The organism is Paraherbaspirillum soli, assembly GCF_042654985.1.
GTDB classification, from domain to species: Bacteria; Pseudomonadota; Gammaproteobacteria; order Burkholderiales; family Burkholderiaceae_D; genus Paraherbaspirillum; species Paraherbaspirillum soli.
The window spans coordinates 519,135-569,557 of the sequence record NZ_JBHSMT010000008.1 but is presented as its reverse complement, the minus strand read 5'-3'; the positions used below and the strand labels follow the sequence as shown (position 1 = coordinate 569,557).

Annotated in this window: 46 protein-coding genes; 19 read left to right on the top strand and 27 right to left on the bottom strand. The window is 59.4% G+C overall.

Annotated features, from left to right (window positions below; all coding sequences use genetic code 11):
* Window positions 1-589: 589 nt before the first annotated feature.
* The 3 genes from ACFPM8_RS05335 to hisC all read right to left on the bottom strand — a co-directional run bounded on the left by ACFPM8_RS05335 (window position 590) and on the right by hisC (window position 3,307).
* On the bottom strand, window positions 590-1,294 hold the full coding sequence (locus ACFPM8_RS05335; RefSeq protein WP_378995707.1) for an alpha/beta fold hydrolase: 705 nt from the start codon (window positions 1,292-1,294) through the stop codon (window positions 590-592).
* 18 nt (window positions 1,295-1,312) lie between these two features.
* Window positions 1,313-2,068 (bottom strand): DUF4377 domain-containing protein, encoded by a 756-nt coding sequence (locus ACFPM8_RS05330; protein WP_378995705.1) that lies wholly within the window; start codon window positions 2,066-2,068, stop codon window positions 1,313-1,315.
* A 165-nt stretch (window positions 2,069-2,233) separates the two neighbouring features.
* The gene (gene hisC, locus ACFPM8_RS05325) at window positions 2,234-3,307 is read right to left on the bottom strand and encodes a histidinol-phosphate transaminase (RefSeq protein WP_378995703.1); all 1,074 of its coding nucleotides are present in this window, start codon (window positions 3,305-3,307) and stop codon (window positions 2,234-2,236) included.
* Between the two features lie 380 nt (window positions 3,308-3,687).
* Here hisC and ACFPM8_RS05320 point away from each other — a divergent pair, with 380 nt between their 5' ends.
* Window positions 3,688-4,302, top strand: a complete 615-nt coding sequence (locus ACFPM8_RS05320) for a response regulator (RefSeq protein WP_378995699.1) — start codon at window positions 3,688-3,690, stop codon at window positions 4,300-4,302.
* Between the two features lie 29 nt (window positions 4,303-4,331).
* Here the strand turns inward: ACFPM8_RS05320 and ACFPM8_RS05315 are convergent, their stop codons facing one another.
* Window positions 4,332-5,315 (bottom strand): response regulator, encoded by a 984-nt coding sequence (locus tag ACFPM8_RS05315; RefSeq protein ID WP_378995696.1) that lies wholly within the window; start codon window positions 5,313-5,315, stop codon window positions 4,332-4,334.
* A gap of 106 nt (window positions 5,316-5,421) precedes the next feature.
* Between ACFPM8_RS05315 and ACFPM8_RS05310 the strand changes: the two genes are divergently transcribed.
* The 3 genes from ACFPM8_RS05310 to ACFPM8_RS05300 all read left to right on the top strand — a co-directional run bounded on the left by ACFPM8_RS05310 (window position 5,422) and on the right by ACFPM8_RS05300 (window position 8,537).
* A complete protein-coding gene (locus ACFPM8_RS05310; RefSeq protein ID WP_378995694.1) occupies window positions 5,422-6,270 on the top strand; it encodes a mechanosensitive ion channel family protein in 849 nt (282 codons plus the stop codon).
* A gap of 319 nt (window positions 6,271-6,589) precedes the next feature.
* Window positions 6,590-7,642 carry a type II asparaginase gene (locus tag ACFPM8_RS05305; protein ID WP_378995755.1) on the top strand — a complete coding sequence of 351 codons (1,053 nt, stop codon included), beginning with the start codon at window positions 6,590-6,592 and terminating at the stop codon, window positions 7,640-7,642.
* Between the two features lie 316 nt (window positions 7,643-7,958).
* Entirely contained in the window at window positions 7,959-8,537 is a 579-nt protein-coding gene (locus ACFPM8_RS05300; protein WP_378995692.1) for a DUF4337 domain-containing protein, read from the top strand.
* A gap of 86 nt (window positions 8,538-8,623) precedes the next feature.
* On the opposite strand, the gene ACFPM8_RS05295 is transcribed toward ACFPM8_RS05300, so the two are convergent.
* Window positions 8,624-9,523: a LysR substrate-binding domain-containing protein gene (locus ACFPM8_RS05295; RefSeq protein ID WP_378995690.1), complete on the bottom strand. Its 900-nt coding sequence runs from the start codon at window positions 9,521-9,523 to the stop codon at window positions 8,624-8,626.
* Between the two features lie 228 nt (window positions 9,524-9,751).
* Between ACFPM8_RS05295 and ACFPM8_RS05290 the strand changes: the two genes are divergently transcribed.
* From ACFPM8_RS05290 to ACFPM8_RS05280, 3 genes are all read left to right on the top strand, one after another.
* Window positions 9,752-10,444, top strand: coding sequence for an FMN-dependent NADH-azoreductase (locus ACFPM8_RS05290; protein ID WP_378995688.1), 693 nt, complete (start codon window positions 9,752-9,754; stop codon window positions 10,442-10,444).
* Between the two features lie 68 nt (window positions 10,445-10,512).
* Entirely contained in the window at window positions 10,513-12,009 is a 1,497-nt protein-coding gene (locus ACFPM8_RS05285) for an AlkA N-terminal domain-containing protein (RefSeq protein WP_378995686.1), read from the top strand.
* Window positions 12,010-12,025: 16 nt separating this feature from the next.
* On the top strand, window positions 12,026-12,508 hold the full coding sequence (locus ACFPM8_RS05280; RefSeq protein WP_378995684.1) for a methylated-DNA--[protein]-cysteine S-methyltransferase: 483 nt from the start codon (window positions 12,026-12,028) through the stop codon (window positions 12,506-12,508).
* Between the two features lie 65 nt (window positions 12,509-12,573).
* On the opposite strand, the gene ACFPM8_RS05275 is transcribed toward ACFPM8_RS05280, so the two are convergent.
* The 4 genes from ACFPM8_RS05275 to ACFPM8_RS05260 form a co-directional block, all read right to left on the bottom strand.
* Window positions 12,574-15,219: a DNA topoisomerase III gene (locus ACFPM8_RS05275; protein ID WP_378995682.1), complete on the bottom strand. Its 2,646-nt coding sequence runs from the start codon at window positions 15,217-15,219 to the stop codon at window positions 12,574-12,576.
* A gap of 238 nt (window positions 15,220-15,457) precedes the next feature.
* Entirely contained in the window at window positions 15,458-15,937 is a 480-nt protein-coding gene (locus ACFPM8_RS05270) for a Smg family protein (RefSeq protein WP_378995680.1), read from the bottom strand.
* Window positions 15,938-16,087: 150 nt separating this feature from the next.
* Window positions 16,088-17,242 carry a DNA-processing protein DprA gene (gene dprA / locus ACFPM8_RS05265; protein ID WP_378995753.1) on the bottom strand — a complete coding sequence of 385 codons (1,155 nt, stop codon included), beginning with the start codon at window positions 17,240-17,242 and terminating at the stop codon, window positions 16,088-16,090.
* A 28-nt stretch (window positions 17,243-17,270) separates the two neighbouring features.
* Window positions 17,271-18,344, bottom strand: a complete 1,074-nt coding sequence (locus ACFPM8_RS05260; protein ID WP_378995678.1) for a LysM peptidoglycan-binding domain-containing protein — start codon at window positions 18,342-18,344, stop codon at window positions 17,271-17,273.
* Window positions 18,345-18,487: 143 nt separating this feature from the next.
* Between ACFPM8_RS05260 and def the strand changes: the two genes are divergently transcribed.
* Both def and ACFPM8_RS05250 read left to right on the top strand, forming a co-directional pair.
* Window positions 18,488-19,015 (top strand): peptide deformylase, encoded by a 528-nt coding sequence (def, locus tag ACFPM8_RS05255; RefSeq protein ID WP_378995676.1) that lies wholly within the window; start codon window positions 18,488-18,490, stop codon window positions 19,013-19,015.
* Window positions 19,016-19,114: 99 nt separating this feature from the next.
* Window positions 19,115-20,155 (top strand): helix-turn-helix domain-containing protein, encoded by a 1,041-nt coding sequence (locus ACFPM8_RS05250; protein ID WP_378995674.1) that lies wholly within the window; start codon window positions 19,115-19,117, stop codon window positions 20,153-20,155.
* A 1-nt stretch (window position 20,156) separates the two neighbouring features.
* Here the strand turns inward: ACFPM8_RS05250 and ACFPM8_RS05245 are convergent, their stop codons facing one another.
* Window positions 20,157-22,388: a beta-glucosidase family protein gene (locus ACFPM8_RS05245; RefSeq protein WP_378995672.1), complete on the bottom strand. Its 2,232-nt coding sequence runs from the start codon at window positions 22,386-22,388 to the stop codon at window positions 20,157-20,159.
* A 177-nt stretch (window positions 22,389-22,565) separates the two neighbouring features.
* Between ACFPM8_RS05245 and fmt the strand changes: the two genes are divergently transcribed.
* Window positions 22,566-23,519, top strand: coding sequence for a methionyl-tRNA formyltransferase (fmt, locus tag ACFPM8_RS05240; protein WP_378995670.1), 954 nt, complete (start codon window positions 22,566-22,568; stop codon window positions 23,517-23,519).
* Between the two features lie 50 nt (window positions 23,520-23,569).
* Here fmt and ACFPM8_RS05235 read toward each other — a convergent pair whose 3' ends face one another.
* The 8 genes from ACFPM8_RS05235 to ACFPM8_RS05200 form a co-directional block, all read right to left on the bottom strand.
* Window positions 23,570-24,262 carry an aspartate/glutamate racemase family protein gene (locus ACFPM8_RS05235; protein ID WP_378995751.1) on the bottom strand — a complete coding sequence of 231 codons (693 nt, stop codon included), beginning with the start codon at window positions 24,260-24,262 and terminating at the stop codon, window positions 23,570-23,572.
* 95 nt (window positions 24,263-24,357) lie between these two features.
* Window positions 24,358-25,236 (bottom strand): D-hexose-6-phosphate mutarotase, encoded by an 879-nt coding sequence (locus ACFPM8_RS05230; RefSeq protein WP_378995667.1) that lies wholly within the window; start codon window positions 25,234-25,236, stop codon window positions 24,358-24,360.
* 39 nt (window positions 25,237-25,275) lie between these two features.
* Window positions 25,276-26,343 (bottom strand): septal ring lytic transglycosylase RlpA family protein, encoded by a 1,068-nt coding sequence (locus tag ACFPM8_RS05225; RefSeq protein WP_378995664.1) that lies wholly within the window; start codon window positions 26,341-26,343, stop codon window positions 25,276-25,278.
* 247 nt (window positions 26,344-26,590) lie between these two features.
* Window positions 26,591-27,703 (bottom strand): rod shape-determining protein RodA, encoded by a 1,113-nt coding sequence (gene rodA, locus ACFPM8_RS05220; protein WP_378995662.1) that lies wholly within the window; start codon window positions 27,701-27,703, stop codon window positions 26,591-26,593.
* 37 nt (window positions 27,704-27,740) lie between these two features.
* The gene (mrdA, locus tag ACFPM8_RS05215) at window positions 27,741-29,732 is read right to left on the bottom strand and encodes a penicillin-binding protein 2 (protein WP_378995660.1); all 1,992 of its coding nucleotides are present in this window, start codon (window positions 29,730-29,732) and stop codon (window positions 27,741-27,743) included.
* Window positions 29,733-29,819: 87 nt separating this feature from the next.
* The gene (mreD, locus tag ACFPM8_RS05210; RefSeq protein WP_378995657.1) at window positions 29,820-30,332 is read right to left on the bottom strand and encodes a rod shape-determining protein MreD; all 513 of its coding nucleotides are present in this window, start codon (window positions 30,330-30,332) and stop codon (window positions 29,820-29,822) included.
* Window positions 30,329-31,324 carry a rod shape-determining protein MreC gene (gene mreC, locus ACFPM8_RS05205; RefSeq protein WP_378995654.1) on the bottom strand — a complete coding sequence of 332 codons (996 nt, stop codon included), beginning with the start codon at window positions 31,322-31,324 and terminating at the stop codon, window positions 30,329-30,331. The genes mreD and mreC overlap by 4 nt, the downstream gene beginning before the upstream one ends.
* 185 nt (window positions 31,325-31,509) lie before the next feature.
* Complete coding sequence (locus ACFPM8_RS05200; RefSeq protein ID WP_378995652.1) at window positions 31,510-32,553, bottom strand: rod shape-determining protein; 1,044 nt, start codon at window positions 32,551-32,553, stop codon at window positions 31,510-31,512.
* A gap of 368 nt (window positions 32,554-32,921) precedes the next feature.
* Here ACFPM8_RS05200 and gatC point away from each other — a divergent pair, with 368 nt between their 5' ends.
* From gatC to gatB, 3 genes are all read left to right on the top strand, one after another.
* Window positions 32,922-33,224, top strand: a complete 303-nt coding sequence (gatC, locus tag ACFPM8_RS05195; protein ID WP_378995650.1) for an Asp-tRNA(Asn)/Glu-tRNA(Gln) amidotransferase subunit GatC — start codon at window positions 32,922-32,924, stop codon at window positions 33,222-33,224.
* A 193-nt stretch (window positions 33,225-33,417) separates the two neighbouring features.
* Window positions 33,418-34,884 (top strand): Asp-tRNA(Asn)/Glu-tRNA(Gln) amidotransferase subunit GatA, encoded by a 1,467-nt coding sequence (gene gatA / locus ACFPM8_RS05190; RefSeq protein ID WP_378995648.1) that lies wholly within the window; start codon window positions 33,418-33,420, stop codon window positions 34,882-34,884.
* Between the two features lie 20 nt (window positions 34,885-34,904).
* Entirely contained in the window at window positions 34,905-36,401 is a 1,497-nt protein-coding gene (gatB, locus tag ACFPM8_RS05185) for an Asp-tRNA(Asn)/Glu-tRNA(Gln) amidotransferase subunit GatB (protein WP_378995749.1), read from the top strand.
* A gap of 83 nt (window positions 36,402-36,484) precedes the next feature.
* Here gatB and ACFPM8_RS05180 read toward each other — a convergent pair whose 3' ends face one another.
* Window positions 36,485-37,132: a DUF4124 domain-containing protein gene (locus tag ACFPM8_RS05180; protein ID WP_378995647.1), complete on the bottom strand. Its 648-nt coding sequence runs from the start codon at window positions 37,130-37,132 to the stop codon at window positions 36,485-36,487.
* 74 nt (window positions 37,133-37,206) lie between these two features.
* Window positions 37,207-37,872: an orotate phosphoribosyltransferase gene (pyrE, locus tag ACFPM8_RS05175; protein ID WP_378995645.1), complete on the bottom strand. Its 666-nt coding sequence runs from the start codon at window positions 37,870-37,872 to the stop codon at window positions 37,207-37,209.
* 265 nt (window positions 37,873-38,137) lie between these two features.
* On the opposite strand from pyrE, the gene ACFPM8_RS05170 reads away from it, so the two are divergent.
* The gene (locus tag ACFPM8_RS05170) at window positions 38,138-38,905 is read left to right on the top strand and encodes an exodeoxyribonuclease III (RefSeq protein ID WP_378995643.1); all 768 of its coding nucleotides are present in this window, start codon (window positions 38,138-38,140) and stop codon (window positions 38,903-38,905) included.
* Between the two features lie 39 nt (window positions 38,906-38,944).
* On the opposite strand, the gene ACFPM8_RS05165 is transcribed toward ACFPM8_RS05170, so the two are convergent.
* Both ACFPM8_RS05165 and ACFPM8_RS05160 read right to left on the bottom strand, forming a co-directional pair.
* Complete coding sequence (locus tag ACFPM8_RS05165; RefSeq protein ID WP_378995641.1) at window positions 38,945-39,709, bottom strand: class II glutamine amidotransferase; 765 nt, start codon at window positions 39,707-39,709, stop codon at window positions 38,945-38,947.
* A 48-nt stretch (window positions 39,710-39,757) separates the two neighbouring features.
* Window positions 39,758-40,231: an RDD family protein gene (locus ACFPM8_RS05160; protein WP_378995639.1), complete on the bottom strand. Its 474-nt coding sequence runs from the start codon at window positions 40,229-40,231 to the stop codon at window positions 39,758-39,760.
* Between the two features lie 219 nt (window positions 40,232-40,450).
* Between ACFPM8_RS05160 and ACFPM8_RS05155 the strand changes: the two genes are divergently transcribed.
* Window positions 40,451-41,353 carry a LysR family transcriptional regulator gene (locus tag ACFPM8_RS05155; RefSeq protein ID WP_378995637.1) on the top strand — a complete coding sequence of 301 codons (903 nt, stop codon included), beginning with the start codon at window positions 40,451-40,453 and terminating at the stop codon, window positions 41,351-41,353.
* A gap of 6 nt (window positions 41,354-41,359) precedes the next feature.
* Here ACFPM8_RS05155 and ACFPM8_RS05150 read toward each other — a convergent pair whose 3' ends face one another.
* Both ACFPM8_RS05150 and ACFPM8_RS05145 read right to left on the bottom strand, forming a co-directional pair.
* Window positions 41,360-41,515: a DUF3096 domain-containing protein gene (locus tag ACFPM8_RS05150; RefSeq protein WP_378995635.1), complete on the bottom strand. Its 156-nt coding sequence runs from the start codon at window positions 41,513-41,515 to the stop codon at window positions 41,360-41,362.
* A 46-nt stretch (window positions 41,516-41,561) separates the two neighbouring features.
* Window positions 41,562-41,936 carry a hypothetical protein gene (locus ACFPM8_RS05145; RefSeq protein WP_378995634.1) on the bottom strand — a complete coding sequence of 125 codons (375 nt, stop codon included), beginning with the start codon at window positions 41,934-41,936 and terminating at the stop codon, window positions 41,562-41,564.
* A 262-nt stretch (window positions 41,937-42,198) separates the two neighbouring features.
* On the opposite strand from ACFPM8_RS05145, the gene ACFPM8_RS05140 reads away from it, so the two are divergent.
* Window positions 42,199-42,525 (top strand): 2Fe-2S iron-sulfur cluster-binding protein, encoded by a 327-nt coding sequence (locus ACFPM8_RS05140; protein ID WP_378995632.1) that lies wholly within the window; start codon window positions 42,199-42,201, stop codon window positions 42,523-42,525.
* 51 nt (window positions 42,526-42,576) lie between these two features.
* On the opposite strand, the gene ACFPM8_RS05135 is transcribed toward ACFPM8_RS05140, so the two are convergent.
* From ACFPM8_RS05135 to ACFPM8_RS05125, 3 genes are all read right to left on the bottom strand, one after another.
* On the bottom strand, window positions 42,577-42,993 hold the full coding sequence (locus ACFPM8_RS05135) for a tautomerase family protein (RefSeq protein ID WP_378995630.1): 417 nt from the start codon (window positions 42,991-42,993) through the stop codon (window positions 42,577-42,579).
* A 2-nt stretch (window positions 42,994-42,995) separates the two neighbouring features.
* Window positions 42,996-43,634, bottom strand: a complete 639-nt coding sequence (locus ACFPM8_RS05130; protein ID WP_378995627.1) for a cysteine hydrolase family protein — start codon at window positions 43,632-43,634, stop codon at window positions 42,996-42,998.
* A 118-nt stretch (window positions 43,635-43,752) separates the two neighbouring features.
* Window positions 43,753-44,220 carry an Lrp/AsnC family transcriptional regulator gene (locus ACFPM8_RS05125; RefSeq protein ID WP_378995625.1) on the bottom strand — a complete coding sequence of 156 codons (468 nt, stop codon included), beginning with the start codon at window positions 44,218-44,220 and terminating at the stop codon, window positions 43,753-43,755.
* A 150-nt stretch (window positions 44,221-44,370) separates the two neighbouring features.
* On the opposite strand from ACFPM8_RS05125, the gene rocD reads away from it, so the two are divergent.
* The 3 genes from rocD to metH all read left to right on the top strand — a co-directional run bounded on the left by rocD (window position 44,371) and on the right by metH (window position 50,361).
* The gene (gene rocD, locus ACFPM8_RS05120) at window positions 44,371-45,606 is read left to right on the top strand and encodes an ornithine--oxo-acid transaminase (RefSeq protein WP_378995623.1); all 1,236 of its coding nucleotides are present in this window, start codon (window positions 44,371-44,373) and stop codon (window positions 45,604-45,606) included.
* On the top strand, window positions 45,603-46,508 hold the full coding sequence (locus ACFPM8_RS05115) for a dimethylarginine dimethylaminohydrolase family protein (RefSeq protein ID WP_378995621.1): 906 nt from the start codon (window positions 45,603-45,605) through the stop codon (window positions 46,506-46,508). Before rocD ends, ACFPM8_RS05115 begins: the two co-directional genes overlap by 4 nt.
* Window positions 46,509-46,599: 91 nt before the next feature.
* Window positions 46,600-50,361, top strand: a complete 3,762-nt coding sequence (metH, locus tag ACFPM8_RS05110) for a methionine synthase (RefSeq protein ID WP_378995619.1) — start codon at window positions 46,600-46,602, stop codon at window positions 50,359-50,361.
* The last annotated feature ends 62 nt before the right edge of the window (window positions 50,362-50,423 follow it).

Genomic DNA, 50,423 nt, shown 5'->3' with positions numbered 1-50,423 from the left:
TTTGTGACCTGCGCCTGCACGCCGATCACGAGGGGCCGACCCTCATCTTCAATAAAGCATCGCAGCGGCCGATACTTCGGCTTTTGCGTTCTTGACACACAGCGGCAGACGGTAGGGTTAGCAGACCGGTGCAAGAAGGAAAACCGGCAGCCCGAAGGCTCCCCACCGCCGCCACCCATGGAGGGCGTACGAAGGTGGCACAAACCGCCCTGGGGCGGTCTGTGACTTCTTGCAAACTCAGGCTGCTAAACCTCATCCCTGCCTGTTTAACAGGGACGGAAGCGACTATAGACGCTATCTAACGCCATGGCAATTATTGGCGTCCCGCTATTTTTGGATAGGTCGCCGGTAGGGCGGATGAGCGCAGCGTTATCCGCCGTTGGACGTGCAACATGTAATGGAGTTTGGACCGCATGCGGCGGAAGGCGCTGCGCTTTTCCGCCCTACTTGCTAAGGCAATTATTGGCGTCCTGCTATTTCTGGATATGTCGTTGGTAGGGCGGATGAGCGCAGCGTTATCCGCCGTTGGACGTGCAACATGAAATGGAGTTTGGGCCGCATGCGGCGGAAGGCGCTACGCTTTTCCGCCCTACTTTTGCGAGATCAGCCAATCGGAGAGGATTTGCAGCAGTTGCACCGGCTGCTCCAGCGGCGTCATATGGCCGCAATTTTCGACCACGACCAGGCTGGCATCGGCAATCCGCTCGGCCATTTGCTCAGCCTCTTCGACGCTGCGCAGCTGGTCGTTGCGGCTGGCGACGATCAGCGTCGGGCACTGGATTTTATGCAGGGCGGCGTAACCGTCGCTGCGTACCGCCGACAATTGCCGGATGAAGACTTGCTTACCATTGCGCAGCGCCATCGCCTGGATGCGGTCGAGCAAGGCCTGATCGTCGGCGCGCCCGGGATGCACCGACGAGGCCAGCGTGCGGCGGGTCAAGCCCTTGAACGGCATGCGCCCGGCAAGCTCGATCTGCGCCTGGTTGCGCGCAATTTCCTCAGCGCTTTGGCCGCGGGCCGAGGTATTCAGCAGGGCCAGCGCTATGACCCGCTGCGGTGCTTGGCGCATGATTTCCTGGGCCACATAACCGCCCATCGAAAAGCCGATCAGTACGAAACGCGGCGGCGCGTGTTGCTGCACCCGGGTAGCCATGGCGGCGATAGAGTCGTCCTGGCCCAGATCGCCGAAATGCAGCCGCCCCAGTTGCGACAGGCCGTCACGCATGTCGTCCCACAGGGTTTGATCCAGCATGAAACCCGGCAGCAGCAACAGCTCATGTGACGCGGCGTGCATTTTCAATCCGACGTGGTGTTACTTGGATGGCGCGGCGATACCTTGCTCGACCACCAGGTCCAGGGTCCATTTGACTGAACTGGCATCAGCCGGCGGATTGGCGATCTGCTCTTCCAGGATCCGCAGCCGATAGTCGTGGCCCGGCGTGAATGCGAAGCCATTGATGTCGCCATACCAGAGCTGCCAAGGATCTTCCTTGCGTTCGCGAATCTGGAAACAGGTGGTTTGCATGACGCCGGCGCTACAGGGGGCCTTTTGCGGGGCGACATAGATGAACTTGATTTTGGCGTCGGCACTCGGCTTGTCGCGTGCCTGGAAAACCAGGGTCTGGCCGTCGATCGCTTGCATTTCCAGCTGCGAGCCGGCGATGCGGTAGTGGTTGACCGCCATCAGCTGTTCGAGGAAATCGGCTTCGAATTGCTGCGCTTGTTGCGGGCACGCCATGCGCGTGGTGACCGCTTCGGTAATCGTCAATTGTCCAGGCGCGCGCACCGAGTAAGGCGCGGCAAACTGATTGCAGCCGGCACGGCCGCTGACCCGGCCACGTTCCTTCTCGCGCACGAAGTTGAGGATCACCGGCTTGCCGTTGGTGGCTTGCGGCAGTTGATGGCCGGTCCAGCTGGTCAGCTCCCAGCGCGATGCCAGCAATAGCGGATCGTCGCCGCTTGGTTTCTGGCCGGCGCCGGCACAGGCGGCCAGCGTGATGCAGGCGGCGCCGGCGATGGCCAGGCTACGGCGAGCGCCAGCAGGGATTAGCGATGAAATAAACGTCATGTGGGTTCCGTGTGGTTAATTGACGAACTAGTGGGCACCTCTAAAAACCTACTGCGCGACCCAATCTCGGGGCTGCGATGCTCGCCGTACCTCCGTACGGCTGTGCTTCTCGCCCCGACCTTGGGCCGCTCGCTACGGTTTTTCGTGGTGCCCTAGTGTTGCAGTTTATTGCAAGTGAATCCGCAAGGCATCCAGCAATGTATGGCATGCCGCATCGGTGCCGACCGTGATGCGCAGGAATTGCGCAATGCGCTCGCTGCTGAAGTGACGCACGATGATGCCGTCGCTGCGCAGGGTGGCGGCCAGCTGCGCGGCATCGTGCCGCGGATGGCGCGCAAACACGAAGTTGGCGGCCGACGGCAGCACCTCGAAACCCAATGCCTGCAGACCGGCAACCAAGGTGTTGCGGCTGGCAATCACCGCCTGCCGGGTTTGCTCGAAATGCGCCTGGTCCTGGATAGACGCGGTGGCGCCGACGATCGCCATGCGATCCAGCGGATACGAATTGAAACTGTTTTTGACCCGCTCCAGCGCCGTGATCAAGTCCGGCTGGCCGATCGCAAAGCCGACCCGCAAGCCGGCCAGCGAACGCGATTTGGACAGCGTCTGCACCACCAGCAGGTTCGGGTAGCGCGCCACCAGCGGGATCGCACTGTCGCCGCCGAAATCGACATAAGCCTCATCCACGATCACCACGCTGTCGGGCTGTGCCGCCGCCAGCCGTTCGACTTCCGCCAGCGGCAGCAGGCAACCGGTGGGCGCGTTCGGATTGGGGAAAATGATGCCGCCATTTGCTCCGGCAGTCAGGTAATCGTCGACCCGCAGCGTAAAGTCGGCGGCCAGCGGAATGGTCCGATAGGCAACTTGATACAGACTGCAATAGGTCGGATAGAAGCTGTAGGTAATGTCCGGGAACAGAATCGGCGCATCGTGTTGCAGCAGCGCCTGGAACGCATGCGCCAGCACTTCGTCGGAGCCATTGCCGACAAACACGTGGGCCGGCGTGATGCCGTGCTGCGCGTGGTACTCGGCGATCGCCAACTTCAGCGGCTCGGCGTCCGGATTCGGATACAGCCGCAAGCTGTCGCCGACTTCACGGGCGATCGCGGCCAGCGCCAGCGGCGACGGGCCATACGGGTTTTCGTTGGTATTGAGCTTGACCAGCTTGCTGAGCTTGGGCTGCTCGCCGGGGGTGTAGGGCGTCAGGCGGCTGACGATCGGGCTCCAGTATTTGCTCATGGGAAGTCGCTAAAGAGGGTGGGAGACAGGGATCATGTGCATCTTTGCATCGGCGCATGCACGAACAGGCCATATGTTAGCAAACCGGAGACCGCTAAAGTTTTGGTTTGGCTTGATGCTTGCAATTTACGCATCAGAATACTCTCAAAATAATTCCAGATAGCGCTGATATTTCTATCAAGCATCTTCTCGCATAATACTTAGAGATTAACGAATGAAAATGGCTCTCATTTTCGCTGTCTGAACGTTCGCGCCAAGAACACCTCTAAAGCCGTAGCAAACGGCCCCAAGCCGAGGCAAGCATCGCGGGTCCGAAAGCGGTGCTACCGATGAATCCCGCCGTGCTTGATGTGCTGCATATCGTCAACCTGGAGATAATCATGAAACGTGTCGTTGTTATTGATGATCATCCAGCAATATTGCTGGCTATCAAATACTTGATGGAAAAAGATGGCGAATATGTGATTGTCGCGCAAGCAAAAGATGGCGAAGACGGCCTGCAGAAGATTCGTCAACACTCACCTGATCTGTTGATTATCGATTTGGGCTTGCCGAAACTGGACGGCATCGCCTTGATCGAGGCGGTGCGCAAGCTTGATCCCGACGTCCGCATACTGGTGTTATCCGGACAGCAGGAGTCCCTGTTCGTGTCCAGGACGCTGCAAGCCGGAGCCAATAGTTATGTCAGCAAACAGCAGGACTTGAGCGAGATGTTGAATGCCGCCAAAGCCATCATGGCGGGATTCAATTGCTTTCCATCCACGCCGGAGATCAGCGACGGCGAGCGGATCCGCGACAGCCTGTCGAAACGGGAATTATCGGTACTCAAGCTGTTGGCGCTGGGCTATTCCAACAAAAAGATCGGCGCCGAATTATGCATCAGCAGCAAGACGGTCAGCAGCCATAAAGTGCATCTGTACGAAAAGCTCAACGTCAAGACCCGAAGCGTCGTCTCTTTGGCCGATTTTGCCAAAGCTCATCAATTGATTCCTTGAAATCCGCAGCCCTGACGTCGCTCTTTGCACTACGCCGCCGTCAGCAGGGCTGGGTTTTCCAGCGTGCGATTGACCGTGTCCAGCGCCGCACGCAACTGCTCGTAATGACCTTGGGATTGGAGCGGATCGCTTGCCAGCGCTTGTTCCAGCGCAATACAGGCTGCAATCAGCGAGCTCGCATCGATCAGTTGCGCACCCCCTTTGATTTTGTGGGCCAGTTGCGCTGCTTTGACAGCGTCTTCTGCGCGCATCGCGGCTGCCAGTTCTTCGGCATCGGACAGGTTGGCGGCGAGCAGGGTTTTTAGAAATATACTGCCCATTTCCTGATCTCCGTCCGAAAATCGATGGATCGCCGAGCGGATGCCGCTGCGAAGTGCGATGTCGTGGTCGACCTCGATCTCCGGCTTCGATCGCGCATCGTTGAATCGCAGGCCGGCTTCCCCATGCCTGGTTAATGCGCGCTGCAATTGCTCAAGGGCGACCGGTTTTATCAGGCACTCATCCATGCCGGCCTCGGACGCCAACGCCAACACCTCCTGCCGTGCATCTGCGGTATAGCCGATGATCAAACAGCGGCCCTGCGGTCCCGATTCGCGCCTGCGAATCTCCTTGACCAGCGTGAAGCCGTCCATCTCCGGCATCGAGCAGTCGGTGATCATCAGATCGAAGACATGTTTTGCATGGACTTCAAGCGCTTGCGCGCCACTTTCCGCGGACATTGATCGGATGCCGAGGAACGACAGCTGACGGCTCAGCAGTAAGCGATTGGCGGGATGATCGTCAACCACCAGCGCTATCTTCAGTTTTTTCTGATAGACATGCAGGTTCAGATAATTCAAGGTCGCAACATTCTGCAAGATGGCGTCCACCTTGCCATCTCTGAGCCAATCGAGCAGTGTGAGTGTGCCAGCTGCAGTCACGACCTGCATCCGTGCGCGTATATCCGGGTCTTTGATGGTGTCGAGAGCGGGGGAGCCGGCGACAATGCCGTAGCGCACTGTGGAATCGAACAAACCGCCCAGGGCCTGCTGGTAAGATAGAGCCCCCCCCCCGATTCACACACCAGATTCACACACTGACCAGGTTCGTGTAATTCCATTTCCGCAACAGGAGCTGTCCTTGAATATCTTTGCAATTGATCACCTCACTTCCATCTGGAATTTTTTACTGCAATCGTCGGTGAAATACAGCATCAATGCCGTGCTGGCGATCGTGATCCTGATATTCGGCTGGTGGCTGTCGTCGCTGCTCGCCAACGGCTTGAAGCGCATCATGGTGCGCGCCGATATCGATGCCACCTTGCGCCCGGTAGTGCGCAGCATCGTGCTGTGGATGGTGCGGCTGGTGACGCTGATTGCAGTGCTTGGGCAATTCGGCGTGCAGACCGCCAGCATCGTCGCCATCCTGGGCGCGGCAGGTCTGGCGATTGGCCTGGCGTTGCAGGGCACTTTGCAAAACATTGCAGCCGGCATGATGCTGCTGTTCCTGCGGCCGTTCCAGGTCGGCGAATATATCTCCAACGGCAGCGTTGAAGGGACCGTCAACGAAATCGGCCTGTTCGCGACCAAACTGACCAAGGCCGACGGCATCTGCCTGTTTGTGCCGAACAACCAGCTGTGGAACAGCGCGCTGACCAACTTTAGCCGCCACACCACGCGCCGCATGGATATTCCGGCCGGCATCAGCTACCACGACGATCCGGCGGTAGCGATCCGCGCCTTGCAGGCCATGCTGGCGACCGACGCCAGGATTTTGCCAACTCCGGAGCCGCTGGTGGTGGTCACAGATCATGCCGATAGCGCAATCATGCTGAACATCCGGGTATGGGCCACGACCGCCGATTTCTGGGCGGTGCGCTGGGATATCTGTCAAAAGCTGAGAGCCACGCTAGAGAGCGCCGGCTGCTCGATGCCGTTCCCGACGCGTCATTTGCATATCATGCGGGACCCGGAGTCCGAGGCGGCGTGATCCATGTGATATGGCACGGCATCTGAAAAGACCCTCGCGCGCAATAAATTTCCTAACGGCAATGGTGTCCTGCGCAACAAGCAATCAGTGAGTACACTCCTACGTAGCGTAAGAGCACTCTGTTGCCCTTATGCATAAATTACAATTGATTTTTTTACCAACTTTCCAGTAAAGTGCATGTGCTCGGCCGCGCATCCGCAATCAGGGAGGTGATTTGGTGTGTGACCGACGTAGATTGAATCACAACAACCACTAATCAATCAGGAGATCTATGTTTACTCATAAACTGCAAATACGAAGCGTCAGTTCTTACGCATTGATGATGTTCAGCGCGCTGCTGCTGGCGACTTCATCGGCGCATGCACAAGACGCTCAGGCCAAACTCCCCAATGTGATGATCCTGGCGACCGGCGGCACGATTGCCGGCACCGGCGCCGACACCACCACCACCGTCGGTTATACCTCGGCTACCGTGGGCGTCGACAAACTGATCGCCGCCGTGCCGGAACTGAAAAAAGTGGCCAACGTCAAGGGCGAACAAGTGTTCCAGATCGCCAGCGAAAGCATGACCAACGACCACTGGCTGAAACTGGCCAAGCGCGTCAATACCTTGCTGGCGCAGCCTGACGTGGATGGCATCGTGATCACCCACGGCACCGACACCATCGAAGAAACCGCCTACTTCCTCGACCTCACCGTCAAGAGCCGCAAGCCGGTGGTGATCGTCGGCGCGATGCGTCCTTCGACCGCGCTGTCGGCAGACGGTCCGATCAACCTCTACAACGCCGTGCTGCTGGCCGGTAGCGAGGATGCAAAAGGCAAGGGCGTGCTGGTAGCGTTGAACGACCAGATCAATGCCGCGCGCGAAGTCACCAAGACCAACACCTCCACCACCGACACTTTCAAATCGCCGGAACTCGGCATGCTCGGCTACATGCAAGACAACCGGCCGCACTTCTATCGCCAGTCGACCCGCAAGAATACGGCCGATACCGAATTCGACATCAGCAAGCTGGATGTGCTGCCGCAAGTCGACATCATCTACGGTTATGCCAACATGAACCGGGCCGCGCTGGACGCGCAAGTCAAGGCCGGCGCCAAGGGCATTGTTCAGGCCGGTGTCGGCGACGGCAGCATTGCCGCGCAAATGAAAGAGCCATTGATGCAAGCGCGTAAAAAAGGCGTGATCATCGTCCGCTCCAGCCGCGTCGGCCAAGGCATTGTGGCGCGCAACGGTGAAGCCAACGACGATGCGCTGGACTTCGTGGCGTCCGATACGCTGAACGCGCAGAAAGCACGCATCCTGTTGATGCTGGCGCTGACCAAAACCAACGACACCAAAGAAATCCAACGGATGTTTTATACCTATTGATCGTGTCGTCGCGATGCAAGGCGATTGATACGCTTTGCATGGTGTAAATAACAAGAAGCCAGCTAAATCAAAGTCTGTGATTTAGCTGGCTTTTGTGTTTTTGCTTGTTGGGCGCAGATGCATGCCAGCAAGTCAACTAGCGCCAAGAGTCGGACATTAATCCCGTTGTCTATGGCATGATTTGCGCTATCGCATCAGGGCACCTCGAAAAACCTACTGCGCGTCCCAATCTCAGGGCTGCGATGCTCGCCACGGTTTTTTTGAGGCGCCCGTCAGATATTTTTTTCAACTCATCACCATTCAAAGATCATTCCCCATGGCAGAAGAATTCGAAGTCCCCAGCCCGCACGAACACCATCTGGAAGAAGTCGCCGAGCGCGCGCATGAGAGCCGCGACAATTTCGCCGGCAAAATCGCCGTGATGACCGCGATCATGGCGACCATCGGCGCTTTGTTCAGCTATCAGGCCGGCTCCACCGAAAGCGAAGCCGCGATGAACAAGAACAACGCGGCCATCAAGAAGACCGAAGCAGCCAATCAATGGAATTATTACCAGGCCAAATCGAGCCGGCAAAACCTGTCGGAACTGGCGACCCACATCCCCGGCGTCGACGCCGCGCATTACGGCGCCGAAGCGCAACGCTACAAGGCGGAAAAAGAGGTAGTGCAGAAGAAGGCCGAAGCGCTCGAAGAAGAAGCCAAGGCATGGGATGAAAAATCAGAGTTAGTGTTGCATCAACATCACCGCTGGGCACAGGCCATGACCGCGATCCAGATCGCCATTTCACTGGCGGCGATCACGCTGTTGACGCGCAAGGAATGGCTGAAGAAGGTGGCTTACGGTGCAGCCGGGGCAAGCGTGGTGCTGGGAACACTGGCCTGGTTGCATATCTGATGACAAATCAAATCATTTGGTAGGGTGGAAAAGCGCAGCGTCTTCCACCGAAATGCCCCCAAATCCACCGCAGGCGCCGCGGCATCCTATGCCGCGACCGCCCTCAGCCCGTGCAGCCACTGCCTGACCAGCTGCAGCTGCGGCTCATGCTGGCGCGCCTCGTCGCACACCACGTAGTAACTGCCGGCATCCAGCACCGGGCCGAACGGCTGCACCAACGCACCGCTGCGCAGTTCGGCGTCAATCAGCGCCAAACCCATCATGGCCACGCCCTGACCGGCCAAGGTGGCCTGGATGGCGTGGCTGCCGTCCGAAAAGAACAGGCCGGCCGCGGCATCCAGTTTTTCCAGTGCAGGCAGCTGCGCCTGCTTGGCCCAACGCTGCCAAGTGGCGGGATTGCGGAAGCTCTTCTGCCATGCGAAATGAATCAAAGGGTGGCGCGGCAAATCGGCGGCATCCTTGAGCTTGAGCGCCGGACTACAGACCGGGGCGAAATTTTCTTGCATCAAATGCTCCGCCGCCAAGCCCGGCCATTTGCCGGCGCCGTAACGGATCGCCAGGTCGGCCTCCCTGGCCGCCAAATCCACCGCCTCATCCGACGCATGAATGCGCAAATCCAATCCCGGGCATGCGGCGCGGAAGCTCGCCACATGCGGCACCAGCCAACGCGCCGCCAGCACCAGCGTCACCGACAAGGTCACGACTTGCCGGAGCTGTCCGGCGCGGATCCGCGCCACGCCTTGTTCAAATGCGTCGAACCCCTCCCGCAACGCCGGGTACAGGATATGGCCCTGCGCGGTCAATACCAGCCGCCGCGGCAGGCGTTCGAATAATTTGGCCTGCAACGCCTCCTCCAGCTGCCGCAATTGATGGCTGACGGCAGTCGCGGTGACCGACAGTTCGGCGGCGGCATGCTTGACGCTCATATGGCGGGCAGTGGCTTCGAAAGCCCTCAAGGCGAGTAGGGGAGGCAGGCGCTGGCTCATGGCGGTGTCGGTGTCCGGTGATGGCGGTGGCTAATCGTATGACTTCAAATCTGCTTAAGAAAGCGCTAGCGAGCCGAATGGACTGGCCCGCGGCGAGGAAATTATGCATGAGTTTTGCTCAGCTATATGCGGCGATATTTGTCGTTTGTCGCCATTCCTCGGCACGGCTACAGTGAACATAGCTTCTCGGCAGCAAAAAATTTTCCGACTCTTTTTGAAAGGCATAGTATGGCTCATCTATTGCATATCGATTCCAGCGCCCGCCCCGGACGCTCCGGCAGCGACGCCCACGGCTCGCACACGCGTCGCCTGAGCCACCATTTTGTCCAGCGCTGGCTGGCGCAACACCCGGCCGACACGGTTGCCTACCGCGACGTCGGCCTAACCCCGCCGGCACCGGTCACGGGCGCCTGGATCCACAGCGCCTTCACCCCCGTCGACGCGCGCGAAGACTGGATGCGCGACACGCTGGCGGAAAGCGATGCGCTGGTAGCCGAATTGATCGCGGCGGACGTGATCGTGATCGGCGCCCCGATGTACAACTTCGGCATGCCGGCGCAGCTGAAAGCCTATATAGACAATATCGTGCGGGTCGGGCTGACCTTCGGCTTCGACCGCAACCGCAGCGCTGAACCGTATTGGCCGATGCTGACCGACAAGCCCAGACAGGTGGTGGTGCTGACGGCGCGCGGCGGTTACAGCTACGACGGCGAGCTGGCGCACCTGAACCATGTCGAACCGGCACTGCGCGCGCCGTTGAATTACCTGGGGCTTAGCGACTTTCACTCGGCGGCGATCGAGTACGACGAGTTCGGCGATGCCAGGCTGGCGGCATCGATCAGCCGCGCCGAACAGCAAGTGGATGCGCTGGTGGAAAAATTAGGCGGCACCGTCGAGGCGCGGATCGAGGTCGCCGCGTAGTCAAGACGCCAAGGATGCATGTCCGAAAGCGGCTAGACGGTGCTGGCGGCGAGGCGTATAAATGCGCCATGAACACTCCACACTCCACTCCCGCACCGCTCAGCGACGTCAGCTGCTATCGGGCACTGGCGGCCAGGGATAGCCGCTTCGATGGCGTCTTTTTTGTCGGCATCAAGACCACCGGCATCTACTGCCGGCCGATCTGTACCGCCAAGACCGCACGCGCATCTTCATGTACTTTTTATGCCAGCGCGGCCGCCGCCGAGGCGGCCGGATTTCGTCCTTGCCTGCGCTGCCGACCGGAGTTGGCGCCCTATGCCTTGCAGCAGAATCTGGCCTACGCGGTATGGCAGCGGATTGCCGCCGGCGCACTGAATCACCGCGACGAGCAAGACAGCGGCGACCTGGAGCAGCTGGCGCAGGAAGTCGGATTGTCGTCGCGCCAGTTGCGGCGGGTGTTGGTGCAGCACTTTGGCGTGACGCCGATCGAGCTGGCGCAAACCCAGCGCCTGCTGTTCGCCAAAAAACTTCTGCAAGAAACGGCATTGCCGATGGCGGTGCTGGCCGACGCCGCAGGCTTTGGCAGCGTGCGCCGCTTCAACGCGCTGTTTAGTGAGCGCTACGGGATGGCGCCGACGGCGGTGCGGCGGCAATTGAAAGCCAGTGCCGCGCAGGAGGCGGATAACGTGACGGTCCGGCTGGCTTATCGACCGCCGTTTGCCTGGGAAACCATGCTGCGCTATTTGCAGCGGCGTCTGATCGGCGGCGTCGAAGCGGTGCAACTTGAGCAAGAACAATCGGCTTATATGCGCAGCGTGCGCATCGATGGCGTCAGCGGCTGGTTGCGCGTGACGCACCTGCCGCCGCAGCAGCAACTCGAAGTGCATGTGGCGCCGAGTCTGACGCCCAGCCTGATGCCGCTGCTGTCGCGGCTGCGCATGCAGTTTGACCTGGACGCCAACCCGGCCTTGATCGCACAACACTTGCAGCAAGACCCGTTGCTGGCGCAATTGCTGGACGCGCATGCAGGGATACGGATACCCGGGGCGTTTGACGCCTTTGAATTGGCGGTGCGCGCCGTGCTGGGACAGCAGGTCAGCGTAGCGGGGGCCACCACGGTGGCCGGGCGGCTGGCGCAGCGTTTCGGTACGCCGTGCGCGACGCCGTTCGCAGCGGTGAGTCATCACTTCCCCGCCGCCGAGCAGTTGGCCGAAGTGTCTGCGCTTGAGCTGGCCACCATCGGGTTGCCGAAAACGCGGGCGCAAACGATTCTGAATCTGGCGCGTTTTGCGGCCCAAGGACATTTGCAAATGAAACCCGGCGTCACGCTGCAAGAGGCGGTCGCGCAGTTGAAAACCGTGGCCGGCATCGGCGACTGGACCGCGCAATACATCGCTTTGCGGGCGCTGCGTTTTCCGGATGCGTTCCCGGCCGGCGATCTTGGCTTGCAGAAGGCGGTGGTGCCCGGCACTCGCCTGAGCGAGCGCCAACTAGCGGCCCATGCTGCGCCGTGGGCACCGTGGCGCGGATATGCGGCGCTGCTTTTGTGGCATTCACTAGGATGAAAACCAGGATGAAATCATGATCTATTTCAGCGAACACGACAGCCCGCTCGGCAAGCTGTTGCTGGCAGCAACCGAGGCCGGCATCAGCGGCGTTTATTTTGAAGAGCATCGCCATTTCAAAGGCAAGGACGACGGCTGGCAATATGCGCCGGAGCATCCGCATTTGATGCGGGCGGCACAGCAGCTTGACGAATATTTCGCCGGCCGCAGGCGGCAATTCGACTTGCCGCTGGACTTGCATGGCACCGAATTTCAACAGGCGGTGTGGCGCGGCTTGCTGGACATCGGGTTCGGACAGACCAGCACTTATACCCAGCATGCCGGACACTGTGGCAAGACCAACGCGGTGCGTGCGGTCGGCACCGCGATAGGCCGCAATCCGCTCTCTATCATCGTTCCCTGCCATCGCGTGCTGGGCATGTCGGGAGCGTTAACCGGCTTTGCCGGCGGCCTGGAACGCAAGGCGTATTTGCTGAGGCATGAACAAGCCATCAAATGACAAAAGCCGCCTCGAAGGCGGCTTTTGTCATTTTCAATAATGCGCTTGCTTACTTACTTGCTTGGTTACGCAGCCTTACGCTTTGCAACCACTTTTTTGACCGCCGGTTTTTTGACCGCTGGCTTCTTGGCCGCCGGTTTCGCTTTCACGCTGGTCTCGCTGGCTTCGGTCTCAGCGTCTTCAACAGCGGCGGCTTTGGCCTTGCCTTTGGCCGGGGCCTTGGCTTTGCGCTCTTCGAACTCGAAACTGACCTTGCCATCCTTGCCCTTGACCAGGAAGGCCTTGAACGGGCGTCGGGTGCGCTGTGAAATAAAGCCCGGCAGCAAATCGGTTTTACCGTCGTTGAGCAGCTTGACCATCTGCTCCGGCAAGATCTCTTGTTGCAGGATCACGCGGCCGCTGCGGAAATCGCAGCCCTTCGGTTTGGCGACCGCCTTTTCGCAGACGTAGGCCAGTCCCATCTCGTATACCGGGCTGGCGCATTTCGGGCACGGGCCGAGTGCGGTCTGGCCGGTGAAATCGACGCCTTCGCCGTCTTCGCCTTCGCCTTCGTTCTGGCCGAAGTCGAACTCAAGCTTGAAGTTCTTGATCTCTTCGTCGCGGCTGATTTTGAGGATGGCGGCAAACGGCCGTCCCATCTTGGAGCGGAAACCTTGCAGCGGACCGATGGTGCGGTTGGTCAGCAATTCTTCCACTTCCGGGATTTCAAACTGACGGCTGCCCGGCGTTTTGCTCATCGAGAATTCGCACTTGGTGCAAGCGAAGCGGCGGTAGTTTTCCTTGACCACGCCGCCGCAATTCGGGCACGGCGCGAGCAAGGTCGCGTAGTCGCCGGGGATGGTGTCGTTGTCGTATTCCTTGGCGCGCTTGACGATGATCTGGGTCATCTGGGCGATTTCGCGCATGAATTCTTCGCGGCTGATTTTGCCGCGTTCCATCTGCGCCAGCTTGTGTTCCCACTCGCCGGTCAGTTCGGGTTCGGTCAGTTCATCGACGCCCAGGCCGTGCAGCAAGGTCATCAGCTGGAATGCCTTGGCGGTCGGCATCATTTCGCGGCCTTCGCGCAGCAGGTATTTTTCGTTCAGCAAGCCTTCGATGATCGCCGCCCGCGTTGCCGGCGTGCCGAGGCCCTTGCCGGCCATCGCTTCGCGCAACTCACCGTCGTCGACCAGCTTGCCGGCGCCTTCCATCGCCGACAGCAGCGTTGCTTCGCTGTAGCGCGCGGGCGGTTTGGTGACCAGGCCATTGGCGCTGATCTTGTCGGTCTTGACCTTCTCGTCCTTGGCCACGGCGACCAGCGTGCCGCTGTTTTCCGGGTCCTTGTCGTCGGCGGCTTCCTTGCCCGCAGTCTTCCCGTATATGGCCAGCCAACCGGCATTGGTCATCACTTTGCCTTCGGTCTTGAACTGATGGCCGGAGACTTCGGTAAAGCGGGTGGTGACCTGGAATTCCGCGGCCGGGAAAAACACCGCCATGAAGCGGCGCGTCACCAGGTCGTACAGTTTCTGTTCCGGCTCCGACAGGTTCTTCGGCGCTTGCGTGGTCGGGATGATCGCAAAGTGATCGCTGATCTTGGTGTTGTCGAAAATCCGCTTGTTCGGCTTGACCCAGCCCTTGTTCAGGATCTGCGCGGCGAACTGTTGGTAGTTGTGGTTCTCCGATACCGTCTCCAGCGCCTGCTTGACGGTGCCCAGATAATCTTCCGGCAGATGGCGCGAGTCGGTCCGCGGATAGGTCAGCACCTTGTGCTTTTCGTACAAGGCTTGCGCCAGGCCGAGCGTGTTCTTGGCGGAGAAGCCGAAGCGCGAGTTGGCTTCGCGCTGCAGGCTGGTCAAATCGAACAGGGCCGGCGCCATTTGCGTGGCCGGCTTCGATTCTTCAGTGACGTTGCCGAGCTTGCCGCGGCAGGCGGCCACGATCGATTCGGCGGCGGCCTTGCTCCACAGGCGTTCGGCGCGCTTTTCGGGATCGGTTTCATCTTTCTTGAAGGCGTTGTCCAGCCAGCGGCCTTCGTAAACACCGGCGGCGCAGACGAACTCGGCGCGCACTTCCCAGTAATCGCGCGGCACGAATTTTTTGATCTTTTCTTCGCGCTCGACCACGATCGAGAGGGTCGGCGTTTGCACCCGGCCGACGGTAGTCAAATAGAAACCGCCTTCTTTCGAATTGAAGGCGGTCATCGCGCGCGTGCCGTTGATGCCGATCAGCCAATCCGCCTCGCTGCGGCAGCGGGCGGCATCGGCCAGCGGCAGCATATCCTGGTCGTCGCGCAAATGGGCGAAGCCATCGCGGATCGCACCCGGCGTCATCGACTGCAGCCACAGTCGTTTGATCGGCTGCTTGGCTTTCGCATATTGCGCGATCAGGCGGAAAATCAGCTCCCCTTCGCGCCCGGCGTCACAGGCGTTGATCAGGGCGGTGACGTCTTTGCGCTTGATCAGCTTGTTGAGCACCTTGAGGCGCGATTCGGTCTTGGCGATCGGATTCAGCGCGAAGTGAGGCGGAATCATCGGCAAATGGGTGAAGGTCCATTTGCCGCGCTTGACGTCGTATTCTTCGGGGACCGCGATTTCCAGCAGGTGACCGACGGCCGAAGACAGCACGTATTCGTCGGACTCAAAGTACTCATCGTGCTTGGTGAAGCCGCCGAGGGTCTTCGCGATGTCGTTCGCGACGGAGGGTTTCTCGGCGATGATGAGGGTCTTGCTCATAGTTTTGTCTCGAAAGTAGCGCGCGTTTTCAGCGCATTTTTTGCTTTTGCACGCGATTTCAGGCGGCATCAAAGGGGTGGCTTGCGACTGCCAAATAACAACTATTTTACAAATATAGCGGTCGGCAATTCACATCGCGGCTAATGATAAGCGGGTTGTTGGAAAATTCGCAAGCACAGCAAGCGTTGGCGTTGCGCAATGCTGGCGTTGACGGTGCGCAATAATAGCGTGGAGGCGGTTAATGCAAAAGACGCGGCTCCGAATCATCGTCTTCGTCCAGAAACAACTCGTCGAACATCAATCCATCCGGTTCCTTGCCTTGGCTCCATAACACCATCAGCACGATGACCTTGAGCTTATCCAGCGGCACCGGCGTCTCGCTGACCGTCAATGCGCGTCCGATGACGATCTCGCGCTGGACCGGGTTGAGCATCTTGGCCAATTCCAGGAACTGGATAAAGCCGATCGCCGCCGTCCCCAGCACGTCGATTTCTTGCTGGGCGTAAATGCGGATGCCGGCGGAAAACGTTGTTTGCTGCGGATATTGGTCGGCAAATTCGCAATTGGTTTCCGCCAGGTCGGTCAGCCAGCCGAGCGCTTTGGAAATTTCATCCTCTTCAAAACCAATCGCCGACAGCTTCTTGACCAAAGCCTCCGGTTCAGGGCAGGCATCGGGCCGGTAATAAGTTTCATACAGATAAACAAGGACTTCGAACATGGTTCTACTGTGTCGCTTTGGTAAAAATAAGGCTAATAAGTGTGGGGTAGGCACCAGCATAGTACGTTTCGGCGCCAATAAATATCGCCAAGTATCGCAGGATTTGACAAATGCTGCCCATGATGCAAAAACAACAACAGTTAATTCCCGCTAGCCCAGCCGCCGATAGACCCCGCCCGGCAGTACCTCGACCAGCCCTTCCAGCTCCAATACCAGCAGTTGCGCGTTCAGAGTTGCCACATCGACCCCGCTGCGCGCCGCCAGCAGGTCCAGACTGACAGGATCGTAGCCTAGCGCTTTCAACAGCTTTTCTTTATCGTCATCCGCGGCATTTTCAGCAGGACTTTCAACACTCTTCGCCAGCTTGGATGGTCCGCGCGGGGCCGGCGCTGCGCCAAAAGACCCGAGCTCTTCCAACACGTCCTGCGCCGATTCCACCAGCTTTGCGCCTTGCTTGATGAGCTGATGGCAGCCTTTGGACAGCGGCGAATGGATGGAGCCGGGGATCGCGAACACGTCGCGCCCCTGTTCGGCCGCCATCCGGGCGGTAATCAAGGATCCGGATTGGGCCGCCGCTTCGACCACCAGCACGCCACGAGCAAGGCCGGAAATAATCCGGTTGCGGCGCGGGAAATTGGCTGCGATACCCGGCGTACCAAGTGAGTATTCGCTAACGATACAGCCCGCTTCCGCTATCTGATGTGCCAGACTGCGATTGCGGGCCGGGTAGACGATGTCGGCCCCGGTGCCGATCACCGCCACCGTGCTGCCGGCCTCGACGGCGCCGGCCGCGCCACGCAAAGCACCGTGGTGGGCGGCGGCGTCTATCCCCAGCGCCATCCCGGAGATGATGGTCAAGCCGCGCTGGCTCAGGATCTCGGCAAAGCGGTCGGCATTGGCAATGCCCTGGGCGGTAGCGTTGCGGCTGCCGACCACGGCAAGCGACGGCCGCGTCAACAACTCGGCGCGTCCTTTCACATACAGCATCAGGGGGGGATCGGCGATATCCAGCAGCGCTTGCGGATAGCCGCTGTCGGCTAGCGTAAATAACTGGTTGCCGGGTTGCTGGAGCCATTCCAGGGTGCGTTCTATCAGCGCCTGGGTGGTCTCGGAAAGCGGTGCCAGCAGTGCGTAGGCGATGCGTTCCGGCACCACCTTGTGCAAAGCTGAAAAAGACGTTTCAAAGATATTTGCCGGCAGACCGAACGCCGCCAGCAGGCGGCGCGCGGTTTCCAAGCCGACGCCAGCGGTCTCCGCCAGCCGCAGCCAAGCGGCCAGTTCGTCTGGCGCATGGTGCTGCGTCAACCGCGGCCCGCCATTGGCATCGACGCCCTTATTCCGGCGATTTGGCGAGGTCGCCAATATCGACAGTATTTTTCACTTCCATGATCAAGCCATACGAAATATGGTTGAACACGCGGAAGATAAACAGGGTGCCGTATTCTTCGTCAGGCAGCTTGATCATCTTTTTACGGTCGGAAGGATCGGCAATGGTTTTACCGAAACGCGACAGTTGCAGCACCGTGCCGACATCGATATTGTCGGCTTTGCCCTGATTGATGGACACAATCTGGTTCTGCGCCGCTGCGGCCACGCCGCCATAAATCGACACGACACGGGCGTTGACTTCGCCGGTAGGTGCGTGCGGCACGTAGTTCAGGATCGGTGCAACCGGTGTCGGCAGGATGCGGTCGCCCGATTGCATTTCCTGTTTCGTTTCGACCACGGTAAAGGTATGCGCCTCGCCTTCGGTTTTACCGCGGCGATCCAGTTTCAGCGTGCCGAGATACAGGGCTTCGTTAGCGATGACCTTGCCGGTGACCGGATCCTTCAGTTGCGTGCCGGGGCGGAATACCTGGAACGAGGTGGCCTCTTTCAGATCGCCGACCACATACGCCTTGTCGCCTTGGCCCAGGCTGATGCGGCCATCCTGCGGCGCCACGATATGCGGCGCATCTTTCAATTCTTCATCTTCGATGATCAACGGTTGCGACAGGAAAGGACCGATCGCATCGGCCGGAATCGCGGTGATCGCATCGTTGCCCATGCCCTGCACCCGCATATGCGGCGACAGCTTGACTACGCCGCCGGTACCGCCGGTTGAGTTGCCCAGGCGCAAACGGCCGGAAGCGCGGTCGAAATAAACGATCTGGCCTGGATAAATCCAGTGCGGATTGCGAATCTCTTCTTTATTCAGGCCCCACACCTGTGGCCAGCACCATGCATGTTGCAGAAATTTCCCGGAAATTCCCCACAAAGTATCGCCGCGGACGACAACATGCTGGTCCGGAGCGTTAGGCAAAAATTCACAGCGTGTCGGCGTGGCCGCCTGTGCGGTAGCCATTGGCAAAGTGCCAAATCCGGCCGTTAAAGCAAGAAGGAGTGCAGCTGTGCTAAACTTTTTCATATTGTTTCCGGTGATAGTGCGTTGAATTGGTGCTGGTATCGAAAGCAAAAAACTTGCCAAAGTGAATCAAATTCTGCCTACAAACGATTGAACTAGCAAGAGAAAACCACTTCCACCCCGCCTAACTGTCTCGCAAAAGTCGTATGTCCTTACTCAATATCCTGCGTTATCCCGATGCTCGCCTGCATAAAATTGCCAAGCCGGTGACAAATTTTGACACCCGCCTGAAGAAATTGATCGCCGATATGGCGGAAACCATGTACGACGCGCCCGGGGTCGGCTTGGCCGCGACCCAGGTCGACGTGCACGAACAATTGGTGGTCATCGACACCTCCGACGCCGGCACCGACCTGCGCGTGTTCATCAATCCGGAAGTCATCTGGGCCAGCGAAGAAAAGCAGGTCTACGACGAAGGCTGCCTGTCCGTGCCCGGCGTCTACGACGGCGTCGAACGCCCGGCGCGAGTCAAGGTGCGGGCGCTGGATGCCGACGGCAAGCCGTTCGAAGTCGAGGCCGACGGCTTGCTGGCGGTGTGCATCCAGCATGAGATGGACCATTTGAAAGGCAAGGTATTCGTCGAATACCTGTCGCCGCTGAAGCGCAACCGGATCAAATCCAAAATGCTCAAGGAAGAACGCGAGCAGAAACGCGACAAGCAATACGCAAGATAAAATCAATCGCGGCGCATCGCAATTTGCTGCGCGCCGCTGTCCCGAGCCTCCCCTCCGGCGTTGTATTATTTGCAAATAAAAAGCAAATGGGGGGCGGTGATGCGGACAGACATTCGTTCCAAAACGGTATCCAACGCGATTGCCCGGGAAATAAAAACGGTCGCGGAACGCTGCGGCATAGGGCCGGCGGAATTTAGCCGGCTGACCGGGATACAAGCCCATGAGCTGGCTGAAACCGGCGCCCGCATTGCCGGCGGCAAGCATTTGAAAATGTTGCGCCTGATGGACCGGCTGGCTTACGTTCCGCAGCTTGACAGCGATAGCCTGCAAGACCTTTTCCCTTTCTTCCCCGATTTCGCCGCGCTCGCCGCCTGCAGCAGGAATGGGCGCGATGCGCTGAATAACTACATTAGTTACCGCTATGCGATCGGCGAGCTGGACTTTGTATCGCTGCGTCATGCGCCGGACCGGATAGAAATTGACTACATCAACGAAGGCGAAGGCGAGCCGCCACGCTCGGCAGCCAGCGCTTTGGGGAATTTCCTGATTGTCGCGAAAATCATCCGCCACTATCTGCCTCGGGCTGGACATCGCATCCAGATTGATTTGCAAGGCCGTCTTGCAACGCCGCCGCACGTGATCGAAAGCCGGATCGACGCACAGGTCCGGTTTCAGCAAATGCACAATCGCCTGCTTTGCATCAGCGCCGACCTGGACGCGCCGTATGCCTCGTTCAACCAGATGCTGAACCGCTATGTGCACGGCAAACTCGAGGCCGAGCGCCGGCGCAGCATGCTGCGCGAGACGTTCTCGGCCCAGGCCGAAAGCGCCATACTCGGCCTGCTGCGCTGCTCCGCGCCGGAAGCCGGGACCGACGATATGCTGGCCATGCTATGCCAGCAATTCCACATTTCGCGCTGGACCGTATTGCGCCGCCTGAAACACGAAAACAGCTCGTTCGAATCGCTGCTGAGCCGGGTAAGAAGCATCGAAACCCGACGCCTGCTCGAAGAAACCCAGCTGTCAATCGGTGAAATCAGCGACCGTATCGGCTTTGCTTCTCCAAGCTCCTTGTCGCGCTTCTTCAAAGCGCAGTGGGGCGTGTCCCCGACTCAGCACCGCGCCAAGCTGCGTGGTTAATTTACAGCTTGAGCCCGCCCTTCAATGCATTGCCGTCGCGTGAAGAGGTGCCGACATAGAGCGTGTAGTCGCCGCTCCGCACTTGCCATTTTTTCCCGACCACATCCCAGATCGCCAGGCGCTCGTTGTCGATGACCAGCGTCAGCTGTTTGCTTTCCCCTGGCGCCAGTTGCACCTTTTGCCAGCCGACCAGACGCTGCGGCGGTTCGCCTGCGCTGAGCGGCAGCTGCGCATAGATTTGCGCGACCTCGGCGCCGGCACGGGCACCGGTGTTCTTCAGCGTGAAGCTGACTGTCGGATTGCCGCCGGCATCGTTCGCAATCTGCAGATTGGAATAGGCAAACGTGGTGTACGACAAACCATGGCCGAAGGCAAACAGCGGCGCAATCTGCATCGCGTCATACCAGCGATAGCCCATCTTCAAGCCTTCACTATAAGTGACGTTCAGATCGGTGGCCGAGATTTGCTTTTGCGGCAGGTCGCTATCGCTGACCGGAAAACTCAACGGCAGTTTGCCGGACGGATTGACGTCGCCGAATAAGACATCGGCAATCGCGGCGCCGCCCTGGATCCCCGGATACCAGGCCGCCAGTACCGCCGATACGCCGGCCAGCCAGGGCATGGTCACCGCAGTGCCGTTCTCCAGCACCACCACGGTACGCTTGTTGCGCGCCGCCACGGCGCTGATCAAGGCATTCTGGTCATAGGTTTGATTCGCCGGATCGCTGGCAACGCCCGGCAAACTCAGCGACGGCAGGTCCATGTGCTCGCTGGTGAACTGGGTCGCAAAGATCAACGCCACGTCGGCATTTTGTGCGGCATTGGCGGCAGCTGCGGCATCATTGCCATCGAAATACGTCACGCTCGCATTCGGCATTTTTGCCCTGATCGCGGCGAGCGGAGCGGATTTGAAATACGCGGCGCAAGCGCTCATCAAATTTTCCGGCGGCAGTTTGGCGGACGGCTGCGCACAGGGGACCGGATTGCCCACTTGCGTCAACGAACCGCCGGAGCCGCCGCCCGTCAACACCCCGGCGTCGGCATGCCCGCCAATCACCACCACGGATTTCACTGCGGCCGCATCCAGCGGCAAAGCGCCGACGCTGGCACCGGCCGGCGCATCGTTTTTCAGCAACACCATGCCCTGCGCCGCCACCTGCCGGGCCAATGCGTTGCCGCTCGCGCCATCAATCGTGCCGCCGCTGCGGGGCGGCGCATCCATGATCCCGATCCGGTACAAGGTGCGCAATCTGCGAAACACCATATCGTCCAGCCGCGCCATCGGCACCGATCCGTTTTGTATCGCCGCTTTCAAACGCTGATTGAAGTAAGTCGGGAGCCCCAAGGCGCCCACCGCATCGTCGCTCGAACCGGGCTGTTCTTCATCCAGGCCGGCGTTGGCGGCACGCACCGTATCGGTGACGGCAAAGATCCAATCCGACTGCACCACGCCTTTGAAGCCCCATTCGTTTTTCAATACCGTTGTCATCAGGTAGGGATTTTCGCAAGCCTTGATGCCGTTGACCAGGTTGTAGGCGCACATCACGTTTCCCGGCTGACCGTCTTTCACGCCCACTTCAAAAGCGCGCAGATACAGCTCGCGCATGGTTCTTTCATCAACGATGGAATTGGATGTGAAGCGGTTGGTTTCCTGATTGTTCAAGGCCAGATGCTTGATCGTCGAAATCACCTTCTGCTGCTGCGTGCCTATCGTGCGTTGCGCCGACAGCGTACCGGCCAGCAGTGGGTCCTCACCCATGTATTCAAAGGTTCTGCCGTTGCGCGGCTCGCGCGCCAGATTGACGCCGGCGCCCAGCCCTTCGGCAAAGCCGAGGGCCCGCAGTTCGGTACCGATCAACGCCCCGTATTGCCGCGCCAAATCGCCATCCCAGCTGGCGGCCAGGGCCAGCGGTGCAGGCATCGCGGTGGCGCCGGCATTGACGACATTGACGCCGCTGGAAGCATCCGCCGTGCTGAAGTCGGGAATGCCGAGCCGCTCGATGCCGGGAATAAATCCGGCGCCGCCTGCAATCGGCGATGTATACATGCCGACGCCGTGCACCATCTGGATTTTTTCATCCAACGTCATTTGCGCCAACAGCGACTGGGCGCGCCGATTCGCGACTGCATCTGCTGAAAACGCCGACGCTGCATTGCCGCCGCCATCGCCGCATGCGGCCAGCAATCCGGCGGCACACGCGGCAATCAATAAGGAAAAGTATCTGCGCTGCATTGCTTGTCTCCTCGATATAGGGATGCTTGTTGAAAAAGCAAATCCACTATACGGCGGCCCCGCTGCCGCTCATGACACCGCAAGGTGCAACTTTTGACTTATGGGTGCAAGCCGGGAAAAATAATCGGACACTAGCCCCCACATCAAAACCGATTAGTTCCGTAATACAATCCCGCCATGAAAATCATCTTTGCCGGTACTCCCGAATTCGCCGCCGTCGCGCTCAAGGCGCTGCACGACGCCGGCCATCAAATCCCGCTGGTGCTGACCCAGCCCGACCGACCCGCAGGACGCGGCATGCAGCTACAGGCATCGCCGGTCAAGCAATTTGCGCAAGCCCATCAGATCCCGGTGGCGCAGCCTGTATCGCTGCGGCTGGACGGCAAATATCCGGAGGTTGCCAAGGAGGCCCACGCGCTGCTGCAGGCGACGCCGCACGACGTCATGGTGGTGGCTGCCTACGGCTTGATTCTGCCGCTCAGCGTATTGACCATCCCGCCGCATGGCTGCCTGAACATCCATGGTTCGCTGTTGCCGCGTTGGCGCGGCGCGGCGCCCATCCATCGGGCGATTGAAGCCGGCGATAGCGAGACCGGCATCACCATCATGCAAATGGATCAGGGGCTCGATACCGGGCCGATGTTGTTGATCGAAAAACTGGCGATCGACGCCGGCGACAGCACCGGCACCTTGCATGACAAGATGGCGCAACTGGGTGGGAAAATGATCGTCGAGGCGCTGCGCTTGCTGGAGCAAAATGCGTTGCCGTCGACGCCGCAACCGGAAGCCGGCGTCACTTACGCGGCCAAGATCAGCAAGGAAGAAGCGGCGCTCGATTTCAGCCTGCCGGCCGAGGTCCTGGAACGCAAGATTCGCGCCTTCAATCCCTTCCCCGGCGCCTTCGCGCCGTTCGCCGGCATCCATTTGAAACTATGGCAGGCGCAAGCGGTAAGCGCGGTTGGCACGCACGCAGCCGGCACCGTCATCAGCGCCGATCCGCACGATGGCGTCATCGTCGCCTGCGGCAGCGGCGCGTTGCGCTTTACCGAGCTGCAAAAGCCGGGAGGGAAACGACTGCCGGCTGCCGAGTTCCTGAAGGCGTTTCCGATGCAGGGCGGACGCTTCGATTGATGCGACGCCGGCCCGCATTGAGACGATGCGCCCGGCGATCGACAGCCGGACTAGGCGGTCGCCCACTGTAGCGCCGCCTGCACGTGCAGCGCCGTGGTGTCGAAAGTCGGCAGCGCCGAGTCCTCCGGCTTGATCAGCAACATGATTTCGGTGCAGCCCAGGACGACGCCTTGCGCGCCTTGTTCTTTGAAGCCCTGAATCACGCGCTGAAATTCCGCGCGCGATGCGTCGTTGATCCGACCGTGACAAAGCTCGTCGTAAATGACCGAATGAACGAGCGCGCGGTCAGCCTCTTCCGGCACCAGCACCTGCAATCCATGCATCGCCTCCAGCCGCCCGCGATAAAAATCCTGCTCCATCGTAAAGCGCGTGCCCAGCAAGCCAACCCGGCTCAAGCCGGCGCGCTTGATCGCCGCCGCCGTCGGATCGGCGATGTGCAGCACGGGGATCGCTACCGCCTGTTCAATCGCCGGCCAGACCTTGTGCATGGTGTTGGTGCACAGGATGATGCAGTCGGCACCGCCGGCAGCCAGCTGGCGCGCGGCGTCCGCCATGTGCTCGGCCAGCGCGTCCCAGCGGCCCTGATGCTGCAGCTGTTCGATGTCGTGGAAATTCACTGTCAGCATCAGGCTGCGGGCATTGTGGTGGCCGCCCAATAGCGCCTTGCTGCCTTGGTTCAACAAGCGGTAATACTCGACCGACGACTCCCAGCTCATGCCGCCTATCATGCCTATCGTCCGCATGCCGTCTGTATCCGTGCTCATGGTTGGTTCCTTATCAAGTCGGATGCCGATTGTGTCATTCGATTAAGATGCCGGCCAAGGACACTTGCACAGTTTTATACCGGGCCAGTTACGGTCAATTGTTGAAAGCCGAGCCAGCTATCGCCGGCAGCCAAGGCGACCGGACGTGCAACGGCGGCGGCCTCGATACACACAAAATGTTGATAGCCATCCGCCGGTAAATCGGCGATGGCGGCGCTGCCGCCGACCCAGGGATTCCACACCACCGCATCGGCAAAGCCGCCTTGGGCGACAACGATGGCGTGACCCGGTTGCTGCAGCGTGAGCGGCTGATCGACTTGAAAATAAACCCGATCGATCTCGGCCGAAATCCGCAGTTCCGCTTCATCCACGACCTTGATCCGGCGCTGGTCGAGAGCGTCGCGGTATTGATGTCCTTGCAGTCCCAGAATGGCCGACTGCGCGACCTGCGCCTGCAAATAGGTATGCAGCGCGCAGGTGAACTGGAATGGCTGGTCGCCGCGGTTCGTCACCGACAGCTCGGCATGCAGCGTGCGGCCGCCAAATGAGAGGCGCAGTTCCAGCGCAAACGCATGCGGAAACAGCTTCCTGGTTTCGGCATCGTCGCTCAAGCCAAGACGCAGCATGCCTGCGCCGTCCGCCAATACCGAGGACTCCAGCAAGGTCCATTCGCGCACGCGGGCGAAGCCGTGTTTAGGCAGCGCTCCTTCACCGGCAAATTGCGGAAAAATCACCGGCATGCCGCCGCGAATGGCGGCATCGCTGCGCCATGTGTTCAGCGCGCTGAGGAACAGATGCTCGGCGCCGTCCGCGGTGCGCCACGAACAAAGATGGCCACCGTGCAGCGCGACCTTCACTTGCGCACCGTCGGCGGCGGTGGCGACTATCAGGTCGGCCGGCAAATCATGGTCTGCGGCTTGCGACGCCTGTGCTTGCTGCTTACTCTCCGACATATGCCTACCCTCCGTCAAATATCGCCATAAGATGCCGTGCTATCGCTGCACGATAATCGGCGCGGCAACAGCATGCAGCCGCACTTGTTGCAGGACTTGATCGGCCGCCGAGCGGCTGCTGTAGGGACCGGCGTAAAGGCGATATACGCCGTTCACCGCAATGCTGTCGAGCGAACCGACCACGCCGGACAGCTCACGCATCAGTCGTTCGCGGGCGCTGTCGGCATTGCTATGTTGGGAGTAGGCGCCGAACTGCAGGTAGAAACCGTTCGCAGTCGCACTGGCACTGTCCGCCGGAGCAGACGCAGTCGATTCGGCGCTCAACAAAGGTTGCGACACCAAAGCCGGCATGGTCACCGGCTCAGCCGCCACCACCGGCGGGACATTGTCCGCGACCTTGACCGGAGCAACTTGGCTGATCGTCGCAGATGGACCAGTCTGGTTTTTCATCGCGAGGATATCGGCCGGCAGCAAACGCTCCACCTCCAGCTCGCCGCTGCCATGCCCCAGATAACCCAGCTTCAGCGCCGCCGTATAGGACAGGTCGATGATGCGGCTCGAGTGGAATGGTCCGCGGTCGTTGACCCGCACGATGACCTGGGCGCCGGTCTTCAGATTGGTCACGCGGGCGTAGGACGGGATCGGCAGGGTTGGATGGGCGGCGGTCATTTTGTACATGTCGTACAACTCGCCGGAAGAGGTTTTTTGCTGGTGGAATTTCTTGCCGTACCAGCTGCCAATGCCGCGCTGCTTGAACGGCCGGTCGTCGGTCAACGGCGTATACGTCTTGCCGAACACCACATACGGCTTGTTGCCGGTGCGCGAATAGGGCTCGACATTCGGTATCGCGTCGGGCACGTCAAGCAAGCCTTCCGGCGTGACGTCGCCCGGACCGTCATCCTTGTAATAAGCGCCGCGGCCGGAACCGGCTGGCGGCAATACCGGCCCGCTGCGCTTGCCGGTGGAAGTCGATTTTGCGGCCGGAGCCTCGGTTGCCGGCGGCGCTTTCGGTGTTGTGCCGCAAGCGGCCAGAATCAGCAGCGGCGCCAGAGCGCTCAGATGACGCGTGAGCCGATAGCGGCGATGGATGGGGTTACAACAAGGCATGCGCGCTCCTAGAGCCTATAAATCGGGTGTGCGGATGGACCGCATTGTTGCAGAACAAGTTCAATCGCTAGCCTGTTCCAAATCTGCGGTCGTCGTAGGGCGGATGAGCGCAGCGTTATCCGCCGTTTTGGATGTGCCGCATGTGTTTGATGCATCCAAGGCGGAAGGCGCTGCGCTTTTCCGCCCTACAGGTTCTTTGTGATGCCAGAACCCAAGCAATTGCCATTCCAGTACGCGGTGCGCACGATCAAGACTGGATCAACTTGCGGTGGCGCTGGATGCTCATCAGGATGCCGGCACCCAAGCCCAGGGTGACCAGCGCCGTGCCGCCGTAACTCATGAACGGCAACGGCACGCCGACCACCGGCAGGATGCCGCTGACCATGCCCATGTTGACGAAGGCATAGGTAAAGAAGATCAAGGTGATGGAGCCGGCCAGCAAGCGCGTGAACATGGTCGGCGCATTGACCGCGATCATCATGCCGCGGCCGATCAGCAGCAGGTACAGGAACAGCAGCACGCCGTTCCCGATCAAGCCGAATTCTTCCGAGAACACGGCGAAGATAAAGTCGGTGGTGCGTTCCGGAATAAATTCCAGGTGGGCCTGAGTTCCTTTCAGCCAGCCTTTGCCGAAAATGCCGCCGGAGCCGACCGCGATGGTGGATTGGATAATATGAAAGCCCTTGCCGAGCGGGTCCGAGGTGGGGTCGATCAGCATCATCACGCGCTGCCGCTGATAGTCATGCAATACCGACCACAACACCGGCAGGCTGGCGCCGGCCGCCAGCGCCAGACCGAGCAGCACCCGCCACGACAGCCCGGCCAGGAAGATCACATAAAAGCCGGCCGCCAGCACCAGCGTGCCGGTGCCCAGATCCGGCTGGCGGATGATCAGGCCGACCGGCACCACCAGCAGCAGCGCCGCCAGCAAATAGTCGCGCCAGGTGATCATCCCTTCGCGCTTCTGGAAGTACCAGGCCAGCATCAGCGGCATCGCGATTTTCATGATTTCCGAAGGCTGGATCACCATGCCGACGTTGATCCAGCGGCGCGAACCTTTTTTGACGATGCCGAACAGGGCGACCGCGATCAACAGCGTCACTCCTATCGTATAAATCGGCACCGCAAACCGCATCAAGGTCTGCGGCGGAACGTTGGCGGCCACCCACATGATCACGAACGCCACCAGGATATTGCGCAGCTGGTCCTCGACCCGGCCCGGAAAGTCGATCCCGGCCGAATACAAAGTGACGATGCCGACCGCCAATATCAAAAAAATAATCAGCGACAGTGCGCCGTCAAATACCGCAATATGCGATTTGATCCTGCGCCACCAGGCATGTTTGTCAGTCAGGGTCATGGTCTTGTTCTAAATAGCGGGCTGGGCATATGACACATCATTCCCGATTGCCCGGGCTTTCTTCGCCGTCTTTATAAGCTTCTTCCGAGGCGTCGCCCGGTTTCACGTCGACTTCCGGCGGCGCGCCGTCCGCCGCTACCGCGGCTGCCAACGCTGCCGCTGCTTTGGCGCTGTCGCCGGGACGCTTGCCGAGCAAATAATAATCCAACGCCTTGCGCACGATAGGCGCTGCCGCGGCCGCCCCGAAGCCGCCGTTTTCGACAATCACGGCAATCGCGATGCGCGGCTTGTCGACCGGCGCGAAAGCGGTGTACCAGGCGTGATCATGCATGCGCGCGTTCAGTTTTTTGGCGTCGTACTTCTCGCCTTGCTTGATCGACACTACCTGGGCGGTGCCGGTCTTGCCGCCCGATTCATAACCGGCGCCGGCAAATACCTTGGACGAGGTGCCGCCTATCGTGACGCCGACCATCGCGTGCTTGATGAAGTCGATATTTTCCTGCTTCAACGGAATCCGGTAGCTTTCCTTCGGCACGGTCTGGGTGTGCTTGTTGGTGACGCCGTCTTCGATGATCTTGACCAGGTGCGGCTTCATCACCACGCCGTTGTTGACCAGGGTCGCCACCGCATGCGCCAGTTGCAGCGGCGTAAAGGAATTGAAGCCTTGGCCGATGCCGAGCGAAATAGTATCGCCGCCGACCCATTTCTGCGCCGCTGCGCGTTTGAAATATTTACGCTTCCAATCAGTCGACGGCAGGATGCCGCGCTGCTCGTGCTCGAGATCGATGCCGGTCAGCTGACCGAAGCCGAATGGTTTCATGAAATCGTGAATCGTATCCGGCCCCATATCGTTGGCCAGCATGTAGTAATAGGTATCGCACGATTCGACGATCGACTTGTACATGTCGACCCGGCCATGGCCTCCCACCTTGTCGTCGCGGAAACGGTGACCGCCCAGCATGAAGAAGCCGACGTCGTTGATCGCGTAACCCGGCGTGCGCTTGCCCAGTTCCAGCGCCGCCAGCGCCATGAACGGCTTGTAGGTCGAGCCGGGCGCATAGGTGCCGTTCATCGGCCGGTTGATCAGCGGATGATCGGGCGAGTTGTTCAAGTCGTCCCAGCTTTGCTGATCGATGCCTTCGACAAACAGGTTGGGATCGAACGACGGCTGCGACACATACGCCAGCACATCGCCGGTAGAGGGCTCGATCGCCACCAGCGCGCCGCGGTTGTCGCCGAAAGCCTCTTCGATCACTTTCTGCAACTCGATGTCGATCGACAGAATCAGGTTATTGCCCGGCGTCGGCGGCACCCGCGACATGCTGCGTACCGCCCGCCCGCTGGCGGCGACTTCGATTTCTTCGTAACCGGTATTGCCGTGCAACTGCTCTTCGTAACTTTTTTCGAGGCCGTCCTTGCCGAGATAACTGGTGCCCTTGTAGTTGGCCGCATCGTCGCTGTCCTCGATGCGGTCGGCATCTTTCTGATTCATGCGGCCGATGTAGCCAATCACATGGGCGGCCACCTCGCCCAGCGGATACTGGCGGAACAAGCGCGCCTGCACGTCGATCCCCGGAAAACGAAAGCGTTGCGCAGTGAAGCGCGCCACTTCTTCATCGGTCAGGCGGGTGCGTATCGGCAGGCTGGCGAAGCTCTTGGAGTCATCCAGCAATTTCTTGAAGCGGCGCCTATCCTTGGGCGTGATGCTGACCACCTGCGCCAGGTCGTCGATCACGCTCTCCAGGTTGCCCTTGATCTTGGAGCGGGTGATTTCAAGCGTATAGGCAGAATAATTTCGCGCCAGCACGACGCCGTTGCGGTCCTTGATCAGGCCGCGGTTCGGCACCACCGGCACCAGCGAAATCCGGTTGTCCTCGGCCTGCGCCGCATAGGCATCGTGGCGCACCACCTGGACCCATACGAAGCGCGCCACCAGCAGCCCAAAACAGAGCAGTACGAAAGCGAAGACGGCGGTGATCCGCAGCCGGAAGTTTCGCAATTCACGTTCGGTGTTTTTAAATTCGGTCATCGGTATTGAAGCGTCGGGCAGCAGCGCGGTATCGGCCAGCGTCGCGCAGCTGCGACCGGTTTTTTAGAAGAGCATCAGGAATGCTCATTAAATCGGGCGATTGTCATCGCGATTGATGGCTCGCCGCTGCGGCGCCAACAACAGCCAGGCAACGACCGGCCATAGCGCGGCGCAGATAAAACTCTCGCTGAAATACAGCCAGCCGGGAAATTTTCCGCTGATCACCATCCGGATCAGCAACTGTATCAACTGCGCCAGCAGCATCAACGGCAGGATGTACAAAGCCTGCACGCCGACCGGGAACCACAGCACCCGGCGATGGATCATGATCGCAAAATACGACAGCAGGGTATACGCCAGCGCGTTCTGCCCGAGCAGCGTGGCCTCATGCACGTCCATCAGCAAACCCATGCAGAAAGCAATCCCGATGCCGATCTTGCGCGGCTGATGGATGCTCCAGAACACCAGCACCAAGGCCACGAAATCCGGCACGCCGGGCAATTGTCCCCACGGCAGCAGGTTCAGCAAAAAAGCCAGCGCCAAGGTCATGGCGATGAACAACGGGTTGGCCGGCAGCAGAATGTAATGAGGCCGAATCATCGAACACTCCCTTTAGGATCTCTGCGCGCAGATTCGGGGTTGGCATCTTTCACGATTTCTTTCGGTTTGTCGCGGCTGCTGTCGGTCAGGCGGCGCTTGCTCAATGCATCGGCTTTGCTGTTGGCGGTAACCGGCTCGGCATCCGGCCTTGGAGTCGGATTCGGGTTGACCAGCAGGATCAGCAATTGGGTGTGACGGTCGATGCCGGCAATCGGTTCGCATACGATGTGGGCAAACGCATCGGCCGACTTGGTTTCAACCTGCACCACCTTGGCCACCGACAAACCGGCCGGATAGACGCCGTCGATGCCCGAGGTCACCAGCTGGTCGCCTTTCTGAATATCGGCATTGGACGACATGAAACGCAAATCCAGGAACCCGGATTGGCCGCGCCCGTAAGCGACGCTGCGCAAGCCGTTGCGCAACACCTGCACCGGGATCGCCTGATCCTTGTCGGTCAGCAAAGTCACTTCAGAAGTAAATGGGAAAACGCGCGTGACCTGGCCCACGATGCCGGCATCGTCGATCACCGGTTGGCCGGTCGCGACGCCTTGCTGCGAGCCGCGATCCATGATCACTTTGCGGGCGAACTGATCGCGCGCGTCGTACAGGATTTCGCTCATCACCGACGGCACCGGAACCCGTTGTTGGGCGCCCAGCAATTTGCGCAATTGGGCGTTTTCGGCCGCCAGCTGCTGCGCTTGCTGCAATTGCTGCGCGCGCGCGCCTTGCTGGCTGCGCAAGGTTTGCATTTCTTTTTCCACGGCCGACAACGAAGAAAAATAATCCAGCAGTTTGAAAGCCGCATCGCGCGGCGCCAGGGCCACGACCTGCAACGGGTAAAGCACGGTGCCTACCGCCTGGCGCAACAAGGCCAGAGCATGCAAGCGCGAGTCGGCCATCAACAACGTCAGTGCCAGCAGCGTGCATATCACCGCCTTGGCGCGCGCCGAGGCGCCTTGCTTGAAGAGAGGAGGTGGACTGTATTCCATCAGTAGCGGACAGATTGCGATTAATCAGTGACGGACAGCGCTAACAAGCATGGCGCGGTCCGGCAGTCAGCTGGCGGGGATGTCTTGCGCGCACACGGCAACGGACCGCAAGCCGCCTCGCCCCGAACCGGCATCCAACCTCAAAGCCGGAACGAAGAGGTGGACCGCGCATGACATCAACGATTTTATTCGTAGGAAAAAATCGAACCCAGCTTGTCCATCCGCTCCAGCGCCATGCCGGAACCGCGCACCACGCAGGTCAATGGATCTTCGGCAACGATCACCGGCAATCCGGTTTCTTCCATCAGCAGGCGATCCAGATCGCGCAGCAACGCGCCGCCGCCGGTCAGCATCATGCCTTTTTCGGCGATGTCGGCGCCCAGCTCGGGCGGCGTTTGTTCCAGCGCGTTCTTGACGGCGGAAACGATATTGTTGAGCGGATCGGTCAGCGCTTCCAGGATTTCATTGCTGGAGATGGTGAACGAGCGCGGAATCCCTTCCGACAGGTTGCGTCCCTTGACTTCCATTTCGCGCACTTCCGAACCTGGGAAAGCGGAGCCGATGGCTTTCTTGATCGCTTCCGCGGTTTGTTCGCCGATCAGCATGCCGTAGTTGCGGCGAATGTAGTTGACGATCGCTTCGTCGAATTTGTCGCCGCCGACCCGGACCGAGCCTTTGTACACCATGCCGCCCAGCGAGATGATGCCGACTTCAGTCGTGCCGCCGCCGATATCGACCACCATCGAACCGGTCGCATCGGACACCGGCAAGCCGGCGCCGATCGCGGCGGCCATCGGTTCTTCGATCAGGAACACCTGGGAAGCGCCGGCGCCCAGTGCCGATTCGCGAATCGCGCGGCGCTCGACCTGGGTCGAACCGCAGGGAACGCAGATGATGATGCGCGGGGAAGGTTTGAACAGCTTGGTGTCGTGCACCATGCGGATGAACTGCTTGAGCATTTGCTCGGTGACGGTGAAGTCGGCAATCACGCCGTCCTTCATCGGCCGAATCGCTTCGATGTTGCCGGGCACCTTGCCCAGCATCTGCTTGGCTTCCTTGCCGACTGCCTGAATTGTCTTCTTGCCGTTAGGACCGCCTTGTTGGCGGATGGCGACGACCGATGGCTCATCCAGGACAATACCTTGATCGCGCACATAAATCAGCGTATTCGCGGTACCCAGGTCGATCGCCAGGTCATTCGAAAAATAACTGCGTAAAAATCCAAACATGAATTGTTCCAATGCGCAACAATGGTGCGCTTAAACGTTTTTTAGGGGGTGTCTTGTGTCTGCGCGCGGCGACCACCGGGCGACCACTAACGACCTACTACGCGACTCAATCTCGGGGCTGTGATGCTCGCCGTACCTCCGTACGGCTGTGCTTCTCGCCCCGACCTTGGGCCGCTCGCTACGGTTTTAGTGGTGCCCTTCTGTAACCTGCCGCATGGACGCAACATTCTACCTTATAATTTGCCTCGAACTAGCGCGTAAAGCGCTCAAAATGCTTGCTTTTTACAAAGTTTTCAGACATTTTCTTTCGCCTCAAACACACTTTTTAACAACACTTGCAGCCGCGCATCATCGCGCGATCCAAAATCATGTCACTAGTCCTTTCCGACGTTAAGCGTATTGCCAATCTGGCACAACTTGAGCTCACCGAAGACCAGGCCGCGTCCACCCTGGAAAAACTGAACGGAATTTTTTCCCTGGTTGAACAGATGCGCGCGGTCGACACCACCGGCATCGAGCCGCTCAGCCACCCGATTGCCGCACTTCAGCATGACCTGTCGCTGCGCCTGCGCGACGACCTCGTGACCGAACCGAACCGCCGCGACGACTATCAGCAAGTGGCGCCGGCGACTGCGGATGGCTTGTATCTGGTGCCGAAAGTAATCGAATAATTGCGAATCTTAATAATTGCGGGACAGAGTTTAAGAGCCACCGTAGCGTGGCGAATTACTCTGTCCCCAACTGATCAGATCAAACGTTTAAATTGCAATGAAAAGCATTAGTGGGAAAGAGCGCAAGAGCAGCCGAAGCGCAGCGAATTACTTGCCCCCATCAAATAAAATCAGCAAATCCTAAAACAACCCCATGCACACCAAAACCCTCAAGCAGCTATCGACGCTGCTACACGAAAAAAAGATCTCCGCAGTAGAACTAGCGACCCTGTACCTCGCCCGCATCCAGCAAAGCGACCTGAACGCATTCCTGCATGTCGATCCGGCGCTAACGCTGCAACAAGCGCAGGCAGCCGATCAGCGCCTGGCGCAAAACGACAGCACGCCGTTAACCGGGATCCCGATCGCGCATAAGGACATTTTCGTCACGCGCGACTGGCGTTCGACAGCGGGTTCCAGGATGCTGGAAAATTACGTCAGCCCGTTCGATGCCAGCGTGGTGGAGCACTTCAATGCGGCCGGTACGGTGACCTTAGGCAAATTGAATTGCGATGAGTTCGCAATGGGATCTTCCAACGAAAACTCCTACTTCGGCGCCGTCAAAAATCCATGGGACAAGAGCGCGATTCCAGGCGGCTCGTCCGGCGGTTCGGCCGCTGCGGTCGCCGCCCGCCTGACGCCGGCAGCCACCGCCACCGACACCGGCGGCTCGATCCGTCAACCGGCCTCGCTGTGCGGCGTGACCGGCATCAAGCCGACCTACGGCAGTGTTTCGCGCTTCGGCATGATCGCGTTTGCGTCCTCGCTGGATCAGGCCGGACCGATTGCGCAAACAGCGGAAGATTGCGCGTTGTTATTGAATGCGATGACCGGTTTCGACCCGCGCGATTCGACCAGCCTGGAGCGCAACAAGGAAGATTTCGCGCGCGACCTGAACAATGATCTGAAAGGCTTGCGGATCGGCATTCCACGCGAATATTTCAGCGACGGTTTGGCTCCGGACGTAGAGCAGGCAGTGCGCGCAGCATTGCGCGAATACGAAAAACTGGGCGCCACGCTGGTCGATATCTCGCTGCCGAAAACCGAATTGTCGATCCCTGTTTATTACGTGATCGCACCGGCCGAAGCCTCGTCCAACCTGAGCCGTTTCGACGGCGTCCGCTACGGCCATCGCGCCGCCGATTACAAAGATCTGTCGGACATGTACAAGAAGTCGCGGGCGGAAGGATTCGGCGAGGAAGTCAAGCGCCGCATTCTGGTCGGAGCCTATGTGCTGTCGCACGGCTATTACGACGCCTACTATCTGCAAGCGCAAAAAATCCGCCGCCTGATCGCGCAGGATTTCCAGAATGCGCTGACCGGTCCGAACCGCCAATGCGACGTCATCATGGGACCGGTATCGCCGACCGTGGCGTGGGATCTGGGCGCCAAGGCGGACGATCCGGTAGCCAACTACCTGGCCGACATTTACACGCTGTCGACCAGTTTGGCCGGCCTGCCCGGCATGTCGATTCCATGCGGCTTCGGACAGGGCGAAAAGAACGCCCGGCGTCCGGTCGGCCTGCAAATCATCGGCAATTATTTTGAAGAAGCCAAACTGTTGAACGTTGCGCACCAGTACCAGCGCGTCACCGACTGGCATCTGCGCACGCCCGATTAAAAACATACGACCCGCAAGATATTAAAAACGGTACGAATAAAGTAAGTGAGGAAACTATGCAATGGGAAGTCGTGATCGGTCTGGAAACGCATACGCAGCTTTCGACCCAGTCAAAAATTTTTAGCGGCGCGTCGACGCAATTCGGCGCCGCCCCCAACACCCAGGCCAGCCCGGTCGACCTGGCCTTGCCTGGCGTGCTGCCGGTGCTTAATCGCGCCGCGGTCGAACGCGCCATCCAGTTTGGCCTGGCGGTCAATGCGACGATTGCGCCGCGCTCGGTGTTTGCGCGCAAAAATTATTTCTATCCGGACCTTCCGAAGGGCTATCAGATCAGCCAGTTTGAAATCCCGGTAGTGCAGGGCGGCAAGGTCGCCTTCATGCTGGAAAAAAATGGCGAGAGCGAACTCAAGACGGTGCAGCTGACGCGTGCCCACCTGGAAGAAGACGCCGGCAAATCGCTGCATGAAGACTATCAGGGCATGAGCGGGATCGACCTCAACCGGGCCGGTACGCCGCTGCTGGAAATCGTCACCGAACCCGACATGCGCAGCGCGGCCGAAGCGGTCGCCTACGCCAAATCGCTGCACTCGCTGGTGACGTGGCTCGGCATTTGCGACGGCAACATGCAAGAAGGATCGTTCCGTTGCGACGCCAACGTCTCGGTGCGTCCGGTCGGGCAAAAGGAATACGGCACCCGCTGCGAGATCAAGAATCTGAACTCGTTCCGCTTCCTGGAAGAAGCCATCAACTACGAAGTCCGGCGCCAGATCGAATTGATCGAAGACGGCGGCACGGTGCGCCAGGAAACACGCTTGTACGACCCCGATAAAAAAGAAACCCGTTCGATGCGGAGCAAGGAAGATTCGCAGGATTATCGCTACTTCCCGGACCCGGATCTGCCGCCGCTGGTGATCGCGCAGGAATGGATTGAACGAGTCAGGGCCGCGATGCCGGAACTGCCGGGCGCGATGCGCGAACGTTTCATCCGCGATTTTGCGCTGTCGGAATACGACGCCGCGGTGCTGACGCAATCGAAAGCGATGGCCAATTATTTTGAAGCGGTGGTCGCCAAGGCCGGCAAGGAACAAGCCAAACCCGCAGCAAACTGGCTGATGGGCGATCTGTCGTCGGCACTCAATCGCGAAAACGTGGATGTTGCCGCAGCGCCAGTCAGCGCTGCCCAATTGGCATTGCTGCTGCAACGGATTGCCGACGGCACGGTGTCCAACAAGATCGCCAAGGAAGTATTCGGCGCGATGTGGGAAGCCAAGTCGCAGCAAGAAAATCTGGCCGACGAGATCATCGAGAGCAAAGGCTTGAAGCAGATTTCCGACAGCGGCGCGCTGGAAAAAATCATCGACGAAGTATTGGCCGCCAACGCCAAATCAGTCGAGGAATTCCGCGCCGGCAAGGAAAAAGCCTTCAACTCCCTGATCGGCCAAGCGATGAAGGCCACCAAGGGCAAAGCCAATCCGGCACAACTGACCGAACTGCTGAAGCAAAAATTGACTGCTTGAGGATGTAAAAAAGCGGCGGCTGGCGAAAGTGCCGGCCACCGCTTCAGGCAAGAATCCGATGTAATTACCTGCCTATTTCCCGCCTACTGAGCGGCTGACGCAGAAACCGTCAACTCCCTAAAGCGCTTTAAGGTCTCGTCAAATCTGGCATTGATGCGGCCCAGTTCGGCCTGATGATCGACCATGTTCTTCCTGGAACGCTCGATGGTGCGGTTGGCATCATCCATCTTGCTGCGCAATTCGAACGGCAAGGTTTTTCTGTGCTTGTAAAACTCCGCCTCGGTATTGGCCGCCGCTAACTGACTCTGCGCATCTTCGATAGAGACCTGATCCTGTTTGATCAGATCCTGTGACAACTGCAGGTAGTAGTGGCGTGATGCCGCAATATCGCTCTCGCTGCGATAGCGTGCCAACAAAGCACGATCCTGCTGCCGCTTCTGTTCTTCCGCTGCCGCTTCGATCCGGCGCTGTTCGTCCACTATCAGCTGCTGACGTTTTTGCTCGGGGGTCAGCGGCGCCGGGATTTCACGCTTCAGCACGCCGGCTTTGCTTAATTCGACAACCTTGCGATCGGCGCATTCCGGCATCGCATGATCGGCAGTAATTGTGCGGCCCGCGGCATCTTTGCAGGTAAAAATCTGGGCGTCGGCAAGCAATGGCAGCAAGCCCGCGGAACAGAAGAACAGGCAGCGCAAAAGCGTTGCAGAAAAAGTTGTTGTCTTGCGATTCATTCCAGTCATCCACGACATAAGTCAACACACGTGCGCGAATGCGGCCGGCCCGTGTGTTGCATCAAGCGGAAAAATTATGCGACGCCGTAGCGTTCGCGGTAGGCCGCGACGGCCGCTGTGTATTGCGCCAGTTCAGGATTGGCGCCGGCGCCGGAAATGTACTCCAGCAAGTCGCTCAGGTTGCCGATCGAAATCACCGGCATGCCGTACGCTTGCGTCACTTCCTGCACCGCCGAATTGGCCGACAACGCGCCATCCTTGCCGGATCTCTCCATCCGATCGAGCGCGATCAGGACGCCGCAAGGCGTAGCGCCCGCAGCGCGAATCATCTCGACCGATTCCCGCACCGAAGTACCGGCTGAAATCACGTCGTCGATGATCAGCACCCGTCCCTGCAATGCGGCGCCGACTATCGTGCCGCCCTCGCCATGGTCCTTGGCTTCCTTGCGGTTGTAGGCGAACGGCACATTGCGTCCTTGGGCCGCCAGCGCCACCGCGGTCGCGGAGGCCAGCGTGATGCCCTTGTAGGCAGGGCCGAACAGCATGTCAAATTGCAAACCCGAGTCGATCAAGGTGCGCGCGTAGAATTGCGCCAACTGCCCCAACGCCGCACCCTCGTTAAACAGGCCGGCATTGAAGAAATAAGGCGAGGTGCGCCCGGCCTTGGTCACGAATTCGCCAAATCGCAGCACGCCGGCCTTGACCGCAAATTCAATAAATTCTTGACGTAAATTGTTCAAAATACATTCCAGATGGTTGAGGTTGACAAATTTTGTCGCTACTTGAATCATAAAAGCGACGCCAAACCGCCATTTTAAATGGAGTTCATCTGATCCTGATCGATAGCAGCAAACATCGTGCCCACGGATGGTAGCACTTGGCTAATATTGGATGCAATTGGCGACCAGCCGAACCGCAACCGGCGCTGCCGAATCGGTTATCCTAGCGCCCTTGAATTACAAGCACGCGCCTCATCCTTCAACGCTTTTTTCATACTGACCAACCATGCCAAGAATCATTTCCGCCAATCTCAACGGTATCCGCTCCGCGGCAAAAAAAGGCTTTTTCGAATGGCTCGCCAAGCAGTCCGCCGACTTCGTCTGCGTCCAGGAGCTGAAGGCGCAAGCGGAAGACATGACGCCGCAAATGCTGGCGCCGGACGGTTATGTCGGGCATTTCCACTATGCCGAGAAAAAGGGTTATTCCGGCGTCGGCCTGTACAGCAAACGCTCCCCGAATGCGGTCCGGATCGGTTTCGGCAATCCGGAATTCGATGCGGAAGGACGCTATGTCGAATGCGATTTCGGCGATCTGACGGTGATCTCGCTGTACTGCCCGTCCGGCTCGTCGAGCGAAGAACGGCAACTGGCCAAGTTCCGCTTCATGGAAGCCTTCCTGCCGCACTTACAGGAACTCAAGGCGAGCGGCCGTGAAGTCGTGATTTGCGGCGACTGGAATATCGCGCACCAGGAAATCGACCTGAAAAACTGGAAGGGCAACAAGAAGAATTCCGGCTTCCTGCCGGAAGAGCGCGCCTGGCTGACGCAACTGTTTGATGAAGTCGGCCTGGTCGACGTCTTCCGCAAAATCGACCAGCGCGATGAGCAATACACCTGGTGGAGCAATCGCGGTCAAGCCTGGGCCAAGAACGTCGGGTGGCGCATCGACTACCACATCACCACCCCCGGCATCGCCGCCAGCGCGCATGCGGTCGGGATTTACAAGGATGAGCGGTTCTCGGACCACGCGCCGCTGACCATCGACTACGCGTAGGGCGGAGCGCTGCGTCGGAAGACGCTGCGCTTTTCCGACCTACATCGGCGCCCCTTCCACAAACACCTTCAGCTCCCCTTCGCCAAACTTGGTCCACACCTCGTTGGTCGTCAATGGCTCGGTCACGATCACCGCAACCCGGTCCTGCGGGGTCGTGACCTGCGAAAAATCGACGCTGAGATCCTCGTCCGACAGCCGCGCTTCGGCGAACGGGAACTGGCGCACGATGTAATACAGATTGGTCGAGCAATGCGCGAACAGCGCCGAGCCGTCCGACAGCATCATATTGAAGGTCCCGAAGGACGCAATCTCGGAGGTCAGCTCTTGCAGCGCGGCGGTCAGCTCGGCGCTGTCCGGCCGCGTATCGCCGAAGCGATGCCGCAGCTGCTGCAACAAATAGCAGAACGCCAATTCGCTATCGGTATTGCCGACCGGCCTGAACGGCCCGTTCAGGCGCGGCGCAAATTCCTTCAGGTCGCCGTTATGCGCGAACACCCAATAGCGGCCCCACAACTCGCGCACGAACGGATGGCAATTTTGCAGCGCCACCTGCCCTTGGGTGGCCTTGCGGATATGCGCGATGACGTTTTTCGATTTGATCGGACAGCGCCGGATCAGCTCCGCTACCGGCGATGCGACCGCGGCCTGGTAATCGACGAAATGACGCACCCCGGCGCCTTCAAAGAAAGCAATCCCCCAGCCGTCGCTGTGATGATCGGTCTGGCCGCCGCGGGTGGCAAAGCCGGTAAAGCTGAACACAATGTCGGTCGGCACATTGCAATTCATTCCAAGTAGCTGACACATAATCCTGAGCCAAAAATTAGAAAAGGGAGATACGGAAACTAGTATCGGCTATGGCCCGAATCGGACCGCTTCCGTACCGCTATTCCTGGGACGAACCACCACCGTGCCCGCCATCTTGTCGTGCCAGCCCTGCTTTTTCTTGTCGAACCCAACCCAGACAAGGCCGAGACCGAAAGGAATCGTCGCCACGATGTAGCCCAGATACCTGACGATGTACTGCGTCAACGTTGGCGGCCCACCGGTTTTGTCATCGACAATCGTGGCTGAAATGGCCATCTTCCCTGGCGTTGCCTGTTTTTTACTCCAGAACGCAATGTAAAACAGTGCCGGCAACGCATAGGCAAGAAAATAATCGGATGACCAGGCAGCAAGAAAGTCGAATTCCGGATTTGCCCTGCCATAAATTGCAAACGTCAGCGGAAACAGCACCACCATCAACACTATCGTGTCGATCAGCGACGCCCCCACCCTTAGCCAGAATCCCACGTATTCAAGTTCTGCAGATTGATCGCTGTTCATCATTTACCGGTCCTGGTTACTAGATCATTAAAAGCGTTCACATCCAATCCGTAAGCGCGGCTTGTGTACTTGGCAGGGTACTCAATTTCGTACTCAGTTGCGTACTTTACCAGCCGCCAAAAAGATCCGACGGAAGAATTTGAATAGGGCCAGCTTCGACATTCGCCAGCCGCGGCCGATTCTGATAGCGTTGCGCTTTTATTCGTTGCGGAGCTTCGCATCATGGATCAACTGGCAACGATGCGCGCGTTCCGGCGCGTGGTGGAAACCGGCAGTTTCACCGCTGCCGCGGCCGAACTCAACCAATCGCACACCATCGTCTCGCGCCAGGTGCGGCAACTGGAGTTGCAACTCGGCGCGCAACTGCTCAATCGCACCACGCGCCGTTTTGCGCTGACGGAAGCGGGGCAGGAGTATTACGAACGCTGCCGGCACATCATCGATCAGGTGGACGATGCGGCACACGCAGTCTCGGCGCATCAGGCGCGTCCGTCCGGGCAGCTACGGATCAATGCGCCGATGGCGTTCGGCACGCTGGAGCTGGCGCAATGGCTGCCGTCATTCATCATCGCCAATCCGCAACTCAAGGTGGATCTGGTCTGCGACGACCGGCTGGTTGATTTGATTGAAGAAGGTTTCGACGTCGCGCTGCGGCTAACGCATGCGCTGCCCGATTCGACCCTGGTGGCGAAGCGGCTGGCGGCAAGCGACATGCTGCTGGTGGCCTCGCCGGACTATCTGCAACGGCACGGCATCCCGCAAACGCCCGCCGATCTGGCGCAGCACAACTGCCTAACTTATACGCTGGCGCAAAAGCCCGGCGAATTCCACTTCCGCGCCGCCGACGGCACTGTGCACAGCGCCACCGTGCGCGGCAATCTGCAAGCCAATACCGGGATTGCGCTGCGCTCGGCGGCGCTGGCCGGGCTGGGCATCGCCGCCTCCGGGTCATTCATCGTGCATGAAGATTTGCGGCGCGGCGACCTGGTTCAGGTACTGCCGGATTTCACGCTGAGGCCGCGCGAACTGTATGTGCTGTATCCGCAAAACCGGCATTTATCGCCGAAGGTGAGGGCGTTTGTCGATTTTGCGGTGGAGTGGTACAGCACGCCGAGATGGGCGTGACTGGATTTAATGCAAACGGAAGTGGCCCAAGCCGAATATGCCGATAACGCCGATGGCGATCAAATAGAACGCAACAATATAGTTCAAGAGCTTCGGCATGACCAGGATCAGGACGCCGGCGATCAGCGAGACAAGCGGTACGACGGAGAGGTGAATATTCATGAGTGCTTTTTTAATAGTTGATGACAGATATCGAACATGTACGTATTTACTCTTGCTTTCCAGTGACAAGATTGTAAGTAATGTTTGGATTTAAGCCGGTTGGAACGGTAAGGATGCCGAAAATTGGTGGAAGGAAAAGTGCTTTTGCACGCAAGACAGGTCGCAGCTTTCCTTCCTGCAAAGTTTTGCCATCTTTCTCAACACGATATTGAATGCCTTTCTCCGGCGGCACACCCATTGAGTCCCAGCCGAATGCTGGAGTATCGACCATTCCGGTACTTGTCACTTGAACGGGTTCAGGCCGACCTCCGAGATAGAGCGTGCTTCCTTCCGGTATAACGAAATGCCCTTGCGTTGAGCAGGCAGTTAGCATGACTACCATGCTGCCGACCAAAAACGTTTGGACGAGTTTTTTGTTCATGATGAGGTACGACCCATTAAATTTTGACGGTGAATGAAGCAGCGACAGAACGACGAAAAAAAGCAGAAAATTCTGCCCGACTAAGGACGTTCTGTACAGCTTTCTGACGACTGACCATTAAAATTGCAGGTGTAACCTTTGTTCACCCAGATCCACCCTTCCCCAAACAGCATATTGCAGGGCGATTCCACAAGATCGCTGCCAAGCCTATCAAAGGCTAAGGCGGAAAAGATTTCACCGAGTTTTTTCAAAGGATTGAATTATGTTCGTCACCAACGGCCGGTTCTCCGTGCTGATTGAACCGAAAGGATGGGAGTTTGAGGCAGCTGACGCCGTCTCGTTGCTGGGGGCGGCGCAACTTGCCGACATCAGTTTGCCGAGTTCTTGCAGAAATGGCACCTGCCGAACCTGTATGTGCCGCCTGATCAGCGGCCGAATCCGGCACAACATCGAGTGGCCCGGGCTCAGTGCGGAAGAAAAGAAAGAAGGATTTATTCTGCCCTGCGTCGCCTATCCGGAATCGGACCTGATTATTGATGAGCCCAGAGCCGCTCGTCGCGTGCCATCGAATATTCCCGGCAAACCTTAGACCTGCTTGAGATCAGTCGCGAACGACCTCAAGCAGGTTTCAGCATCGCCATCAGACCAGCGGCGGATTTTGCAGACGCGCCACCACCGCCCGCTGTTGCTGCGTCAGCCCGCCATAACCATAAGCTGCGGCCCGCACATCGTGCACGTGGACGTAACTTTCATGATGCAGCTGGCCCAGCAAGTCGCCCATTGCCTGGAATACCGCCTCGATATAGCGCGCCTTTTCTTCGGCGGTATTGGTTTCATCGGTAATGCGGATATCGAGGAAGAAACTGGTCTTGTTTTGCGCCGCCAGCGACGGCCCGCCGACAAACCAGTGTTCGGCATCGACATGCGAAATCGCGATCGATGTCACTTCCGGCTTCTTGTGCAAAATCTCCGCAGTCAGGCGCGACAGGGTGGCGGCGACCTTGGCCGAAACGGCGCGGTCCGGTGCGGTGGATAACAGTACGGTCAGGATAGGCATGATCAGCTTTCGATAGTCAGTTCAAGAATGGCGTCGGTAGTGCGGATTTCTGCAACCACGTCCGACAGCCCGGTCAGCACCGCCCGATGCAAATCCTTGTGATTGATCACGCTGCCGTCCCATACGTCGAGATCGCGGGCGGCGGCGGCATCGCTGGCGATGATGTTTTGGTACCCGTGCACCACGCCATCGAAGGCGGTCGCGGCAACGCAATTGTTGGTCATCAGGCCGCTGATGATCAGCTTCTTGATCCCGCGTGCCTGCAGTTGCTGGTGCAGATCGGTGCTGGCGAACGAGCTTGCGTACAGTTTGCGTACCACCGTGTGATGCGGCGCTTGATGCAGGTCCGCATGAATTTCGGCCATCACGCTGTCTTGCGTAAACAGCATCCTGGTCAGCGGGCTCCACTGCTGGATATGGAATACCGGCATGCCGTGACGGTCGGCCAGCGCAATCAGGCGATTGGCATTGCGCACCACAGCCAGACCGTCCGGAATCGGCAACTTGCCGCTGAAATATTCGTTCTGGACATCAATCACCACCACCGCAGTCGTCTTCGGATCCAGATGCGTGCTGGCGGCAATGCCGACGATGGTGCGGATGGTTGGGTTGTTGGGCAGGCTGGCGGTCGCGGTATTCATATGGGCTCCTGTGGTGATTGGTGAGTTGGAGACCGCAGTTTAGGCGGAGCGGCAACGCATTGACAGCCGCCCGGCGACACATGATTTGTGCTGGGATTGCACAAATCGCTGATCGCCTTTAATCGACCAAGGGTAACGGGCTGGGCGGCTTGATCTCTTCCAGACACACCATGGACCGCACCCCGGCCACTCCGGGCACCTGCATCAGGCGATCGGTCAAAAACGCCGACAGCGATTTCAAATCGCTGGCAGCCACTTTCAGCAGGTAATCGAAATCGCCGGAAATGGTGTAGCACTCGAGGATTTCCGGGAACAGGCGGATCGCCTTTTCCAGTTTGCGCACTTGCGTGAATTGCTCGCGTGCGATGTTCAGGCTGACGAAGGCGACCACCCCGAGCCCTATCGAGGCCGGCTCCACTTGCGCCGAATAGCCGCGGATGATGCCTTCCTTTTCCAGCCGCTGGACCCGCCGGTAGCACTGCGGCGGCGACAAATTGACCTGCTCCGACAGCTCGACGTTGGAAGCGCGCCCGCTGACCTGCAAGGTCCGCAGCAGAATTCGATCAAATTTATCCAGTTTTTCCACAATAAACTCCATTGATGCACGATTCGTTCATATTCTATTGAATCGGCGAGCAATTATGCACAAATATTTCCACAGCTTATGAGTATCATGAGGGAATCTTCCGACTTACCAAGACACGCCTATCGCCATACTCATCTACCGGAGCCCACCATGAAAAACCCAGCAATTACCCTCGAGGACCGCTATTGTGCGCACAACTACCAGCCGCTGCCGGTAGTTCTCAGCAGCGGCCAAGGCATCTGGCTCCGGGATCAGGACGGCAAACGCTACATGGACATGATGTCGGCTTATTCGGCAGTCAGCTTCGGCCACAGCCACCCGGCGCTAGTTGCTGCGCTGACCAAGCAGGCAGGGCAGTTGGCAGTCACTTCGCGCGCGTTTTATACCGACCAGTTGGGACCGTTTTTACAATTGCTGTGTGAAATGACCGGCATGCCCAAAGCGTTGCCGATGAACAGCGGCGCCGAAGCGGTCGAAACGGCGATCAAGGCCGCCCGCAAATGGGGCTACAAGGTCAAGGGCATCGCCGATCAAAGTGCAGAAATCATCGTCTGCCGCGGCAACTTTGCCGGCCGCACCACCACCATCGTCGGCTTTTCGTCGGAACCGCAATACCGCGACGGCTTCGGGCCGTTTGCCGGCGGCTTCGTGAGCGTGCCGTTCGGCGATGCCGATGCACTGGAAAAAGCGATCACGCCGAATACCGCCGCATTCCTGGTCGAGCCGATCCAGGGTGAAGCCGGCATCATCGTGCCGCCCGAAGGCTATCTGAAAAAATGCCGCGAAATCTGCGACCGTCACAACGTGCTGCTGATCTGCGATGAGGTGCAAACCGGGCTGGGCCGCACCGGCCGCCTGCTAGCCAGCGAGCATGACGGCATCAAGCCGGACGGCCTGATCCTCGGCAAGGCGCTCGGCGGCGGCCTGCTGGCAGTCTCCGCATTCCTGGCGCGGGAAGATCTGATGGCCGTTTTTGCCCCCGGCGATCATGGCAGCACCTTCGGCGGCAACCCGCTGGCGGCAGCGGTCGGCCAAGCCGCGCTGCGCCTGCTGCGCGATGAAAAACTGGCCGATACCGCGCAACGCCTGGGCGAGCGCATGCTGGCCGGCTTGCGCGCAATCCAGCATCCGGCGATCCGCGCCATACGCGGCAGGGGCTTGCTGATCGGGATGGATCTGGACCCCGCCGTTATCACCGCCCGCGAATTTTGCGAGCGCCTGATGCAACAAGGCATCCTGACCAAGGATACGCATGACACCGTGGTGCGCTTTGCACCGCCGCTGATCATCACCGCCGACGAAATCGATGCCGCCCTGACCACCATCAGGCACGTATTCGAGACTTTATCCACCGCCGTTCCACTGACCGAAAAGAGCTACGCATGAGCGACAACCTGCTGGACCATACCGCCGACAATGGCAAGGACACATTCCTGATGTGCCCTCCCGATCATTTCGAAGTTTCCTATGTTATCAATCCGTGGATGGCTGGCAATATCGCGCAAGGCAATCACAGCATTGCGATGAGGCAATGGCTAGCGTTGGTGGAAGCCATCGCCAAAGTGGCCGACGTCAAATTGATGCCAGCCATGCCTGGTGTCCCGGATCTGGTGTTTACCGCCAACGCCGGCGTGGTGCTGGGCAATAAAGTCGTGCTGTCGCGCTTCCGCCATGTCGAACGCCAGGCCGAAGAAGTCTACTTTGACGCCGCCTTCAAGGAGCAAGGCTTCGAAGTGCTGACCGTGCCGCCGGAACTGCCGTTCGAAGGCGCCGGCGACGCCCTGATGGACCGCACTGAAAACCTGCTGTGGTTCGGTCACGGCCATCGTTCCGATGCGGCCTGCGCCGCGCAGCTGGAAGAGTTGCTGGACATCGAAGTGCAGCCGCTGAAGCTGGTCGACGAGCGCTTCTACCATCTGGATACCTGCTTTTGCCCGCTGGCAGGCGGTTACCTGATGTATTTCCCGGAAGCGTTCGACGCTGCTTCGCAGGCGAAGATTGCGGCGCGGGTGCCGGCTGACAAGCGGATCGTGGTCGGCAGCGAAGACGCCTTGCATTTCGCTTGCAACACCGTCAACTCCGGCCGTCATATTTTCCTGAACCAAGCCTCCGACGCACTGGTCACCGAATTGCAAGCCCGCGGTTTTGTTGTGCATCAAACACCGCTGACCGAATTCCTGAAGGCCGGCGGCGCCGCAAAATGCCTGACCTTGAAGTTGAACGAACCGCAACAAACAGTGTTATCGGAACCCCACGAGGAGCGCGTCGCGGCCTACGCAAGCCATTGATTTAACGTATAATTTCTGGCTTCTCCCTGGCAAGTAACCCGGCGCAATCCGCGACCGGGTTTTTTGCATTTCTACTGACCAGAGTACGCCAATGACGCCGCACGCCCCAGCTTCGACCTCCGCCACCGAAACCCGACTGCGCGAACTGCTCGCGCAGCGCATCCTGATCCTGGATGGCGCGATGGGCACCATGATCCAGCAATACAAGCTGACCGAAGAAGACTATCGCGGCGGCCCCAACGGCCGTTTCATCGACTTCACCGGCCCCGGCCGCGAGCTGTTCGTCAAAGGCAACAACGAGCTGCTGTCGCTGACCCAGCCGCACATCATCAGCGCCATCCATGAGCAATACCTGGCGGCCGGCGCCGATCTGATCGAAAGCAATACCTTCGGCGCCACCACCGTGGCCCAGGACGACTACCACATGGCGCACCTGGCCTATGAGATGAACGTCGCCTCGGCCCGGCTGGCGCGTGCCGCCTGCGACAAATACTCGACCCCGGACAAGCCGCGCTTCGTCGCCGGCGCGCTGGGACCGACGCCGAAGACCGCTTCGATTTCACCCGACGTCAACGACCCGGCGGCGCGCAATGTCACCTTCGACCAACTGGTCGCGGCCTACCTGGAACAAACCCGCGGCCTGGTCGAAGGCGGCGCCGACGTGCTGCTGGTCGAGACCATCTTCGACACCCTCAATTGCAAGGCGGCGCTGTTCGCCATCGACACCTTTTTCGAAGAGTCCGGCCTGCGTTTGCCGATCATGATTTCCGGCACCGTCACCGATGCCTCCGGCCGCATCCTGTCGGGCCAGACCGTGCCCGCTTTCTGGAACTCGGTGCGCCACGCCAAGCCGCTGACGGTCGGCCTCAACTGCGCGCTGGGCGCTGCGCTGATGCGGCCCTACGCCGAAGAACTGGCCACCATCGCCGACACCTTCGTCTGCATTTATCCGAACGCCGGCCTGCCCAACCCGATGAGCGATACCGGCTTCGACGAAACGCCCGATGTGACCTCGTCGCTGCTGAAAGATTTCGCCGAAAGCGGCTTCGTCAACATCGCAGGCGGCTGCTGCGGCACCACGCCGGCGCACATCAAGGCGATTGCCGACACCGTCGCCAGCATCGCCCCGCGCCGCGTGCCGGAAGCGACGCACGCGATGCGCCTGTCCGGCCTGGAACCGTTCACCATCGACGACAGCTCGCTGTTCGTCAACGTCGGCGAGCGCACCAACGTCACCGGCTCCAAAGCGTTCGCGCGCCTGATCCTCAACGAGCAATACGACGAAGCGCTGGCGGTCGCCCGCCAGCAGGTCGAAAACGGCGCCCAGATCATCGACATCAACATGGATGAAGCGATGCTGGATTCGGTCGCGGCCATGACCCGCTTCCTGAACCTGATCGCGTCCGAGCCGGACATCGCCCGCGTGCCGCTGATGATCGACTCGTCCAAATGGTCGGTGATCGAAGCCGGTCTCAAATGCGTGCAGGGCAAGGCCGTCGTCAATTCGATTTCGATGAAAGAGGGCGAGCCGGAATTCCTGCGCCAGGCCAAATTGTGCCGCCGCTACGGCGCCGCCGTGATCGTCATGGCCTTCGATGAAAAAGGCCAGGCCGACACCTTCGAACGCAAGATCGAAATCTGCGCCCGCGCCTACAAACTGCTGGTGGAGCAGATCGGCTTCCCGCCGGAAGACATCATTTTCGATCCCAACATTTTTGCGATTGCAACCGGCATCGAAGAGCACAACAACTACGCAGTCGATTTCATCAACGCCACGCGCTGGATTCGCGAGCATCTGCCGTACGCCAAGATCAGCGGCGGCGTCTCCAACGTCAGCTTCAGCTTCCGCGGCAACGACCCGGCGCGGGAAGCGATCCACACCGTGTTCCTGTATCACGCGATCAAGGCCGGCATGACGATGGGCATCGTCAACGCCGGCATGATGGGCGTGTACGACAACCTGCCGGCCGAATTGCGCGAGCGGGTCGAAGACGTGGTGCTCAATCGTCGTGAAGACGCAACCGAACGCATGATCGACATCGCCGCCACGCTGAAGGCCGGCGACAAGAAAGAAGAAGCGACGCTGGAATGGCGCAACGGCACCGTCCAGCAACGGCTGGCGCACGCGCTGGTGCAAGGCATCACGCAATGGATCGTGGAAGATACCGAAGAAGCGCGGCAGCAATTGCTGGGCAACGGCGGGCGGCCGATTCACGTGATCGAAGGGCCGCTGATGGATGGCATGAACATCGTCGGCGACCTGTTCGGCCAGGGCAAAATGTTCCTGCCGCAAGTGGTCAAATCGGCGCGCGTGATGAAGCAGGCGGTAGCCCACCTGATCCCCTACATCGAAGAAGAAAAACGCCTGCACGAAGAACTGACCGGGATCGCCGCCAAACCCAAGGGCAAGATCGTCATCGCGACAGTCAAGGGCGACGTCCACGACATCGGCAAGAACATCGTCTCGGTGGTCCTGCAATGCAATAACTTTGAAGTGGTCAACATGGGCGTGATGGTGCCCTGCTCAGAAATCCTGGCCATGGCCAAGGCCGAGAACGCCGACATCATCGGCCTCAGCGGCCTGATCACGCCGTCGCTGGAAGAGATGGCCCACGTCGCCAAGGAAATGCAGCGCGATCCGTATTTCCGCAGCGTCAAAATGCCGCTGCTGATCGGCGGCGCCACCACCAGCCGCGCCCACACCGCGGTCAAGATCGCGCCCAATTACGAAGGCCCGGTGGTCTACGTGCCGGACGCCTCGCGCTCGGTATCGGTGGCGCAATCGCTGCTAACGCCGGAACAGCGCGAGCAATACATCGAAGAAATCGCGGTCGACTACGAACGCATCCGCGAACAGCACGCCAACAAAAAAGCCGTGCCGCTGCTGACCCTGGCCGCCGCCCGCGAAAACCGCGCCCACCTCAGCTTTGCGCCGGTCAAGCCGAAGTTCATCGGCCGCCGGGTTTTCAAGAACGTCGATCTGGCGACCTTGGCGCGTTACATCGACTGGGGCCCGTTCTTCCAGACCTGGGACCTGGCCGGCCCTTATCCCGCCATCCTGACCGACGAAGTGGTCGGTGAAGCGGCCAGCAAGGTATTCGAAGAAGGCCAGGCGCTGCTGAAGAAAATCTGCGACGGCCGCTGGCTGACCGCCAACGGCGTGGTCGCGCTGATGCCGGCCAACAGCGTCAACGACGACGACATCGAAATTTATACCGACGAGACCCGCAGCCAGGTCGCGTTCACCTACTACGGCGTGCGCCAGCAAACCGTCAAGCCGGTGATCGACGGCATCGCCCGCCCGAATCAATGCCTGGCCGATTTCATCGCGCCCAAATCGTCCGGCATCGCCGACTACATCGGCTTGTTCGCGGTCACCAGCGGCATCGGCATCGAGAAATACGAACAGCGCTTCGAAGCCGCCAACGACGACTACTCATCGATCATGCTGAAGTCACTGGCCGACCGTCTGGCCGAAGCGTTCGCCGAATACCTGCATGAAAGAGTGCGCAAGGATCTGTGGGGCTACGCCCCGCACGAAGACTTGTCGAACGAAGCGCTGATCAAGGAAAGCTACAGCGGCATCCGCCCCGCACCCGGCTACCCGGCCTGCCCGGAACACACAGTCAAGGCCGACATGTTCAAGCTCTTGCAATGCGACGAAATCGGCATGCAAGTCACCGAATCGTTCGCCATGTTCCCCGGCGCGGCGGTATCCGGCTTCTACATGGCGCATCCCGAGTCGAAGTATTTTGTCGTCGGCAAAATCGGCGACGACCAGGTCAGCGACATGGCGGCACGGCGCAACGTGCCCAAGGAAGAAGTCGAGCGCTGGCTGGCGCCGAATTTGTAAAAAGAAGTAGGGCGGAAAAGCGCAGCGCCTTCCGCCGTTGGATGCGCCACCTGCGTTCGATG

Excerpts from the sequence above, each read along its gene's own strand:
- ACFPM8_RS05135 (WP_378995630.1), bottom strand. The coding sequence starts at position 42,993 with ATGCCTATCCTGACCGTACTGTTATCCACCGCACCGGACCGCGCCGTT.
- ACFPM8_RS05285 (WP_378995686.1), top strand. The coding sequence starts at position 10,513 with ATGAACACTCCACACTCCACTCCCGCACCGCTCAGCGACGTCAGCTGC.
- ACFPM8_RS05305 (WP_378995755.1), top strand. The coding sequence starts at position 6,590 with ATGATGTTCAGCGCGCTGCTGCTGGCGACTTCATCGGCGCATGCACAA.
- ACFPM8_RS05170 (WP_378995643.1), top strand. The coding sequence starts at position 38,138 with ATGCCAAGAATCATTTCCGCCAATCTCAACGGTATCCGCTCCGCGGCA.
- hisC (WP_378995703.1), bottom strand. The coding sequence starts at position 3,307 with ATGAGCAAATACTGGAGCCCGATCGTCAGCCGCCTGACGCCCTACACC.
- fmt (WP_378995670.1), top strand. The coding sequence starts at position 22,566 with ATGAAAATCATCTTTGCCGGTACTCCCGAATTCGCCGCCGTCGCGCTC.
- ACFPM8_RS05225 (WP_378995664.1), bottom strand. The coding sequence starts at position 26,343 with ATGCCTTGTTGTAACCCCATCCATCGCCGCTATCGGCTCACGCGTCAT.
- ACFPM8_RS05335 (WP_378995707.1), bottom strand. The coding sequence starts at position 1,294 with ATGCACGCCGCGTCACATGAGCTGTTGCTGCTGCCGGGTTTCATGCTG.
- ACFPM8_RS05115 (WP_378995621.1), top strand. The coding sequence starts at position 45,603 with ATGAGCGACAACCTGCTGGACCATACCGCCGACAATGGCAAGGACACA.
- ACFPM8_RS05275 (WP_378995682.1), bottom strand. The coding sequence starts at position 15,219 with ATGAGCAAGACCCTCATCATCGCCGAGAAACCCTCCGTCGCGAACGAC.
- ACFPM8_RS05300 (WP_378995692.1), top strand. The coding sequence starts at position 7,959 with ATGGCAGAAGAATTCGAAGTCCCCAGCCCGCACGAACACCATCTGGAA.
- rodA (WP_378995662.1), bottom strand. The coding sequence starts at position 27,703 with ATGACCCTGACTGACAAACATGCCTGGTGGCGCAGGATCAAATCGCAT.
- ACFPM8_RS05295 (WP_378995690.1), bottom strand. The coding sequence starts at position 9,523 with ATGAGCCAGCGCCTGCCTCCCCTACTCGCCTTGAGGGCTTTCGAAGCC.
- ACFPM8_RS05330 (WP_378995705.1), bottom strand. The coding sequence starts at position 2,068 with ATGACGTTTATTTCATCGCTAATCCCTGCTGGCGCTCGCCGTAGCCTG.
- ACFPM8_RS05160 (WP_378995639.1), bottom strand. The coding sequence starts at position 40,231 with ATGATGAACAGCGATCAATCTGCAGAACTTGAATACGTGGGATTCTGG.
- ACFPM8_RS05250 (WP_378995674.1), top strand. The coding sequence starts at position 19,115 with ATGCGGACAGACATTCGTTCCAAAACGGTATCCAACGCGATTGCCCGG.
- mreC (WP_378995654.1), bottom strand. The coding sequence starts at position 31,324 with ATGGAATACAGTCCACCTCCTCTCTTCAAGCAAGGCGCCTCGGCGCGC.
- ACFPM8_RS05280 (WP_378995684.1), top strand. The coding sequence starts at position 12,026 with ATGATCTATTTCAGCGAACACGACAGCCCGCTCGGCAAGCTGTTGCTG.
- ACFPM8_RS05270 (WP_378995680.1), bottom strand. The coding sequence starts at position 15,937 with ATGTTCGAAGTCCTTGTTTATCTGTATGAAACTTATTACCGGCCCGAT.
- ACFPM8_RS05260 (WP_378995678.1), bottom strand. The coding sequence starts at position 18,344 with ATGAAAAAGTTTAGCACAGCTGCACTCCTTCTTGCTTTAACGGCCGGA.
- gatC (WP_378995650.1), top strand. The coding sequence starts at position 32,922 with ATGTCACTAGTCCTTTCCGACGTTAAGCGTATTGCCAATCTGGCACAA.
- def (WP_378995676.1), top strand. The coding sequence starts at position 18,488 with ATGTCCTTACTCAATATCCTGCGTTATCCCGATGCTCGCCTGCATAAA.
- ACFPM8_RS05145 (WP_378995634.1), bottom strand. The coding sequence starts at position 41,936 with ATGAACAAAAAACTCGTCCAAACGTTTTTGGTCGGCAGCATGGTAGTC.
- ACFPM8_RS05200 (WP_378995652.1), bottom strand. The coding sequence starts at position 32,553 with ATGTTTGGATTTTTACGCAGTTATTTTTCGAATGACCTGGCGATCGAC.
- ACFPM8_RS05155 (WP_378995637.1), top strand. The coding sequence starts at position 40,451 with ATGGATCAACTGGCAACGATGCGCGCGTTCCGGCGCGTGGTGGAAACC.
- ACFPM8_RS05245 (WP_378995672.1), bottom strand. The coding sequence starts at position 22,388 with ATGCAGCGCAGATACTTTTCCTTATTGATTGCCGCGTGTGCCGCCGGA.
- ACFPM8_RS05290 (WP_378995688.1), top strand. The coding sequence starts at position 9,752 with ATGGCTCATCTATTGCATATCGATTCCAGCGCCCGCCCCGGACGCTCC.
- rocD (WP_378995623.1), top strand. The coding sequence starts at position 44,371 with ATGAAAAACCCAGCAATTACCCTCGAGGACCGCTATTGTGCGCACAAC.
- mreD (WP_378995657.1), bottom strand. The coding sequence starts at position 30,332 with ATGATTCGGCCTCATTACATTCTGCTGCCGGCCAACCCGTTGTTCATC.
- metH (WP_378995619.1), top strand. The coding sequence starts at position 46,600 with ATGACGCCGCACGCCCCAGCTTCGACCTCCGCCACCGAAACCCGACTG.
- ACFPM8_RS05180 (WP_378995647.1), bottom strand. The coding sequence starts at position 37,132 with ATGAATCGCAAGACAACAACTTTTTCTGCAACGCTTTTGCGCTGCCTG.
- ACFPM8_RS05165 (WP_378995641.1), bottom strand. The coding sequence starts at position 39,709 with ATGTGTCAGCTACTTGGAATGAATTGCAATGTGCCGACCGACATTGTG.
- gatA (WP_378995648.1), top strand. The coding sequence starts at position 33,418 with ATGCACACCAAAACCCTCAAGCAGCTATCGACGCTGCTACACGAAAAA.
- ACFPM8_RS05140 (WP_378995632.1), top strand. The coding sequence starts at position 42,199 with ATGTTCGTCACCAACGGCCGGTTCTCCGTGCTGATTGAACCGAAAGGA.
- ACFPM8_RS05235 (WP_378995751.1), bottom strand. The coding sequence starts at position 24,262 with ATGCGGACGATAGGCATGATAGGCGGCATGAGCTGGGAGTCGTCGGTC.
- ACFPM8_RS05130 (WP_378995627.1), bottom strand. The coding sequence starts at position 43,634 with ATGAATACCGCGACCGCCAGCCTGCCCAACAACCCAACCATCCGCACC.
- ACFPM8_RS05320 (WP_378995699.1), top strand. The coding sequence starts at position 3,688 with ATGAAACGTGTCGTTGTTATTGATGATCATCCAGCAATATTGCTGGCT.
- ACFPM8_RS05150 (WP_378995635.1), bottom strand. The coding sequence starts at position 41,515 with ATGAATATTCACCTCTCCGTCGTACCGCTTGTCTCGCTGATCGCCGGC.
- ACFPM8_RS05230 (WP_378995667.1), bottom strand. The coding sequence starts at position 25,236 with ATGTCGGAGAGTAAGCAGCAAGCACAGGCGTCGCAAGCCGCAGACCAT.
- mrdA (WP_378995660.1), bottom strand. The coding sequence starts at position 29,732 with ATGACCGAATTTAAAAACACCGAACGTGAATTGCGAAACTTCCGGCTG.